At 51.1% G+C, this 57,671-nt stretch carries 50 protein-coding genes and 1 tRNA gene (1 of these 51 running past the window's edge); 28 read left to right on the top strand and 23 right to left on the bottom strand.

Features of this window, described 5'->3' with window-relative positions; genetic code table 11:
• Together ICL55_RS00255 and ICL55_RS00250 are read right to left on the bottom strand one after the other, a co-directional pair.
• Positions 1-1,475: the 5' portion of a hypothetical protein gene (locus ICL55_RS00255; protein ID WP_223151241.1), read on the bottom strand. Its footprint begins 454 nt before the window's first position; only the first 1,475 of its 1,929 coding nucleotides appear in the window; it begins with the start codon at positions 1,473-1,475; its stop codon lies off the left edge, out of view.
• A 22-nt stretch (positions 1,476-1,497) separates the two neighbouring features.
• Positions 1,498-3,357: a 3-keto-disaccharide hydrolase gene (locus ICL55_RS00250; protein ID WP_188094047.1), complete on the bottom strand. Its 1,860-nt coding sequence runs from the start codon at positions 3,355-3,357 to the stop codon at positions 1,498-1,500.
• 423 nt (positions 3,358-3,780) lie between these two features.
• On the opposite strand from ICL55_RS00250, the gene ICL55_RS00245 reads away from it, so the two are divergent.
• Positions 3,781-4,338, top strand: coding sequence for a TlpA family protein disulfide reductase (locus ICL55_RS00245; RefSeq protein WP_188094046.1), 558 nt, complete (start codon positions 3,781-3,783; stop codon positions 4,336-4,338).
• 401 nt (positions 4,339-4,739) lie between these two features.
• Here ICL55_RS00245 and ICL55_RS00240 read toward each other — a convergent pair whose 3' ends face one another.
• A complete protein-coding gene (locus ICL55_RS00240) occupies positions 4,740-5,393 on the bottom strand; it encodes an HAD family hydrolase (protein ID WP_246496129.1) in 654 nt (217 codons plus the stop codon).
• Positions 5,394-5,485: 92 nt separating this feature from the next.
• Between ICL55_RS00240 and ICL55_RS00235 the strand changes: the two genes are divergently transcribed.
• A complete protein-coding gene (locus ICL55_RS00235; RefSeq protein WP_188094045.1) occupies positions 5,486-5,953 on the top strand; it encodes a GNAT family N-acetyltransferase in 468 nt (155 codons plus the stop codon).
• Positions 5,954-6,049: 96 nt separating this feature from the next.
• Here ICL55_RS00235 and ICL55_RS00230 read toward each other — a convergent pair whose 3' ends face one another.
• Positions 6,050-6,553, bottom strand: a complete 504-nt coding sequence (locus tag ICL55_RS00230; protein ID WP_188094044.1) for a DUF4251 domain-containing protein — start codon at positions 6,551-6,553, stop codon at positions 6,050-6,052.
• Positions 6,554-6,621: 68 nt separating this feature from the next.
• Here ICL55_RS00230 and ICL55_RS00225 point away from each other — a divergent pair, with 68 nt between their 5' ends.
• The 3 genes from ICL55_RS00225 (at position 6,622) to ICL55_RS00215 (ending at position 9,683) form a co-directional block, all read left to right on the top strand.
• Positions 6,622-8,382, top strand: a complete 1,761-nt coding sequence (locus ICL55_RS00225; protein ID WP_188094043.1) for an ABC transporter ATP-binding protein — start codon at positions 6,622-6,624, stop codon at positions 8,380-8,382.
• A gap of 89 nt (positions 8,383-8,471) precedes the next feature.
• Entirely contained in the window at positions 8,472-9,308 is an 837-nt protein-coding gene (locus tag ICL55_RS00220; protein WP_188094042.1) for an ankyrin repeat domain-containing protein, read from the top strand.
• 72 nt (positions 9,309-9,380) lie between these two features.
• Entirely contained in the window at positions 9,381-9,683 is a 303-nt protein-coding gene (locus tag ICL55_RS00215) for a hypothetical protein (RefSeq protein ID WP_188094041.1), read from the top strand.
• Between the two features lie 123 nt (positions 9,684-9,806).
• On the opposite strand, the gene ICL55_RS00210 is transcribed toward ICL55_RS00215, so the two are convergent.
• Both ICL55_RS00210 and ICL55_RS00205 read right to left on the bottom strand, forming a co-directional pair.
• Positions 9,807-10,562: a DJ-1/PfpI family protein gene (locus ICL55_RS00210; protein ID WP_223151239.1), complete on the bottom strand. Its 756-nt coding sequence runs from the start codon at positions 10,560-10,562 to the stop codon at positions 9,807-9,809.
• 66 nt (positions 10,563-10,628) lie between these two features.
• Positions 10,629-11,558 carry a GlxA family transcriptional regulator gene (locus ICL55_RS00205; protein ID WP_188094039.1) on the bottom strand — a complete coding sequence of 310 codons (930 nt, stop codon included), beginning with the start codon at positions 11,556-11,558 and terminating at the stop codon, positions 10,629-10,631.
• A gap of 45 nt (positions 11,559-11,603) precedes the next feature.
• Between ICL55_RS00205 and ICL55_RS00200 the strand changes: the two genes are divergently transcribed.
• On the top strand, positions 11,604-11,996 hold the full coding sequence (locus ICL55_RS00200) for a contact-dependent growth inhibition system immunity protein (protein WP_188094038.1): 393 nt from the start codon (positions 11,604-11,606) through the stop codon (positions 11,994-11,996).
• Between the two features lie 23 nt (positions 11,997-12,019).
• Here the strand turns inward: ICL55_RS00200 and dinB are convergent, their stop codons facing one another.
• Both dinB and ICL55_RS00190 read right to left on the bottom strand, forming a co-directional pair.
• The gene (gene dinB, locus ICL55_RS00195; RefSeq protein ID WP_246496128.1) at positions 12,020-13,207 is read right to left on the bottom strand and encodes a DNA polymerase IV; all 1,188 of its coding nucleotides are present in this window, start codon (positions 13,205-13,207) and stop codon (positions 12,020-12,022) included.
• A 15-nt stretch (positions 13,208-13,222) separates the two neighbouring features.
• A complete protein-coding gene (locus tag ICL55_RS00190; RefSeq protein ID WP_223151237.1) occupies positions 13,223-14,152 on the bottom strand; it encodes an alpha/beta fold hydrolase in 930 nt (309 codons plus the stop codon).
• A 121-nt stretch (positions 14,153-14,273) separates the two neighbouring features.
• On the opposite strand from ICL55_RS00190, the gene ICL55_RS00185 reads away from it, so the two are divergent.
• From ICL55_RS00185 to ICL55_RS00175, 3 genes are all read left to right on the top strand, one after another.
• Positions 14,274-15,176: a helix-turn-helix domain-containing protein gene (locus ICL55_RS00185; RefSeq protein WP_188094037.1), complete on the top strand. Its 903-nt coding sequence runs from the start codon at positions 14,274-14,276 to the stop codon at positions 15,174-15,176.
• A gap of 80 nt (positions 15,177-15,256) precedes the next feature.
• A complete protein-coding gene (locus tag ICL55_RS00180) occupies positions 15,257-16,246 on the top strand; it encodes an aldo/keto reductase (RefSeq protein WP_188094036.1) in 990 nt (329 codons plus the stop codon).
• Positions 16,247-16,274: 28 nt separating this feature from the next.
• Positions 16,275-16,688, top strand: coding sequence for a hypothetical protein (locus tag ICL55_RS00175; RefSeq protein WP_188094035.1), 414 nt, complete (start codon positions 16,275-16,277; stop codon positions 16,686-16,688).
• A gap of 96 nt (positions 16,689-16,784) precedes the next feature.
• On the opposite strand, the gene lacZ is transcribed toward ICL55_RS00175, so the two are convergent.
• Positions 16,785-19,940, bottom strand: coding sequence for a beta-galactosidase, LacZ type (gene lacZ / locus ICL55_RS00170; protein ID WP_188094034.1), 3,156 nt, complete (start codon positions 19,938-19,940; stop codon positions 16,785-16,787).
• 250 nt (positions 19,941-20,190) lie between these two features.
• On the opposite strand from lacZ, the gene ICL55_RS00165 reads away from it, so the two are divergent.
• The 5 genes from ICL55_RS00165 to ICL55_RS00145 all read left to right on the top strand — a co-directional run bounded on the left by ICL55_RS00165 (position 20,191) and on the right by ICL55_RS00145 (position 27,849).
• Positions 20,191-21,078, top strand: a complete 888-nt coding sequence (locus ICL55_RS00165) for an AraC family transcriptional regulator (protein WP_188094033.1) — start codon at positions 20,191-20,193, stop codon at positions 21,076-21,078.
• 71 nt (positions 21,079-21,149) lie between these two features.
• Positions 21,150-23,882: a DUF1553 domain-containing protein gene (locus tag ICL55_RS00160; protein ID WP_246496127.1), complete on the top strand. Its 2,733-nt coding sequence runs from the start codon at positions 21,150-21,152 to the stop codon at positions 23,880-23,882.
• A 91-nt stretch (positions 23,883-23,973) separates the two neighbouring features.
• Positions 23,974-25,473 (top strand): DUF1501 domain-containing protein, encoded by a 1,500-nt coding sequence (locus tag ICL55_RS00155; RefSeq protein ID WP_188094031.1) that lies wholly within the window; start codon positions 23,974-23,976, stop codon positions 25,471-25,473.
• Between the two features lie 16 nt (positions 25,474-25,489).
• Positions 25,490-26,404, top strand: a complete 915-nt coding sequence (locus tag ICL55_RS00150; RefSeq protein ID WP_188094030.1) for a twin-arginine translocation signal domain-containing protein — start codon at positions 25,490-25,492, stop codon at positions 26,402-26,404.
• Complete coding sequence (locus ICL55_RS00145) at positions 26,404-27,849, top strand: c-type cytochrome domain-containing protein (protein WP_188094029.1); 1,446 nt, start codon at positions 26,404-26,406, stop codon at positions 27,847-27,849. The genes ICL55_RS00150 and ICL55_RS00145 overlap by 1 nt, the downstream gene beginning before the upstream one ends.
• Here the strand turns inward: ICL55_RS00145 and ICL55_RS00140 are convergent.
• Positions 27,846-28,463 (bottom strand): HPP family protein, encoded by a 618-nt coding sequence (locus tag ICL55_RS00140; protein ID WP_188094028.1) that lies wholly within the window; start codon positions 28,461-28,463, stop codon positions 27,846-27,848. The two genes, ICL55_RS00145 and ICL55_RS00140, sit on opposite strands and share 4 nt — an antisense overlap.
• Positions 28,464-28,690: 227 nt before the next feature.
• Here ICL55_RS00140 and ICL55_RS00135 point away from each other — a divergent pair.
• From ICL55_RS00135 to ICL55_RS00120, 4 genes are all read left to right on the top strand, one after another.
• Positions 28,691-28,808: transfer RNA gene (locus ICL55_RS00135), tRNA-OTHER, on the top strand.
• A gap of 80 nt (positions 28,809-28,888) precedes the next feature.
• Complete coding sequence (locus tag ICL55_RS00130) at positions 28,889-31,117, top strand: hypothetical protein (RefSeq protein ID WP_188094027.1); 2,229 nt, start codon at positions 28,889-28,891, stop codon at positions 31,115-31,117.
• A 346-nt stretch (positions 31,118-31,463) separates the two neighbouring features.
• Positions 31,464-32,624 carry a BamA/TamA family outer membrane protein gene (locus tag ICL55_RS00125; RefSeq protein WP_188094026.1) on the top strand — a complete coding sequence of 387 codons (1,161 nt, stop codon included), beginning with the start codon at positions 31,464-31,466 and terminating at the stop codon, positions 32,622-32,624.
• Positions 32,625-32,726: 102 nt separating this feature from the next.
• Positions 32,727-33,635 carry a DNA/RNA non-specific endonuclease gene (locus ICL55_RS00120; RefSeq protein ID WP_188094025.1) on the top strand — a complete coding sequence of 303 codons (909 nt, stop codon included), beginning with the start codon at positions 32,727-32,729 and terminating at the stop codon, positions 33,633-33,635.
• Here ICL55_RS00120 and ICL55_RS00115 read toward each other — a convergent pair.
• From ICL55_RS00115 to lgt, 7 genes are all read right to left on the bottom strand, one after another.
• Positions 33,632-34,396 (bottom strand): LytR/AlgR family response regulator transcription factor, encoded by a 765-nt coding sequence (locus ICL55_RS00115; RefSeq protein ID WP_188094024.1) that lies wholly within the window; start codon positions 34,394-34,396, stop codon positions 33,632-33,634. The two genes, ICL55_RS00120 and ICL55_RS00115, sit on opposite strands and share 4 nt — an antisense overlap.
• Positions 34,393-35,436: a sensor histidine kinase gene (locus ICL55_RS00110; RefSeq protein ID WP_188094023.1), complete on the bottom strand. Its 1,044-nt coding sequence runs from the start codon at positions 35,434-35,436 to the stop codon at positions 34,393-34,395. Before ICL55_RS00110 ends, ICL55_RS00115 begins: the two co-directional genes overlap by 4 nt.
• Positions 35,437-35,466: 30 nt before the next feature.
• Positions 35,467-36,141, bottom strand: a complete 675-nt coding sequence (locus tag ICL55_RS00105; protein ID WP_188094022.1) for a hypothetical protein — start codon at positions 36,139-36,141, stop codon at positions 35,467-35,469.
• Between the two features lie 148 nt (positions 36,142-36,289).
• A complete protein-coding gene (gene xseB, locus ICL55_RS00100; protein ID WP_240975965.1) occupies positions 36,290-36,502 on the bottom strand; it encodes an exodeoxyribonuclease VII small subunit in 213 nt (70 codons plus the stop codon).
• Positions 36,477-37,916, bottom strand: coding sequence for an exodeoxyribonuclease VII large subunit (xseA, locus tag ICL55_RS00095; RefSeq protein ID WP_188094021.1), 1,440 nt, complete (start codon positions 37,914-37,916; stop codon positions 36,477-36,479). Before xseA ends, xseB begins: the two co-directional genes overlap by 26 nt.
• Before the next feature lie 47 nt (positions 37,917-37,963).
• Complete coding sequence (locus tag ICL55_RS00090; RefSeq protein ID WP_188094020.1) at positions 37,964-38,929, bottom strand: CobW family GTP-binding protein; 966 nt, start codon at positions 38,927-38,929, stop codon at positions 37,964-37,966.
• Positions 38,916-39,737: a prolipoprotein diacylglyceryl transferase gene (gene lgt / locus ICL55_RS00085; RefSeq protein WP_188094019.1), complete on the bottom strand. Its 822-nt coding sequence runs from the start codon at positions 39,735-39,737 to the stop codon at positions 38,916-38,918. The genes ICL55_RS00090 and lgt overlap by 14 nt, the downstream gene beginning before the upstream one ends.
• A 185-nt stretch (positions 39,738-39,922) precedes the next feature.
• Between lgt and ICL55_RS00080 the strand changes: the two genes are divergently transcribed.
• Complete coding sequence (locus ICL55_RS00080) at positions 39,923-40,756, top strand: MBL fold metallo-hydrolase (RefSeq protein ID WP_246496126.1); 834 nt, start codon at positions 39,923-39,925, stop codon at positions 40,754-40,756.
• Here ICL55_RS00080 and ICL55_RS00075 read toward each other — a convergent pair.
• Positions 40,716-41,291, bottom strand: a complete 576-nt coding sequence (locus ICL55_RS00075; protein ID WP_188094018.1) for a hypothetical protein — start codon at positions 41,289-41,291, stop codon at positions 40,716-40,718. The two genes, ICL55_RS00080 and ICL55_RS00075, sit on opposite strands and share 41 nt — an antisense overlap.
• 76 nt (positions 41,292-41,367) lie before the next feature.
• Between ICL55_RS00075 and ICL55_RS00070 the strand changes: the two genes are divergently transcribed.
• Both ICL55_RS00070 and ICL55_RS00065 read left to right on the top strand, forming a co-directional pair.
• Complete coding sequence (locus ICL55_RS00070) at positions 41,368-41,823, top strand: PA2169 family four-helix-bundle protein (RefSeq protein WP_188094017.1); 456 nt, start codon at positions 41,368-41,370, stop codon at positions 41,821-41,823.
• Between the two features lie 92 nt (positions 41,824-41,915).
• Positions 41,916-44,228 (top strand): patatin-like phospholipase family protein, encoded by a 2,313-nt coding sequence (locus tag ICL55_RS00065; RefSeq protein ID WP_188094016.1) that lies wholly within the window; start codon positions 41,916-41,918, stop codon positions 44,226-44,228.
• Between the two features lie 14 nt (positions 44,229-44,242).
• Here the strand turns inward: ICL55_RS00065 and ICL55_RS00060 are convergent, their stop codons facing one another.
• Positions 44,243-45,142 (bottom strand): DUF4349 domain-containing protein, encoded by a 900-nt coding sequence (locus ICL55_RS00060; protein ID WP_188094015.1) that lies wholly within the window; start codon positions 45,140-45,142, stop codon positions 44,243-44,245.
• A 108-nt stretch (positions 45,143-45,250) separates the two neighbouring features.
• Here ICL55_RS00060 and ICL55_RS00055 point away from each other — a divergent pair, with 108 nt between their 5' ends.
• Positions 45,251-46,009 (top strand): hypothetical protein, encoded by a 759-nt coding sequence (locus tag ICL55_RS00055; protein ID WP_188094014.1) that lies wholly within the window; start codon positions 45,251-45,253, stop codon positions 46,007-46,009.
• Here ICL55_RS00055 and ICL55_RS00050 read toward each other — a convergent pair.
• Positions 46,006-46,980 carry a helix-turn-helix transcriptional regulator gene (locus tag ICL55_RS00050; RefSeq protein ID WP_188094013.1) on the bottom strand — a complete coding sequence of 325 codons (975 nt, stop codon included), beginning with the start codon at positions 46,978-46,980 and terminating at the stop codon, positions 46,006-46,008. The two genes, ICL55_RS00055 and ICL55_RS00050, sit on opposite strands and share 4 nt — an antisense overlap.
• 158 nt (positions 46,981-47,138) lie before the next feature.
• On the opposite strand from ICL55_RS00050, the gene ICL55_RS00045 reads away from it, so the two are divergent.
• Positions 47,139-47,951: a lysophospholipid acyltransferase family protein gene (locus tag ICL55_RS00045; RefSeq protein WP_188094012.1), complete on the top strand. Its 813-nt coding sequence runs from the start codon at positions 47,139-47,141 to the stop codon at positions 47,949-47,951.
• 185 nt (positions 47,952-48,136) lie between these two features.
• Here ICL55_RS00045 and ICL55_RS00040 read toward each other — a convergent pair whose 3' ends face one another.
• From ICL55_RS00040 to ICL55_RS00030, 3 genes are all read right to left on the bottom strand, one after another.
• Positions 48,137-48,610 carry a cold-shock protein gene (locus tag ICL55_RS00040; protein WP_188094011.1) on the bottom strand — a complete coding sequence of 158 codons (474 nt, stop codon included), beginning with the start codon at positions 48,608-48,610 and terminating at the stop codon, positions 48,137-48,139.
• Positions 48,611-48,816: 206 nt separating this feature from the next.
• Positions 48,817-49,158 (bottom strand): preQ(1) synthase, encoded by a 342-nt coding sequence (locus tag ICL55_RS00035; protein ID WP_223151235.1) that lies wholly within the window; start codon positions 49,156-49,158, stop codon positions 48,817-48,819.
• 127 nt (positions 49,159-49,285) lie between these two features.
• Positions 49,286-50,131 carry a hypothetical protein gene (locus ICL55_RS00030; RefSeq protein ID WP_188094010.1) on the bottom strand — a complete coding sequence of 282 codons (846 nt, stop codon included), beginning with the start codon at positions 50,129-50,131 and terminating at the stop codon, positions 49,286-49,288.
• Between the two features lie 191 nt (positions 50,132-50,322).
• Here ICL55_RS00030 and ICL55_RS00025 point away from each other — a divergent pair, with 191 nt between their 5' ends.
• From ICL55_RS00025 to ICL55_RS00005, 5 genes are all read left to right on the top strand, one after another.
• Positions 50,323-50,913 (top strand): RNA polymerase sigma factor, encoded by a 591-nt coding sequence (locus ICL55_RS00025; RefSeq protein WP_188094009.1) that lies wholly within the window; start codon positions 50,323-50,325, stop codon positions 50,911-50,913.
• 92 nt (positions 50,914-51,005) lie between these two features.
• The gene (locus tag ICL55_RS00020) at positions 51,006-52,205 is read left to right on the top strand and encodes a FecR family protein (protein WP_188094008.1); all 1,200 of its coding nucleotides are present in this window, start codon (positions 51,006-51,008) and stop codon (positions 52,203-52,205) included.
• 72 nt (positions 52,206-52,277) lie between these two features.
• Positions 52,278-52,421 carry a hypothetical protein gene (locus ICL55_RS00015; RefSeq protein ID WP_188094007.1) on the top strand — a complete coding sequence of 48 codons (144 nt, stop codon included), beginning with the start codon at positions 52,278-52,280 and terminating at the stop codon, positions 52,419-52,421.
• Positions 52,422-52,718: 297 nt separating this feature from the next.
• Complete coding sequence (locus ICL55_RS00010; RefSeq protein WP_188094006.1) at positions 52,719-56,072, top strand: TonB-dependent receptor; 3,354 nt, start codon at positions 52,719-52,721, stop codon at positions 56,070-56,072.
• A 10-nt stretch (positions 56,073-56,082) separates the two neighbouring features.
• Positions 56,083-57,477 carry a RagB/SusD family nutrient uptake outer membrane protein gene (locus ICL55_RS00005; protein ID WP_188094005.1) on the top strand — a complete coding sequence of 465 codons (1,395 nt, stop codon included), beginning with the start codon at positions 56,083-56,085 and terminating at the stop codon, positions 57,475-57,477.
• Positions 57,478-57,671 lie beyond the last annotated feature (194 nt).

Here is a 57,671-nt window from a genome sequence, read left to right as displayed (position 1 = left end):
TTATGGATGTAGTAACGGCGTAATCCATTTACAATAATACGGGCGCTCATTCCGTCAGCCGCCACTTTCACGCCTTTAACAGTCAGCTTCTCCGTGTTTACGGTCGGACTGCCATACACCGGATGATACTTGTAGATAAAGCTCTCCACCTGATAAGCGGCAAGATCTTCTGCATATTTTTTATCTACCGGTTGTGTGAAAGTAATCTCAAAACCGTCTGGTCTTGCGCTCACGGTCCTCATTTCAAAAGGCACCCGGTTGTTCCACACCAGTCGTTGCAGGCCCTGGTTGGCATCACCGGCAGAACCCCAGCCACGATTGGTTTCACCCACAAAGAGCGAACCGTCTTTTGCCCATGCCAGGCGCAGTACGCCCGACTGAAAACCGCTTCTGAAATCCCAGGCCGCCCCCTGGTATTCACCGTTCACTTTTTCAAGAAAAACGCGCATGATTTTGCTCTGTCCCTGATCGCCCACCAGTACTTGTTTGGCGAAAGGCCCGAACACTCCTTCCGGAATACTTACCACCTGTGCATTGGAAACGCCCAATACACCATGTGGCAGCCATACTGCAGGCACCTGTACTTCCGGGAAGTATTGTTTCATATCGAACAGCGTTACAAACTTTTCGTTCTCCACGTTTTCCGGTTTGATGGCGCGGTTATTGGCATCTCTGCGGAAACGGGGGTCCACTTTACTATACAGCTGTTCGGTGGTCAGTTTTACCGGCGAATTGGGCAGGTTGGTCCAGCGCAGGCCGGCAGGATGTCCTACGAAGCTGCCTTTTTTTACGTGCACCAATCCTCCGGAACCCATCCAGTCGCCCTGATTTTCCGTATAGAACAGTTCCCCATCGATGATACCCAGGCCGCAGGGAGAACGGAAGCCGGTAGCCCAGGGTTCCATTTTTCCGTCGGGGGTGATGTGCATCATCCAGCCACGCCAGGGAACGCGGCTTTCACCGCGCCACCACTCTTCATCGCCGAAGGCCACGTTGCCGGACACAAAGAAAGAGCCGTCCGGCGCTATCACCGGGCCGAAGCTGTATTCATGATAGTGACCGGATAACGGCCAGGAATATACGGTTTCGAAGCGGTCGATTTTACCGTCCATATTGGTATCCGTCAGTTTGGTCAGTTCACCACGCTGTGCGCAGTAAAGGGAGCCATCTTTCCAGACGAGGCCCAGTACCTCATGAAGGCCGGAAGCTACTTTACGGAAATAAGGCTGGCGGCTGGTCGGGTTCTCTACGATGAAGATATCGCCGCGGCGGGTAGCGATGCCCAGGTCGCCGTTGGGCAACGTGCACAGACCGCCTACTTCCAGCAGGGTACCCTCTGGTGAACTGATACGGGCGATGCGGAAGAAGTCTTCTTCTTTAGGCGACTCCTGTGCCAGTACCGGTTGAATAGCAGTGGTGATCATCAACATACCGGCTGCTATCCCGGTAGTTAATCTTTTATAATTCAGTTTCATAATTTCTTGTGCATATTTCTGCTTAGAAGATAATGGCGTAACCGATGGCTGTTTTTATCGGTACAATCAGTTCCATTTTTCCCTGCTGGTGGCGGATAATTGGTTTCGCGCTGTTGTTGTCCATTTTCACGTACCAGGCTTTGTCGCCTATCACATAGGTACCATCGGCCAACTGAGCGATATTATCGGCAACGGCTATACGGGCATACAGTCCCTCCTGCGCACCGGCTACCTGGAGGCTGCGGTGCAGTCCCGTATTACCGGGTAATACCCGCAGGGTGTCGCTCGCTGCGGTACCATAGATATCGAACCGGAAAGCAGGCAATCCTTCAGGATCGAGGTCGTAACCTTTCGGGCGGTAGCCGGTACCGGTAGTATCTGTAGGCCATTCCGTGTCTGCAGCGGTGAGGCGGGCCAGCGCCATCGCCGGTTTGTTGTCCAGTATACGCACCATGCCCATGGGGCGGGAAGAGCCGTCGCCACGGTCGTGCCACATCGGGGTGGTATTCAGGAATTCGCCGCGCCATGCCTGCACAGGCACGGCATGGTCCATATCATAGGTGTAGTGCACCTTTACGGGGCTGCCTACCGAAACGGCATGTACCACGCGGGGACCGCCTTTCAGGTCCATGAAGCTGCGCAATACGGTGTTCTCCGTAGCAGTGACGAGGATGGGGTCTGTTGGGTCATCTGCCGGTACGTTCAGATCGCTGAGCACGAACTCACGGACAGCGGCCGAGCGGACGCTGAGCGTCAGTGAGGGTTTAGCCCAGTCTACGTTTTTGGCGTAGAGCACTTCTACCGGATAACTGCCGGGTTGCAGTGCGATGCCGCCTTTAGCATCACGGTTGCGGGACCCGTTGAGCACCTGATCGTTGATTTTGATCTGGCCGCCGCCACCGGAGGTATGCAGGTTAAAATTGTAAGTACCCGCAGCTTTCACTTCCAACGTGCTGGTATAGCGCACGAGAAACTCGTTGTCCGGCAAACCGGGAAGGTTGGACGTCAGCTGTGCTGCTTCACCCGTGGTCACGGGTTTGATGGTGTTAAAGTCCGGCGGCTGCTGGAAGGGACCTTTATAGATGGCATAACGCACCGCCTTCAGTTCCGGCCTGGGTGCGTTATAGGATTGCATTTTGATATTGCGGAAGGCCACGGTGCCGTGGTCGCCCTGGATACGCAGCGGTCCTTCGGCTACTTCGTTGTTTTCCATGCCGCCGCGGGTGGGGCCGGAAAGGACTACGTTTTCCTGGATGGTAACGCCGTTGAGTTCTATTCTGAGGATGACCGCATTGGCTGTTTTATTGCCGGCAGCATCGAAGCGGGGAGCCTGAAAAGCGATTTTCAGGTGTTGCCACAGGCCGGGTGCGAGGCTGGCGTTCTGACGGGGAGCATGGCCATCGTAGCCCTGCTGTCCTTCCGGACGGCTATTGTCCCAGCGTTCATAGATACCGCCGTTGTCTGACGGCCGTGGTGAGAGGGCGCCCCAGCTGTCGAGCAGCTGTATTTCGTATCTGCCTTGCAGATAGATACCCGAATTGGATTTGGCAGACACCAGGTAATCCAGCTCCAGGTCCAGGTCACCATGCTGCCAGTCGCTGTACAGGTCCTGCCCGTGTTTTCCCTTCTCCGGCAGGTTAACGAGGATACCGGTGCCACTGGTGGTGGTCAGGGTGTTTTCCTTTTGCAGGTCGGCACTTACGTCACCGGCTATACGCCAGTTAGCAGCCGGCTGCTTAAAACCTGACAGGTCGGTCAGGGGAATAGTCTGCTGGGCCATCAGCTGCTGACTGCAGCCAACACCCATCATGAAGACCAAAGCCTTGCCGGGACTAATGCCCAGCTGTTTCAACTTTGGACGGAACTCATACCATTTGAGCATAGATCTGTTTTGTTTTTTGTTTTGCTAAATGCTTTTAGCAATATGCATCCAATGAAAATAATAGCCGCGATTGTGAAATTTAAAAAGATAGGAAGGGGCATACTACAAACTGACCAAAGTGTATATACCTAACGTGGAAAATATATACAACGCGCGCGCAAGCCGGGTCCCTGCACGATGACAGGAATGGCATTAAATAGCATCCTTCTGATATCCGGTTTCCAAAATAACAACAAAATGGAAATTCTTATTTGCAAAATCGATATAGCACATAAAAAATTACACCAGCGGTAAATGTGAGGAGGTATGTGGCAGGCGATGGTGAAAGTCGGCGCATTTATAGTATATTGTATCATAAAATTTACCTTGGCCAGATAGCACCAACACTCGTAAACCCGGACACAAACCTTAACACAGACCCAAATGAACTACACTTTCTTTCTCAGACTAGTGCTCGTTATTATTGGCACCTCTTCCGCCTCTTTAGTGTACGGCCGGCAGCATGCCCCCGTAGATACCTCAACATTGGTACATCCTGGTGATCAGGCGCCGGCAGTTTCCTTCGAAACAGCACCCGGTAAAACGAACACCTTCGCGGATTACAAAGGAAAAATAGTTTTCATTAATTTCTTTGCTACCTGGTGCGGCCCCTGCCGGGCCGAAATGCCAGCGCTGAATGAAAAAGTATGGATGGCCCACAAAGACGACGCCCGTTTTGTATTCCTGGCTTTTGGCAGGGAGCATAACTGGAAGGAAGTAAACGAATTCAAAGATAAAATAAAGGTTGACTTTCCGCTGTTGCCGGACATCAACAGAAATGTTTTCGGAAAATTTGCCACGGCATACATTCCCCGTAATATAATTCTTGATGAAAACGGAAAAGTAATCTGGGAATCTTCGGGGTACAATGAGGAAGAATTTAAAAAGATGCTCCAGCTTCTCCAGGAAAAACTACAGAACAAAACACAACCCGCGTCCTAGACATTTTCTTTTAAAAATACCATAATCACATCTGAACAAGATTAAAAAAAAAGATGGCTGTCTCCCCGGCAATCTGTTATACCGGCAGACTGCCATAAAATCGCCGTAACCCTGTGACCCGGTTTCTTTTGACCTCCATGTAGATAGTAATTTGTTCACCTAAAACCACTATTCTATGGGAATTATTGCTTTTATGCTGGCCTCAACGGCACAGGCACCCTGGATAGTTTTGAATTGTCGTCTCAGGACGAGTAGGTGGAAGTGACCTTCTTTCGCAGTACTCAACAGGGCAGCCAGATACGCAGGATTAAAATTGATGGAGGAATAACCGCGTGTAATAAATAACAAAGGGGATGATCCAAAAACGATTAGCCCCTTTGCCATAGTTATATTCAAATCGCTTACAACCGCAGCCCGAATTTCTCCAATGCCGCCACGGTGGTATCATATGCCTGATGGCAGATACCATTGATGCCAAGCCCGTTGGCCACGTCCACAAACATGGAGCGGTCTTCCAGGTATACCACCTCCTCTGCCGCCACCTGCGCAATATCCAGGGCGATGCGGTAAATATCCGCATCTGGTTTACGGTAATGTACGAAGCAGGAAGAGATATAAAAGTCCACAAATTTGGAGATGCCGAAATAATGGATGCGATGTGTATTGAGCTCCCGCCCTTCGTTGTTGACGATCGCAATTTTCAGCTTGTACTTTTCTTTCAGCCGTGTTACCAGCTCGATCATCTCCGGATAAGGGGCTGACTGCGCGAACATAAAGTCGCGGAATTCCTGGCGGGTAAAAGAGCGGTCTTCATAAAACACCACCCTGTTGAGATATTCGTCGAGCGTCAGTTTACCTACCTCATAGGTGTCAAACGTGAGGTGATGCCGTTCTTCCGTTTCCGCTGCGTCCAGCTTAAAAGTTTCCACGGCCAGTTTGCGCGCTTTGCGGTCCCACCCGTTGGTCAGCAGTACGCCGCCAATATCGAGGAATAATGTGGTAATTGGTGATTGGTTCTCCATCGGAATGAGTAAATTAGCATTCAATTTACTCATTTTTTCATTTTGATATTTTGTTATTTGTGACTTCCTGAAACAGCTATCCTACTCAGTCATCAATATCAAATGGAAAAATAAAAAAATAAACAATGCATATACGGAAAGCCGATGTCAGCGATATACCGGCCCTGCGTGACCTCTTCCAGAGCACTATCCGGGCGGTGAACAGCAAAGACTATAACCCTGAACAGATAGCAGCGTGGGCCGGCCGTGGCGATCGTCTTTCTTCTCTGGAGAAACGCATCAACACCCAGTATTTTTATGTGGCGGAGACGCCGGAAAAAATCATTGCCGGCTTTGCTTCCCTCGAAGAAGACGGTGAGTTTGACATGATGTTCGTGCACAAGGATTTTCAGCGGCAGGGAGTGGCCACTTTACTGGCGGAACAGATTATCCGTAAAGCGAAGGCGTTAGCGCTGCCGTCAGTAACAGCCTATGTGAGTATTACAGCGAAGCCTTTTTTCGAAAGAATGGGGTTCAATGTGGTACAGGCGCAAACAGTAGATATTGATGGAGTAACGCTTAACAACTATAAAATGAATTTAGAGATTTCCTGATTTTCGATGTTGGGGATGTACGACTTGATGAAACAGCTGTCTTAACATGCCTTCCGTCCCCAACATCGAAAATCAAAAAATTTCTACGTCCGTAAATCATTTTTTTAATTCCTGTATATAACCGTTAAAAGTGATTGGCTGACGGTTGTTGCTGGTCACCTGTACGGTAGCATAGCCACTGCTGGTAATGGTAACGTTGATATTCTGTATATCCTTGTCACTTGGTTTGATGTTGACATCCCAACCATCCTTTTTGCGGGGATTGGAAGTATATTGGAAGTCTTTGGTCTTAAAATCCAGCGGTGACTTGGTAGCGCCATACGGAGCGGAATAGGCCCTGCCGAAATAAGGCAGATAACTAACGATCGAGTCCGGGGTAACGACCATATTAAAATCCGGGGTGATCTGTCTGACGCGGCCACTCATGGGAGACACGCTCTGCGGGATGAACACGTAGGTTTTACTGTCTACCATCGCCTTCACCGCGGCTTCTTTGGCAGCTTCTCTTGCGGCTTTTTTTGTTTGAGCGTATCCACCGGTAAAGAGGAAGAAGGAAAGAGCGAGGAAGAACAATGCTTTTACTGCAAATGAACTTTTCATAATATAAAGATTTACATACTATAATATACGAATATCATACCAGATCATATACTATAAAACCCGGAACCATGCCCAACCCTTACATCTCGTTGTTAAAGACCGCCTGGAAATATGCGCGAAAAGAACGTAAAAAATATGTTCTGGTATACCTGCTGTTTATACTGGCCAATGTTTGTTTCTCACTGAACCCCTTGTTATTCGGCTGGTTCGTGGGCCGGGTGCAGCAGGACACTGCCAACCTGCCCCGATACACCCTGCTGTTTGCCGGTGGGTACCTGGGACTGAAGCTATTGGAATGGGCCTTTCACGGGCCGGCGCGGGTAATGGAGCAGGGACTGTCTTTCCGCCTGAGCCGCAACTTCTTACAGGAACGTTATCATCAGGCGCTGCACCTGCCGGTGAAATGGCATCAGGACAATCACAGCGGCAGTGTCATTAACCGCATCCGCAAAGGATATGAGGCCCTGAAGGAATTTTTCTCCCGCGGGTTTATGTATCTCCATGCGCTCTCCAAGCTGATTTTTTCGCTGGCGGCCATGTTGTACTTCTCTCCGGTCTTCGGCGCTATCGGCGTGGTGATGGGTATTGGCTGCGTCTATTTCCTGATGCTGTTCGACAAACCTTATATCCGTACGCTGGAAGAAATCAATGAAGGGGAGCACGTGGTTTCCGCCACACTGTTCGACAGCCTTTCCAATATCATGACCGTGATCACGCTCCGGCTGGAGAAAAGCATGGAGAGCGGCCTGCTGGGAAAGATCGCGCGGATATGGCGTCCTTTCCGGAAAAACACCATTATCAACGAATGGAAATGGTTTGTCGCAGAAATGATGATCACCCTGATATATTGTGTGATCACCATCGGCTATGTGTTCCAGCACTGGGTACCGGGAGAATTGTTTTATGTGGCCGGACTGGTGACCTTACTGGGTTATGTGAACCAGTTCACCAGCGTATTCCAGGATGTGGCGTGGCAATACACGGATATTGTACAGTACAATACCTCCGTGGAAACGGCCACCAATATCAGCGATGCTTACCAGGAGCATCACCGGGCCGATGCAGCGCCCGAACTGCCGGCCAACTGGCAGACCATTGATATCAGCCAGCTTAATTTCTCGCATCTGTCATCCTATGATGAAGGCCATGCCCCGCAAAGCCTGCATCAGCTACAGGTACAGATAGGCCGGGGTAAAAAGATAGCGCTCATCGGAGAGAGTGGCAGCGGTAAAAGCACCCTGCTGGCCATACTGAGAGGCCTATACGAACCAGAGGAAGGCACCAAAGTGACGGTCAACGGAGAGGCGTACCCGTTAGCCACGGTCCATGAAAGCGTGACCCTGTTCCCGCAGGAGCCGGAAATTTTCGAAAACACCATCGCGTATAATGTGACGCTGGGACTTCCGTTTACCCATGAAGAGATCATGGAGGTCTGCGAAGCCGCGCATTTTTCTGAAGTGGTGGCACTGCTGCCTGGCGGCCTGGAGTCCGATATCCGGGAGAAGGGCGTGAACCTCTCCGGCGGACAGAAACAACGCCTGGCGCTGGCGCGTGGGATCCTTGCGGCACGCGACAGCGATGTTATCCTGCTGGACGAGCCTACCAGCAGCGTAGACCCGAAAACAGAAGCCATGATTTACAGCAAGATGTTCCAGACTTTCGCTGACAAAGCGATCGTGTCTGCCATGCATCGCCTGCACCTGCTGCCGCAATTCGATCACATCTATGTACTGCAGCAGGGCCGTGTGGTGGCCGCCGGTAATTTCAGGGAACTGCGCGATCATAGTCCTGTTTTTCAGGAGTTATGGAAGCATCAGGAAAACAAATAAATTTTTTAACTAATATTTATTATCATTGCAGCCGTTTTTTCATCCTATGCAGGTTCTCTCCCAGCCTATCTATCACCCTATGAGAACATATGCAGGAAATTTCGCTGTACGACTTAAAACGCCAACTGAGGACAAGCGAGAACCCGGACGAAGTGATCACCTTATTGAGACGACATTTGCAGTCCTTCAACCGGCGGGAACTGTCAGAGCTGTTATGCGAACTATTGGAGTATCAGGAAATTTTTTTTGAAGCCGCAGAGCTGTTGATTGAAGAAGGCGGCGCGGACATCCACTACAAAAAGGAAGACATGATCCCGATCATCTTCTGTGCCGTGGGGGCCAACAAACCCATGGCGGTGGAGTATGCGCTGAAAAAAGGCGCCACGCTGCACATAGACAGCCCGGATTACCTGTATGCTATTGCGTATATCTTTCAGCAGCACCGGTTGACCGCCATCACCGACATGCTGCTCATTTTGATCCGGCACAATATCCATTTCGATTTTGTGCTGGACAGCCTGGACACGCCACTGTCACTGGCCACGCGGCACAACAGCAACCGGGAGGTGATCGCATTTCTGTTGGCAGAAAATGTACGCAAGTATGTATATGATGAAAACGGGCTGACAGCCATACATTATGTGCCTTTCGCCAAAGCGCCCAACCTGTATAAAATCATGATCACCGGTATGGCAGACATACAGGTAAAAACAAAATTCGCCACCAGTCTGGAACCCGTGGCCGAGGTGGTGATTAAAATCAGCGAGCACAGTACATTTGAAGAGTACATTTACGAATCGCTCAATGCTTTTCTGGTGAACCGGCACCGGATGTACGACGATATTTTTGAAAAATACTATTACCGGCTGCATATGATCGCCGAGCACATTTCTCAGATACGGATGAAATATGGGGAAGCGGGGTGAAGGTTTTGTATATTCAATTAATATTGTATATTGTTAGTATACACCATTTCCCAAAATCCTAAAAAGACCAAAATGCTTGCAATGCTGACTTTCCTCGCCGCCGCGTTTTTCGTGGCCCATGTCGGACTTCTCTTTACCTCCTTTGGAAAAAAAGGTTTCCAGAAAAAAAAATACCTGTGGTCACATATCACTTTGTGGATCACGGGTGTGCTGGCCTGTATCATTACCCTGCTGTTTGCAGGCAAATCTGTTTCGGGTGTGATCGATCTGTTTGACACGCCGATGAAGTCATCTTTATTGATCGTCTTGTCATTGGTATTGTCACTGGTAGCGCATACCATTGTGAAAACGATGATATTGCCCAAATACCAATAATCCATGACGAATGACGAATGACGAATAAAGGGTTTCCTATTGGAGAGATTACTAAGCAACGTCCCGTAAAACAGCTCTCCATTCGTCATTCGTCATTCGTCATTCGTCATTCGTAATTCGTAATTATTGATTGATTACCAGTCCCTGGTTAGGTACATACTTATCATATTCCATCACACGGGCTACGCGGAGCGCTTCTGCTTCGCCTTTTAGTTTGGCCACGATGTGCAGCGCGCCATCTATACCGGCGGAGATGCCTGCAGTAGTGATGATCCGGCCATTGTCTACATAGCGGACATTGTCCAGGACTTTGGTACGGGGCAGTTTTTTACGCAGGTTGTCAATCTGGTCGTGATAGGTGGTAGCCGTCTGATTGTCGAGCAGGCCGGCATTACCGAGGATGAAAGCGCCGGTGCATACGGAGAAATAGCGGGACGTGTTTTTGTCGCGGGATTTGATCCATGCCATCACTTCGGGGTCTTGCGCAGTAGGCCCGGCATTGCCGCCAAAAACAGCGAGCATGTCAGCCGGCGGCGCGTCTGCCAGACTGTAGTCGGGCAGTACTTTGAGCACCCCCTGAGCGATGACCGGTTTCTTTTCCTTCGCTACCGTAAACACCTCGAAACCAGCATCTGTGAACACTTCCAGCGGTCCTGCAAAGTCGAGGATTTCGATGTCATCGTACAGGAGGAAACAAACGCTCATGCGTTTTTCAATCGTATCTTTTTTTATGAGTTCCATACCACAATGCGGACATTTTCCGGGTTTATGAAAGATGATAGTGTCACAGGGACCGCAGGGAGGACAGACATATTTAGCCTGACCCTGCGCAAAAAGCAGGCATGGCGCCAGCAGGAGCATTAACAGCAACTGTTTCATGAATAAAGATTTATATCACAAAGCTAGGACGCGGGGGGTATCAAATCGGGACAAGGAGGCTACAGATCAGGCCACTTCGATGGATTTTTTAGGCTGGATCAATCGACGGAGTTGATTAGGGCTTTTAAAGCCGCATTCTTTGGCGACCCAGGCTACTTTTTGGCCAGACTTTAACAATAGCATGGCTTTCTCTTTCCGCAGTTTCTGGATATAATCGCCGATAGTGGTGCCGGTGGCCGATTTAAACAGGCGGGTAAGATTACGGGGACTGATAAAAACCTGCTCTGCCAGCTCCTCAATCGTCATTTTTTGATGGAGATGAGAGACGATATAGTCCTGTACCGCATGTATCTGATGATTTATATGCTGTCTGTTTTGCAGAAAGATGCTATCTTGCGGAGAGGAACCATCACGACGCATGGGCACAACCAGTACTTTTGCCAACAGGCTGGCAAATGCTATACCATGACGTTCTTCAATGAGAGCCAGGGCCATGTCAATACCGGTAGCGATACCGGCACTTGTGTAGATACGGCCGCTTTTTACAAATAATCTGTTTTCCACCACCTTCAGGCGCGGAAATTGCTGTTGTAAAGAAGTTGTTTGAGCCCAGTGGGTAGTACATTGCTGCCCGTCGAGCAAACCGGCAGCGGCCAGCGCAAAGGCCGCAGTACAAACAGAACAGATGGTAGCGCCGCTGGCAGCAGCGGCCTGTAACCAGGGAAGCCACAAGGCGTCATCCGCCCGGTCCCACCGCCTCAGGTCCATTCCGGCAATGATCAGGATATCTTCCTTTGTCACCGTCACGGAAGAAGGCGGATCTACTGAAGCAAAACCTAAACCGGAAGAACTGCCAGGTTGTGGATAAGGTGAAACATACCGCAGATCATAGGATTGGCCACAACAAATGGCCTCCACAAATACGGTCACAGCACCCGCCAGATCCAGCAGGTGTACCCCGTCGAAAAGAAAAAATATGACACGATTGGGTATCATCTGACGAAATTAGTATATTATTGACAAAAAGTTACGAGAGGTAATATGAACAGGAAAGATGTCTGGAGATACAAATCTCTGGAACAATTAGAAAACAAACGTTGGGAACCCGCTACAGAAGATTCCATGGTCACTAAAAGGTGCATCGCCCTCAGCAAAGTACCCGTCATTAAGTTAACAGCCAGCGACCTAAGGGTATTGATAGGCCAAGCCTTTAATCCAAATTATCTGGTACCCCTGGCCATCGAAAAACTGAAGGACGATCTGTTCGTTGAAGCAGACCTGTATCCGGGCGATCTGTTAAAAAATGTGCTGGACGTACCCCCGCCATTCTGGGAAGAACATCAGGAACTGCATTCCGACCTGAAACAAATGATTCAGTCTCGTGCGGTGGAAGTAGCATCTGAGATAGATTTACCCGGTTATTGGCAATCGTAAGCCGGCAGTTCTACAGGAAAAGATCATCCCTCAAAATCGAAAAGTGATAACTGTGGATTAACAGGCTTATCCGAAACAGGACCCGCTTCTCCGAAATTAGACAACGTTATACCCAACAAACGTATCTGCTTATCTTCCGGCCCGGTAGCTGCCAACAACTGTTTGGCCGTGTGTAGTATTGTGTCCAGGTCTCCTACCGGATAAGGGAAAGACTGATTACGGGTGATCTGCTTAAAATCGCTGTACTTGATCTTCAGCGTAATGGTACGCCCTTTCAAACTGTAGCGCTCCAATCTGCCGTAAACAGTGCGGGCTATTTTATCCAGCTCCGCATGCATGTCTTCCAGGACCGTCAGGTCTTCGGGAAAGGTATCTTCTGCGCCCAATGATTTGGTCTCGCGGTGCGGCTGCACCGCCCGGTTGTCTATTCCCCGCACGATCTGATAGTAGAAAGCACCTACCTTACCGAAATACTGCTTCAGCTCCTGCTCTGTCAACCTCTTCAGATCACCACCCGTGAAAAGCCCCATCCGCTTCATTTTATCAGCGGTCACTTTACCTACGCCGTGAAATTTTTCTACGGGCAGCTGCTCCATAAAAGCTTCAATGGCCGACGGACCAATAAACGTGAAGCCGTCCGGCTTGTTCAGGTCGGAAGCGATCTTAGCCACAAACTTATTGACAGAAATACCGGCGGAAGCCGTCAGCTGTAATTCCTCCCGGATAGCCATTTTGATCTGCCGTGCAATATCAATGGCAGAGCCGATGTTCAGCTTATCTTCCGTCACATCCAGATACGCTTCATCCAGTGATAACGGCTCTATTAGATCTGTATATCGTGCAAAAATTTCCCGTATCCTGCGGGACACTTCCTTATACGCATCAAAACGGGGACGAACAAAAATAAGCTGCGGATATAACTGCAACGCTCTTCTGGAAGACATGGCCGACCGGATGCCATATTTCCGCGCTTCATAACTGGCCGTTGCCACCACACCCCTCCCCTCCGGAGATCCACCTACCGCAATAGCTTTGCCGCGGTATTGCGGATTGTCACGCTGCTCTACCGACGCATAAAATGCGTCCATATCGATGTGAATAATCTTTCGTTGTATGTTGTTTTCGGTCTGTTCCATTTGTTCTCCTGCAGGCCACGTAAAGATACGACAAAACAGGCTGCTGAACCGTTTCAGCAGCCTGTTATTCAGCAAGGTTATCCGTATATTTTAAAACATCGGCGGCGGTGCGTTCAGATCATCGTCCAGGAAACTTTTCACCATCGGCATCCACAGGTTGGCGTGGGTCATCATGCCGATATGCGTGGTGCCGGGCAAGATGGCCAGCCGCGACTGAGGCAGCCCGTGGATATCCCCCATTTTCCCGCCACCTTTGGCACGGAACAGCTCCAGCGCATGCTCATACCGCACCCCATCGGCATCGCCAATGGCCATGAATATAGGCGCCTTGATGTTCTTTACTTCTTTGGACCAATCGTAAGGCACTGCGTCAATGCTCAGCACCTTTTTGATGTAGGCAGGAAACTGCGTCGAATCATTGCCATAGCGGAGGTATTCTTTTTCTATCGGCGAGCCTTTGAACATCTCTGCGTTCATGGTAGCGAAGCTGGCCTCTACATCAGGCCACCAGCCGTTATGCGCGTAAGTCCCGGATAAAATCACCAGCCTGCGCAATTGCTCCGGATGGCGTACAGCAAACTGAAAAGCGATGCCGCCGCCCATACTATATCCCAGTACGTCCGCACTGTCTACTTTTAAATGTTTCAGCAGTCCGGACACATCATCGGCCATCGCTTCATAGCTGAACTTGCGCGGAATATCTTTTGTACGGCCATGCCCCTGCATTTCAGCGACAATTATTTTGCGGTCTTTCGCTAAAACAGGAATAACCTGCGCCCAGTTTAGCGGAATATTCATAAACGAGCCGTGCAACAGCACCAGCGGTTTACCACTGCCATATACCTCATAATACATCTTTAATCCGTCGACATCTGCATAGCCGCTCTCTGCCGGCTTCAGGCTGTCTTTGGCAACAGTATCTTTCGTTGTGTCATTAGTGGCTGGGTGATCTTTCGGCGGCTGTTGGCAGGCCATGAACAATATCGCTACAAGCGAAAAAAAGGTTATCAGGTACTTCATATGATATCTGTTTTATGATGACACAAATGTCTATTACAATCTCCTTTTGTGTGCTGTATGTATGCGACTTTCTAGCGGGTCAAATGCGACCTGTATCATTTGAAATGCGTAATTTTAAGGGATGGTCAAAGTAGAAACACTGGAAATTTTTTACAGGGATAAAATCGGACGGACACCCGAAAACCTCCGCCACGGGGCAGGACATTTTGATATATTCAAAACAGACTACACCAGCGGCCTCCCCCTGCCCAGCCCCGAAGCATACAGACGAAGGGACTTCTACAAGATCAGCCTCTCACGCGGTAAAAGCGAAGTTCAGTTTGCCGATAAAACTATTCAGATCAAAAAACAGGCGCTCCTGTTCCTGAATCCGCAGATACCCTGCAGCGCTGATCAGTCACAGGTAAATAACCGCTTTTGTGTCGTCTTTAATCAGCATTTTTTTCATCGTTTCGGTCAGTTGTATGAGTACCCGGTTTACCAGCCGGGAGGCACGTCTATATTTGAGTTGACAGATGAACAGGTAAGTCAGGCAGAACATATCTTTCAGCGCATGCTGGAAGAAAAAGCCTCCGATTATGTTTACAAAAATGATGTACTGAGGAACCTCACCCTGGAATTAATTCATTTTGCGTTAAAGACACAGCTCAGTGCTGCCACACAGCTCAAACCTCCGCACAACGCGGCCGAGCGGATTGCCGCGCTTTTTACCGCGCTGCTGGAACAACACTATGCCATTAATGACACCACGCAGCAGGTTACCCTTCGCTCCGCGGCCGACTTTGCCCGGCATATGAATATTCATGTCAATCACCTCAACCGCGCGCTGAAGGCGGCCACAGGCAACACCACTTCCCACATCATTGCAGCCCGTTGCCTGCGCGAGGCTAAATCGCTGCTGAAACAAAGCAGCTGGAGTATTGCCGAAATTGCCTACGCCCTGGGTTTCCTGGAGCCTACCCACTTCAATGCCTTTTTCAAAAAACAAACCGGCACCTCTCCGCAGAAATTCAGGAATGTTTGAATTTTAACATAGATGGTTTGTTTTTTGTTTTTTCCCCGCCTGCCGGCAGATGACCTTTGCTTATCGAAAAATCGAAAAGCATGAAAACAAGAAAATTAAGAGACCTCGAAGTATCGGCCATCGGTTACGGATGTATGGGATTAAGCATGGGATATGGCGCCGCACCGGACAAAGCGGAATCTATCCGGCTGCTGCGGCATGCCTACGATATCGGCTATACGTTTTTTGACACTGCCGAAAGATACGCCATGGGCGCGAACGAAATGCTGATAGGAGAAGCATTGGAGGGTATCCGGAACAATGTTGTGCTCGCCACAAAGTTCCTGATAGAAAAGAGCGACATCGGTGATTATTCCAGGGAAAATCTGTTCCGTCATATCAAAGGGAAACTGGAAGGGTCTCTCGGCAGGTTACGCACCGATCATGTGGAGCTTTATTATCAGCACCGTGTCAACAAAGACATACCCGTGGAAGACATCGCCTGGGTGATGGGAGAACTGATCCGGGAAGGCAAAATACGCGGCTGGGGCCAGTCACAGGCCACTGCGGAGGAGATCAAAAGAGCGCATGCCGTTACCCCCCTCACCGCCGTACAAAGTGAATATTCCATCATGGAACGACAATTTGAAGCTGACGTCATCCCCGTCTGCGAAGCACTCCACATCGGCTTCGTTCCTTTCTCCCCGCTGGCCAACGGCTTTCTCTCCGGCAAAATCAATGCAGACACCACCTTCAAAGGCATCGATGCGCGGAGGGTGATCACGCGTTTCGACAAAGACAACATCAAAGCCAATCAACCGCTGCTGGACCTGCTGCATCAGTTTGCACAAACGAAAAACGCCACGCCGGCGCAGATTTCACTGGCCTGGATGCTACATAAGAAAGATTTTATCGTGCCTATTCCCGGCTCACGCCACCGGGAAAGGATACACGAAAATTTTGTCGCCTCCGATATAGTTCTTACGCAGGAAGAGTTTACAGCGATTGAAACCGCACTATCAACCGTGCAGATACATGGTAACCGTAGCGATGAAGACCTTGCCAAACTTCGAACACTGACTGCCGATTGAATGTTCCTGCTACTTCTTATATTTAGGTATGAATTTTAATGTTGATAAATTTATTCATACAGGCACTTTCCTGGGCAAAGCTATTGATGCCGATTGGCTCCAAAAACATTGTGATGACATCTTCGGAGAAGATATACTGATGTATTATTTTTACCAGGATGGTCTTGCCATATCATTTGTTTTTGATGGACCGAAGAAGCGGCTGTTGGCCGAGCAGGCAGAAATACCACGCACGCCTGATTCAAATGAATTTACCAGCTATGATAAATTTGTTCATAAATACGATGCTTTAATAACTGATATTTACAGGGACCAAACAGAAACGGTGGTGTTTATGAAAAATGGGGTGAATGCTCATTTTAATCACCTATTAACGAAAATAACTTCAAAGAGTGATGCCGCCAGAAAATTAGTTGTCAGCATCATGAATAAAATCAGATAATAAGTCCGGAGCCGTCCCGGCATAACCGACACAAAAAAAGAAGAGCGTGTCTCAAAGTATTTTTGAGACACGCTCTTCTTCTTTCTAAGGAAATGATCAGATAACCGGTTTTATCCAGAAACTGTATTCCTGATTGCGGAACGGTATGCGGTATTCTTCCAGTGGCCATGAGCCCCAGCTGTCGATCCCCTGTACGCCGGACTGCTGCAGATCGATGTGCATATAGATTTCCGGTCTGGCTACCAGTTCTCCGGAATGGTACTGTTTTTTATCTGCTTCCGGATCAAGGTCGTCCAGGCTGTAAGGCAGCGCGGAGAAATTGAGCAGGCTGTCAGCGTATTCAAAGCGGAGACCTTTGCCTTTTTTGTTGGTCATGGTCACCCAGCGCACATCTGATTTGTTGCCGCTTTCCTGTGGCCTTGCATACGGGAAATACTGTTGTTCCACCGACTGATGATAGATGCCGATGAAAGAAGCTGTTTTTCTGTCCCAATAGTTTTCCCATGGGCCGCGGCCGTAGAAATCGATCTGGTTGAACTGTTGTTGCAGTGGCAGATCGTTACCCATGCGCAGGAGCAGTTCGTGTTTGCCTTTTACGGCAGCGAAGCCGTTGGTTATTTTCAGGCTGCCATCGCCGTGTACCGCGATCGTTTGTGTCACGATCGCATCTCCCTCCACGATCTCTTTTTTCATCACTACTTCGTAGCCGTTGGCGGTTTTGTTGACCGTTGCTTCCAGTAATTTACCGTCGGCGTAGGCGTTGCGCCATTTGCGTAAGGAGTGATTAAAGCGGGCGCCGATGTCGTTATCTGTAGGTGCGCGCCAGAAAGCGGGTTGCAAGCTGCCTTTCAGCAGGTCTTCCCCTTTCAGTTCGTATTTTTCCAGCGAGCCTTGTTGCAGGTTGAAGCTTACGGAGAAGCCGCTGCCTTTGATCACCGCATGACCAGCGTCCTGTTGCAGCGTCAGCTGTCCTGGTTTGATGACTGCCGGTGCTACAGCAGCGCCTTTGCCCCAGGCAAATTGTTCGGCCGCTATTTCAAATCCGGCAGGCAGGAAAGGCTCCTGTTGTTTCAGGACATAACGCACATTAAGGTAGTACTCTTTGCCTGCGCGCACGGTGCTTTTCACCGGCAGCGGGATAGTCGCTGTTTGCTGTGGCGCTACTGACAACTCCTTCACCGTACCTTTTTCAATGATCTTACCATCTTCGAGCAGTTCCCAGTTGAGTTGGTAGTTGGCCAGATCACGGAAGAAATAACCGTTGCGTACGGTTACGGCGTTATTGCCATTGTAGCTGCTTTTGATGTGTTGGTATACTTTTTTCACTTCTATCGCCATTGGCGTAAGGCCACGATGCGCCGTCACCACGCCTTTCACGCAGAAGTTGTTATCACTGAAAGTCTCGTTCACCGGGCCGCTCAGCGGGAAGTCGCCACCGTAGGCGAGTATCCGTTTACCATTTTTCACGGTATCGATGCCCTGATCTATCCACTCCCAGATGAAGCCGCCCTGCAGGAAAGGATGATTTTCGATAGCGGTCCAGTATTCCTGGAAGTTGCCGAGGCTGTTGCCCATGATATGCGCATATTCGCTCATGATCATCGGACGGTCGGGATGGTGGCTGGCGTATTTCACGAGCCATTCCGGGTCCGGGTATTGCGGTACGATAATGTCGGTGTTATAATCCATTTCCGCGCGCTCATATTGTACGGGGCGGGTATCGTGTGCTTTGAGCCAGTCGTAGGCTTCGTAGAAATTGGTGCCGTTGCCCGCTTCGTTGCCCAGCGACCAGGTTACTACGCTGGGATGGTTTTTATCGCGCTCGTACATGCGTAGCACTCTTTCCAGGTGCGGCATACGCCACTGTTTGTCGTTGGCCAGCGTATAGGCGAGATCGTAGTAACGACCATGTGACTCGATATTGGCTTCATCGATCACGTACAGCCCGTACTCATCGCAGAGTTCCATCCAGTAAGGGTCCGGAGGGTAGTGTGAATGCCGTACCGCGTTCACATTGAGCTGTTTCATCATCTCCATGTCTTTACGCATATCTTCACGGGTAAGCGTGTGGCCTTGTGTAGCGTTGTGTTCGTGGCGGTTTACGCCTTTGAGGAACACTCTTTTTCCGTTGACCAGAAAATTACGGTCTTTCAGTTCGATGCTACGGAAACCGATGCGTTGTGGTACTACTTCCAGCACTTCACCGGCTTTGTTTTTCAGCGTCAGGTAGAGTGTATAGAGATAAGGTTTTTCGGCCGACCAGCTTTGCACGTTCGGCACTTCCTGATGAAACTGTACGCTGGTTTTATAGTTGCCCAGCACCGGTTTCAGCCCGCTGCTTTCTTCTTTGAGCACGGTTTTACCGGCTGCGTCCACCAGTTCCATGGCTACCGCAAAGGTGTCCGGTTTACTGTGGTTTGTTCGCTTATCTATTCTGTAATTGCTGACTTCCAGGTTGATGTCCAGGACACCGTTGGTGTAAGACTTGTCCAGTGACGCGGCGATTTTAAAATCGCGCATATCCAGCCTGGGCGTGGCATACAGGAATACCTCACGTTCGATGCCGGAGATGCGCCACATGTCCTGGCATTCCAGGTAAGAGCCATCGCTCCAGCGATATACCTGTAATGCGACCACGTTCTGACCGGGTTTCACAAAACGGGTAATATCAAATTCAGCAGCCAGTTTACTGTCTTCACTATAGCCTACTTTTTCTCCGTTGATCCAGATATAAAAGGCAGACTTCACGGCGCCGAGGTGAATAAATACCTGTTTGCCGTCCCAGTCTTTCGGCAGGTCAAATTTTTTCCGGTAAGATCCTACCGGGTTATTATCTTCCGGAATATCGTAAGGTGGTTTTAAGGCTGCCCCCATTTTAGCCCGGCCGGTAAACTCATACGGGTGGTTGACGTAGATAGGCAGGCCATAACCGTTTACTTCCCAGTTGGCGGGCACTTTAAAATTGTCCCATCCGCTGTCGTTGAAGTCTGGTTTGTAGAAGTCGACCGGACGTTTACGCGGGTCCTGTACCCAGTTAAATTTCCAGGTACCATTGAGCGAGAGGAAATTGCCGGATTTGGCTTTATCACGCTGGCCGGCCAATGCTTTGTTTTCAAAGGCAAAGGCGGAAGCCCGCATGGGCAGGCGGTTTACGGACACTACTTCCGGTGTCTGTAATTCAGACGGCAGCTCTTGCGCCCACCCTGCCGTGGCGGCAGCGGTAAGCGCCAGGGTAAGTAATCTTTTTTTCATTGTTCTGTGCTACGATGATAATAAGCGTATAAAGTACGTGTAATTATAGGTAAAAACATAAAGAAATACACGAACGGGAGCTGTGACAGTGGTGATGAATGCTGATTTACCTGATAAACGGAGACCATATCTAATATTTTTCCAGTCGGACCAAGCAGCTGCCAGCAATCTGCTGAAGAACCTACGGGCCGAATAATCTTTCTTTCACTGATGGATTTTCTTACTTTTATCGGAAAGAAATTCCGGTTCCATGATCAGAAAAGGAGAAGGCTTCAAAGGTCAGCGCGCGATCGTGATCCCCCGCAATATTTTGCAGGAGAAATGCGCTGCCGATCCGGTGATGCAAACGATGTACATCACGGACATCGGCTACTATCCCAAAGCGAAGTTTCACTACCGCAAACGCCTCAACGGTGCGCCGGAGCATATCCTGATCTATTGTATCGAAGGCCGTGGTACTATCCGGCTCAACAAAAAAGACCATCCTATCAAAGCGGGCGATTGTTTCATTATTCCGCGCGACTGGCCACATGCCTATCAGGCGCATGAGTCGGACCCGTGGACTATTTACTGGGCGCACTTTGCCGGCCACACGGCCGATGCGATTGTACAGACTGCCCTGCAGCAGCTGGGCAGTCACCAGACGTTCCTGCCACATGCCCATGAACGACTGGCTTTGTTTGATAATATTTACCAGCAGCTGGAAAGAGGCTACCGTACCGAGAACCTGGTGTATGCCGGCATGAGCTTCTGGGCTTTCCTCGCTTCCTGTATCTATCCGGGCGCCTATCATCCGGGGAAAACGAAAGCCGGACAGGATACTATTGATCATGCGATCGACTATATGAATCAGCACCTGGACCGTATGCTCACACTCGAACAGATGGCGCGGTCCATCAATCTGTCCATCTCCCATTTCTCTGCTTTATTTAAAAGCAATACCGGGTATTCGCCGATCGAATATTTTAACCACCTGAAAGTGCAGAAAGCCTGCCAGTACCTGCATTTCACGCATCTGCGGGTCAAGGAAATAGCGTCGCTGCTGGGCATGGAAGACCCCTATTATTTCTCCCGGCTGTTCACCAAAGTGATGGGCATCTCCCCCGCTCAATACCGCACAAAAAAACAAGAATCATAAAATAATCCATCAAATTCCGCAAATCCTCTATCCGCTTAGTAAAAGCGGGCGATTACTTTTACAGTAGTTCAATGAAAAAACACATGCGCTCTACATCCACGTTCCGGGCAGCCCTGTTGCTGTCCGTTGTTGCCGGCATGGTGGTGACCGCCTGCCATTCACGCAAGCGCACTGACTTCAGCGCGGAAGTCAAGCCTATACTTAATAAGCACTGCATCAGTTGCCATGGCGGCGTCAAACAAAGCGGCGGCTTCAGCGTCCTTTTCCGGGAAGAAGCCCTTGGCAACACCAAATCAGGCAAACCAGCCATCATCCCCGGTCATCCGGAGAAAAGTGAATTTATCCGTCGCCTGACCTGTAAAGATCCCAAAGAACGGATGCCGCAGAAAGGAGAACCGCTCACTGCTGCGGAAGTGGACGTGCTCACCCGCTGGGTCAAAGAAGGCGCTGAATGGGGCGAACACTGGGCTTACGTTCCGTTAAAACCCGTTCCTGTACCCGATATCGACATTGACAACGGGAATGACATCGATCGGTTTATTCTCGAAAAACTCAAACAGGAAGGGCTGAAGCCTTCCAAACCGGCGGACCCCATGACACTGCTGCGCCGCGTTAGTCTCGATCTCACCGGCCTACCACCTACACCGGCCATGGCAGCGTCTTTCAAAACCGACCACAGTCCCGCCGCCTATCAGCGCATCGTGGACTCCCTGCTGCAATCGCCGCACTATGGCGAACGCTGGGCTTCGATGTGGCTCGACCTCGCCCGTTATTCCGATACCAAAGGATATGAAAGAGATGCCAGCAGAAGTATCTGGCGTTACCGCGACTGGGTCATCGACGCGTTTAATCAGGATATGCCGTATGATAGTTTCACGATCGCACAACTGGCCGGCGATCTGCTGCCGCATCCTACTAACAGTCAGTTGATAGCGACGGCGTTTAACCGTAATACCATGACCAACGACGAAGGCGGCACACAGGACGAAGAATTCCGCACCGCCGCCGTGATGGACCGCGTCAATACCACCATGGACGTATGGCAGGGCGTTACCATCGGCTGTGTGCAATGCCATAGCCACCCTTACGATCCTTTCCGGTTTGAAGATTATTACAAGCTGCTCGCTTTCATGAACAATACCCGCGATGAAGATACCCACATGGAGCACCCGAAGCTACGTCTGTACGACAGTATTGGTTTGGCAGAAGTGAACCGTATCAGCGCCTGGGTGCAACAACACGGCAACACCGCACAGGTGGCCGATGTACAGCAGTTCATGAAAGTACTGGAGCCTAAAGTGCATGCACACGACTGCGACAATTATGTCAACGGCGCTTTGTATGATACCAAATATCTTGGCGTACGGCACAACGGTAGCTGCCGCCTTCCCGCACAGGCGACGGGCGGCAAAACGCAGCTGCTGATGAACTACTGGACCGGCAATAAAGGCGGCACCCTCGAATGCCGGCTCGACAGCCTCAACGGCCCCGTGTATTTCACCCAGGCGCTGGCGCCCACCAACGATCGCCGGGTGATTTCCATCCCGCTGAAACCCACTACCGGCAAACATGATCTGTACCTGAAGTTCCGTAACGCTTCGCTGAAACCTAACGACCCGGTATGTATGGTGGAATGGTTCGCCTTCCGCGATGACCTGCCAGGGAAAGGCCAACCAGGCTATGACTCCATCAACAATCATCTGCTGGCATTGGTGAACACACAGCCACAGGATATTCCGGTGATGATAGAAAATACACCGGCCATGCAGCGCACCACCCATATTTTTGAACGTGGCAACTGGCTGGTACTGGGCAAAGCCGTTACCCCGGACGTGCCGCACTCCCTGAATCCTTTCCCCGCCAAGGCCCCGCGCAACCGCCTCGGGCTGGCAGAGTGGATCACCGATCCCGGTAACCCGCTGACAGCAAGGGTGATGGTCAACCGCCTCTGGGAACAGCTATTCGGCATCGGTATCGTGGAAACAGTGGAAGACTTTGGCACACAGGGTTTCCTGCCTTCTCACCCGGCATTGCTGGACTGGCTCTCTTATCAATATATTCATCAGTACCGCTGGAGCACCAAAAAACTATTGCGTGAAATCGTATTGTCTTCCGCCTATCAACAGGATGCCACCACTACGCCAGCGTTACAGGAGAAAGATCCTGCCAACCGCCTGCTGGCCAGGGGCCCGCATTTCAGGCTGACAGCCGAAGAAGTGAGGGACCAGGCACTGGCCGTGAGCGGACTGCTGAACCGTCATATGCACGGTCCTGCCATCATGCCCTACCAACCCGAAGGCATCTGGCAGAGCGTATGGAGCGGCGAATACTGGAAACAGGCACAGGATGGCAATCAATACCGCCGCGCTATTTATGTGTTCCAGAAACGTACCAGCCCTTACCCGTCCATGATCACGTTCGATGGCTCCAGCCGCGAAGTATGCCTGCAACGGCGTATTCGTACCAATACGCCTTTACAGGCGCTGGTAACGCTCAATGACCCGGTGTATGTGGAAACTGCCCGTGCGCTCGCCCAAAATATGCAACACAATGGCAACAACGACGCCGCTGCGAGTATCCGTTGGGGTTATCAGGCAGCCGTGTGCCGGCAACTGACCGACAATAAACTGGCGGTGCTGCAACGGCTGTACAATCAGGCATTACAGCAGTATAAAAAATCGCCCACGGATGCCAAAGCGCTGCTGCAATGCAAAGATGCCCCGCCGCAACTGGCCGAACTGGCTGCGTTGACGGTGGTAGCCAATGCGATTATGAACCTCGATGAATTTCTGATTAAATCATAATATCTGGTCATTGGGTTATTTGATCATTTAACTATTGCTGATAACTGAAGATGGGATGTCAACGATCATTCACTTGTCTTAAAATAATCAAATGTCAAAATATAAAAATATCGAAATGAGATTGCTCCGGGAAGCCAATGAAGAAACATTGCGCTATATCACCCGCCGGCATTTCCTGCTGGATTGCGTGACCGGCCTCGGTGCCGCCGCGCTGGGCTCATTCCTGGCAGGCTGCGGCAGCAGCTCCGCCAAAGGGCCGGATTTCAGTGCCGACCCGATGGCGCCCCGCGCGCCGCATTTCCCCGGCAGGGCCAAAAGTGTGATATACCTGCATATGGCCGGCGCGCCTTCACAGCTGGAACTGTTTGACTATAAACCGGATCTGCAAAAGCTACATAACCAGCTCTGTCCACAGTCGCTGCTGGAGGGTAAAAAATTCGCCTTCATCCGCGGTGTTCCCAAAATGCTGGGACCACAGGCCGTGTTTGCGCAACATGGAGAATCACGGGCATGGGTATCCGACCATCTGCCCCACTTCGCTACCATGGCCGATGAGGTGAGCTTCCTGAAAGCCGTGCAGACAGACCAGTTCAACCATGGCCCCGCGCAGCTGCTCATGCAAACCGGCAGCGCCAGGCTCGGCAGGCCCAGTATCGGTTCGTGGGTAACCTATGGCCTCGGCACCGAAAACAGCAACCTCCCCGGATTTGTAGTGCTCACCTCCGGCGGTAAAACGCCTGATGCCGGCAAAAGCGTGTGGGGCAGCGGCTTCCTCCCATCCGTATATCAGGGGGTGCAATGCCGCACCAAAGGCGACCCCGTGCTGTTTCTGACAGACCCTGAGGGCATGGACCGTAACCTCCGCAAACAATCCATCGAAGCCATCAACGATATCAACCGGCAGGAATATGAAAGTTTCGGTGACCCCGAAACCATCGCCCGCATCTCCCAATATGAGCTGGCCTACAAGATGCAGATCTCCGTTCCCGATGTCATGGACATCAACAAAGAACCGGCGTATATTCATGAGATGTACGGCACACAGCCCGGCAGGGAATCTTTTGCCAACAACTGCCTGCTGGCCCGTAAACTGGTGGAGAAAGGCGTTCGCTTTGTACAGCTGTACGACTGGGGCTGGGACAGCCACGGCACCGACGAGAACCTCGCCATTGATTATGGCTTCCGCAATAAATGCCGCGAGATAGACCGTCCTATTACTGCGCTGCTGAAAGATCTCAAACAACGCGGCCTGCTCGACGAAACGCTGGTGGTGTGGGGCGGTGAATTTGGCCGCACCCCTATGCAGGAAAACCGTGATGGTAAAGACACGCCTTACCTCGGCCGCGATCATCACGTGGAAGCGTTTACCATGTGGATGGCCGGCGCCGGCATCAAAAAAGGCTTCACCTGGGGAGAAACAGACGAAATAGGTTACGCTGCCGTTAAAGGCAAAGTGGCCATCAACGATATACACGCTACCATCCTGCAACAGCTGGGATTTGACCATGAGAAACTGACCTATCAGTTCCAGGGCCGTCCGTTCCGGCTGACCGATGTAGGCGGACATGTGATCACACCGATTCTGGGTTAATATTTAAAATCAACCAATGCATACCAGCAGAAGAAATTTCCTCCGGCAGTCTGCCGTTATGAGTGGCGCACTGGCCCTCTCCTCCCTCCCCTCCTTTGCAGCCCGGCCGGCCAATGGCTACCGGTTGACCGTCATGGCCACCAACTGGGGCTATCCCGGCAGCATCGGCGATTTCTGCCGCGATGCCAAACAAGCCGGCTACGACGGTATCGAGCTCTGGTGGCCGCAGGACAAAGCAGCGCAGCAGGCGCTGTTTGCCGCACTCGATCAATACAAACTGCAGGTAGGCTACCTCGCCGGTGGTCACGACAGCGACTATACGAAACATGCCACACAGTTTGAAACCAACCTCTCCGCCGCTACCACCACAGGGCCACGGCCGCTATACATCAACACACAGTCCGGTAAGGATTACTTCACCTTCGAGCAGAATGCTGCCCTTATTGATATCAGCACCCGCATCACACAACGCAACGGTGTGCCTATCTATCACGAAACGCATCGTTCCCGCATGTTGTTTGCCGCACATGTGGCCCGCCAGTTTATTGAGAAGAAGCCAGACCTCCGTCTGACGCTGGATATCTCCCACTGGTGCAACGTACATGAGTCGCTGTTGGAAGACCAGGCCGAAACGGTGGGCAAAGCACTGGAGCGGGTAGGTCATATCCACGCGCGTATCGGTCACCCTGAAGGGCCGCAGGTCAATGATCCCCGGGCACCCGAATGGGCCAATGCCGTAAAAGCACATTTCAGCTGGTGGGACCAGGTGGTACGCCGCCATCAGGAGGCAGGTAAGCCACTCACGATGCTGACCGAGTTCGGGCCGGCCGACTATATGCCTACCCTGCCTTATACGCGGCAGCCGCTCGGCAACCAGTGGGACATTAACGTATACATGATGCATCAACTCAAACAGCGCTACGGGAAGTAATGAAGATATTAGCCACCACCGGAAACTGGAACCTTTTCATTGGCAGGATACATCCGTTGATCGTACACCTGCCGATAGGTATCCTGATCATCGCCTTTGTGCTGGCGCTGCTATCTCGCAGCAGCAAACGCGCCGGCCTGCGGGCCGCGCTGCCGTTGTTATTGCTCGCAGCCGCCCTCTCCGCCATCGCCAGCTGTGTAGCGGGTTATCTGCTATCGCTCGACGGCGGTTACGACGAGCAACTGCTCAACACCCACCTCTGGCTGGGTATAGGCGTGGCCGTTAGCAGCAGCCTGGTATACCTGCTGAGCGTCATCCCTGCCGGCAAACGGCTGTCGCGTTTACAGCTGCCACTGTTTGCCCTGCTGCTGTTGCTCGTATCCGCCGCAGGCCACTATGGCGGGTCGCTCACCCATGGCGACGACTACCTCACGCAGGCTATGCCGCCGGCCTTACAGGCCTTCGCCGGCAAACAAAAAACAGCTGATAACGCTCCCGCCTACACGAACGTAGGCGACGCCAAAGTATATGAAGACCTGGTGGCGCCGGTGCTGTCTACCCGCTGCTACGGCTGCCACAATGCCCAGAAACTAAAAGGGGGACTTCGCCTGGAAACGCTGGCGCTGATCCGTCAGGGCGGAGAACACGGCCCTGTAGTAAAAGACAGTATGCCGGAAGAAAGTGAGTTATTCAAAAGACTGGTACTCCCGGACAACGACGAGCACCGGATGCCGCCCAAAGGCAAGCCGCAGCTGTCGCCCCGCGAAGTAGAGCTGCTTTACTGGTGGATAGCGCAGGGAGCGCCCACCGGCAAAACGGTAAAAGAGCTGAAACCCAATCCGCGTATACAGCTGGTGCTGGAAGCCATGACGCCGGGCAAAGCCCTCGATCACAATGAGTTTATACCAGACGCAGCGCCGTCGGCGCCGGACAAAAAAAGTATGGAAGCCCTGGAAGCCAAAGGGGTGAAGGTGTTGCCGGTAGCGGCTAATAGTCCGTATATTTCGGTTACCTGTATCAATGCGCCCGGTTTCAGCGATGCAGACATGCGCTTATTACACCCGCTGCGATCGCAGCTGGTATGGCTGGACCTGTCCGGTACCCGTATCACCGATGCAGCGTTGCCGGCTATCGGTCAGCTGACCGCCCTCACGCGGCTGGAGCTGAAACAGACGGGGGTCAAAGGTTCCGCGGCAGCGCCGCTGGCCGGCTGCCGGGAGCTGCGGTACCTGAACCTGAGCGGTACTGCCTGCACCTCCGCTTTTCTACAGGCACTGGGGAAGAATAAGCAATTACAGCAACTGTATCTGTACCAGGCTACCCCTGACGCCAACACGCTGCGACAGCTGCAGCAACAACTGCCCAAACTGCGTATCGATACGGGTGGTTACCGGCTGGAGCAACTGGCATCAGATACCATCATCTATAAAAAGAAAACTGTTTAAAACCATTTGCCCTTGTCAGGGTATTGCCGGATGTCGGTCATATTGTTGACGATCACCGCTATCAGCAACAGTATGGCCACTCCGGAAGCTACCGGCGACAATACGTACCAGAAGCCCAGCTTCCTGATGGCCGGTGAACCTGCAATGGCCAGCAAAGCCGTAGCCCCTCCCGGCGGATGTACCGTTTTGGTCACCTGCATCACCACCAATGCTGCCGCTACCGCCAATGCGCAGGCCAGCCACTCCCATTCCGGCCATGGTATCAGATAACGGACGGTCACGCCCACTACGGCGCTCAACAGATGCCCTCCCACCAGATTACGCGGCTGCGCCAACGGGCTCTGTGTATGACCGTAAATTAATACCGCCGAGGCGCCGAAAGAACCTATCAAAAACAGGTTATCCTTCACCGGGAGATAAAAATGACTTAACAAACCGACACTGGCGATGCCTGCAAAGGCACCTATAAATGACCAGTAAATATTCTTTTTATCGATCAGCGTTTCCCGATACATAACATACCGGGCCACCCGTATACCCCGGCGGATCCTGATGAATTTTGCTTTTTGATGATGTTCCCGGTGTGCGGCCTTCTTTTCTTGTACAGATAACATTTTACTACCGTCAGCTTTCCTTGAGGACTGATTTCCGCCGCAAAGATATATCATCCCCCGTCAAATCATCTATAGAAAGAAAAGACCCTCTTTTTTTCTTTTTTCAGAAAAAAAATTATCTGCGCAGGAAGACTGCGCACATGGTCCTGCATCTTTGTATCATCGAAGCGGTCAAGTAAAAGTTACTTCATCATTTGGGATTTACTTTCACCATTATCGCTTCAGCTAAAGCAGTCGTCTAATTGGCAAGGCACCGGTATAGGAGTTTCGGAATTACCAAAAGGGTCAACCGGGGCTTACTACTTCAGGGATCCGGAGTTGTTGGTTCGAGTCCAGCCTGCTTTTCTATCAAGGTCAATTGTCGCTTACTACGTTTTTCTACAAAAAATCAGCGGCAACATTATCTGATTATAAACTTTAAAACGATGAACAACATCTTACAGGTAGCTTTACGTCAACAGGCCATTTATATTCCTGCCACCGCCATGAATGGCGCCACAGGCATGAATCCTGACGCGGCCTTACTGGTAGCCAATATGGCTAAACTGGGATTTGGTGTGTCTGAGCCGCTGTTGCGCGCCCTGGAACAAACCGATGCCGCCTGGCATACACAGATACTGGAGCAACTCCGGGACGTGATGGGTGTAAAACTGAACTGGGCGCCGCTGGTAAAAAACTGGCGTGTACCTACGGGAGAATCTTACGCCGATCATATCATCACCTATTTCACCAATTTATTAGGACTTACCGGTGGGACCAGGCTGGCCTGTGGTCACCTGATACCGCCTCATACCTTTCCGCTGGAACGTTATAACGGTTGTCCTTTCTGCGGTACACCGCTGGAAACCGCTGCCATAGAGCATTATGGACAGAATAAAAAATTGCGGGTACTTGAACTGTGGACACTGACAGATGCGGAACAGTACCTGAAGAACCTCTTGACATCACGTACAGCGCTGGACGCCACGCAGCAGGATAGTCTCCGTCGTTTGCTGGCGGAACTACCTTTACCGGCAGAAAAAATCGCGATGCGGGAAACAGTCATCACCGTGATCGATATCCTGACAAGCCAGGGCCGTGCTGAAAAAGCACAGGCATTGTTTACCACGCCTACGGACATACTCCGTTACCTGTGGTTTAAACATACCGGGTTCCTGCAACTGGTAGCGCCCAAAACGATTATCGCGCGTACACAGCGTAACCATATGGAGCGCCGTGGCGTAAAAAAGAACCAGATAAGCAAAGTTGCCGTTGCGGCTTCGCTGAAACTGAAATACCGCCGGGAAGAAGCCCTGATGGCTGCCCGCTGGATCAACGGCCTGTCTATGGACGCCGCGAAGATCTGCGCTGATATGCATCCTAAAAGACAGATGTGGGTGCGTTTCATCCGTGCCCTGCGTCTGCCGGAATACAGCAAGCGTGCCGGTTTTGAGCACCTGCGTACCATCATGGATAAATTTTATCGCGGCGATTACGAAGTGTGGCAGGGACGGCTGGACCAGTTCCGGCTGCGTCACGACGCTGCCAGCACTTTTTATCTGTTGCAGCAGCGGCCTGGATTATTTGCCCGTTCCCTGTTTGCCAACATGCTGTGGTTTGGGCCGGAAGCAACCATCGATGCGTTTTCGAAGGTAGCCGATCAGGTGCCTGCCCGGCTCCTGTTCACCCTTCAGATGTACGCCGGTTATTATTTTGATCACTATGGCACCCGTGTGGTGAAGCCGCTGGGAGGTACCGCCAAACACCTGCCGGCCAACAAAATGCTGCATATCTACACAGTGGAAGAACTGGACCAGATGCAGCAGGCCGTGGCCAATCTGTGCCTGGAGGCCACCCGTAAACGTTTTGCCGCAATTCCTGCCGTAGGTCGTACTATGTACATCGACCCTACGCTGTATAAAATACCGCTGGCCATCGGTGACCGTAGTGAGCAGATACACGACCTGCCTGCCGCCCTGATGGGGACACGCTTCCCGCTGCAGTGTAATCATATCCGCCTGTTCATGCAATGGGGTAAAGGATTACCTGCTCAGCACCTGGATATGGACCTGAGCTGCCAGATCAACTATGATGAGAGCAAGGATTACTGTTCCTTCAGTCGCCTGCAAACCACCGGGTGCCTGCATAGTGGCGATATCCGCTCTATCCCGAACCAAATAGGGACCGCGGAATATATAGAGCTGGACGTAGAGAAACTGGCTGCCGCCGGCGCCCGTTACGTGACGTTCACCTGTAACGCCTACTCCTCCGGAAGCCTGGTACCAGAAATGGTAGTAGGATGGATGGATAGCCGCCATAAAATGAAGATATCCGAAAAAACAGGCGTCGCCTACGATCCATCCTGTGTACAACATCAGGTACGTATCACCCGCGGCCTGACCAAAGGCCTGATTTTCGGAGTGCTCGACGTAGCCGCCCGTAACATCATCTGGCTGGAAATGCCTTTTGAAGGACAGGTAATACAGCAACTGAACGGTAACAACATCACCGGCCTGCTGAAAAAGCTGGAGCAGAAAATGACCATCGGGCAACTGCTCGAGATAAAAGCCGCCGCACAACAGCTGCAGCTGGCCGATACCACCGATGCCGATGAGGTGTATACCACCCAATGGGCAATGGATACCGCCGCCGTGACACAATTGTTTGTTGATTAAAATCCCAGGGCTTCAGCCCTGGGATATGTTGTTATTCAAATTCTTTCATGGTTACGGGTTGTTATGTAGGTGGAGATTTGTTGCTGTATTGAGTTTTTTTGGGTTAAAGACAACGGACTACGTTGCTGTAGCCCGGTTGCCACGATTAACTATTGTAGCGCAATAACTATTATGATCATTGTTTACGTTGCCTTATTGTCCCTATTCCTTTTCGTTTTCAGGGTAGCCATTCGTTGCCTTGTGAATCCTGTCAGCCTTCAGAACCTGAACAACAAACGTAGCCCAGGGCTACAGCCCTAGGAACCGCGCGGGCCATTTCCGGAATTATCGTTATTTTCGGGCGGTCATGCATTTGATAAAAAAACTATTATTCCCCATATTGCTCTGTTGTAGTGTAACGGTAACAGCCCGCCAGGCCCCATCTTCCGGCAACAGCACAGATACTACGGCCCCCGGAGGGTTGTATCAGCGTGTTCTCCATTATCTGGCGCATACCAACGATGAAAGCAAACACAAAAAGGTAGATCTTAGTTTCATCGGAGGCCCCGTTTATACGCCGGAGACCAGCGCGGGCATCGCCGTGATGCTGGCCGCCCAGTACAAGACAGACCGTGCCGACAGCCTGTTGCCCCTCTCCAATGTGGCCGTATATGGCTCCGTGGCGCTCACCGGGTTTTATGGTATTGGCCTCAACAGCACCACCATCTTCCCGAAAGACCGCTTCCGGCTGATGCTGAAAGCCTCTTTCAGCTCACGGCCCGATAAATACTGGGGGATTGGCTACGATGCCGGTTCCGCCAAAGATGACTATACCGACTATCTGTTGCTGACAGAAAAATTACAGGCCGACCTGGCCATCAACCTCAGTAATCGCTTTTATGCCGGTATCAGCACACACGTGCAGAATGGGCAGGCAAAAGATATAGATACTGCCGGCGGCAAGCCGCTGATGCAGCCGAAACGGGTTTTCGGCATGGGCGCCGGACCTTTCGTGGTGTATGACACCCGCGACTTCATTCCCAATCCGTCCCGCGGCATGTACGCCAGGATAGGTTACCGCTTCTACCCTTCTTTCCTCGGCAACAACGATGTGTTCACCAAACTGGAACTGCAATTCGACTGGTACAAACGCCTCTGGAAAGGCAGTATCCTTGCGATGGACTTCTACGCAGAAGAACACAGCGGCGACGTGCCCTGGAACATGCTGGCACAGGCAGGCGGCTCTAACAGATTACGCGGCTACTATGAAGGCCGGTACCGCGACCGTAACTATGTCGCCGGACAGGTGGAACTACGGCAACGCATATATCGCCGCAGCGGCGCAGTAATATGGGTGGGTGGCGGCAACGTGTTCCCCCGCTTCGATGCGCTCTCCTTTCAGCAAACACTCCTCAGCTATGGCATCGGCTATCGCTGGGAATTCAAAAACCGCGTCAATATCCGGCTCGACTATGGCCGCGGACAAGACCAGTCCGGCTTCTACTTCGGCGTCAACGAAGTTTTCTGATCCTATCCGAAACGCCTATACGTTTTTTGTTCCGTCAGTTTTGTCGATGTGTAACATTAAAACCTTTCCTTTGCGTTTTTAATATTCACAACGAAGGGATAGATGAGAATTAATTTTAGGCTGCTGATTACCTATGCAGCCCTGGTCCTGATTGTAGCCTGTACAAAAGACGATATCCGGGAAACCGCCCCTGTTCAGCCACCGGCAACGGTCGCCGACAACGACCACCTGCTGCTCGGCAACCCTACAGACGCGAAATCCAATCTGATTTTCCTGGAGAACTTCCTGATGAATCAAACTTATTTTGTGGAAGCCTACAGCAAAAATGCAGGCATACCGGTATGGGTCAGCTGGCACCTTCAATCAGAAGACTGCCCGGGCACCATAGACCGCTCCAATGACTTCAGGCCCGATCCCGGTCTGCCGCAAGGCTGGTACCAGGTAAACGCCGGCAGCTACAACGGCAGCACCACCGGCTTCGACAGAGGCCACAATTGCCCTTCCGCCGACCGCAGCGCGGCTAAAGAAGCCAACAGCGCTACTTTCCTGATGACCAATATGATCCCCCAGGCAGCGGCCCTCAACCAGATACCCTGGGCCAATATGGAAGATTTTATCCGTCAACAGGTGAGAGACGATAAAGAAGCCTTCATCATCATGGGCTCCTACGGCAAAGGCGGACGTGGCAAAGGGCAGACCGCCTTCGTGGAAACCCTCGACAACGGTAACATCACCGTACCCGGACAAGTATGGAAGGTGGTGGTGATCATTCCCAAAGGCACCAACGATCTGGCCCGCATCAATGCCAATGCCACCGTTATTGCCGTAGACATGCCGAATGATAATGACCTGTATACCGGCACCGGTAAAGCCTCCGCCTGGAAAAATTATCTCTGCACCGTGGAAACGCTGGAAACCAAAGCCAAAGCGGCAGGCGTGCCCCTGAACCTCTTTCAGAACGTGCAGGAAGGCATAAGGGCACAGCTCAAAAAAAAGTTGTACAGCCTTTAACTGTCCAGCCAGCGCCGGAAGTCAGTGCTGCGTGACTGGCTGACAAAAATAGCGTCGTCTTTACAGTGCTCCAGCAGCACATGCGTGCGCCCGTTGGAATGCAGCCTTATCTGCCGGAGCGCTTTAATATGACAGAGGTATTTCCGGTTGATCCGGAAGAAAGTCCGCGCAGACAGCGTCTCCGCCAACTCATCGAGCGACTGGTCCGTTACGTTCATGTCTCCGTCAAACGTATATACGTATACGTGTTTATCCTGCGCCTTAATATAGGCGATATCGTTACAGTCAATACTTTTGATGCCGTTATGCGTGCGGAACATCATCCGCTCCCGCGAGCCTGTGGCAGGCGCCAGGGAAGCGATCAGTTTTTTCAACTGCTCGCCGGCCGTATCCGGTGACTGATGCGCCCGTAGCGACTCATATTTATCCAATGCCGCAGACAGCTCTGCTTCTTCAATAGGTTTCAGCAGATAATCGATGCTGTTTACTTTAAAAGCCCTGAGTGCATATTCATCATATGCTGTCGTGAAAATCACGGGGACCTTCACCGCGGTCTGCTTAAAAATAGCGAAACAATCGCCGTCGGAGAGTTGGATATCCATCAGGATAATATCCGGATGCGCGTTATGTGTGAGCCATTGCACCGTTTCCTCAATACTTTCGGCAACAGGGCAGATATGCCAGTCGGGGCGCAGCTTGCGGAGCATATTCACCAGCTGCCTGGCTGCGGCCGTCTCGTCTTCAACAATTAAAGCTATCATTTTTCGCTGTTTAAATCTTCCGGGCCGGGGAGCAGTGGAATGCCCACCCGCCAGCAGGTTTCATCAGAGGTAATGTTTACGGTTTTGCCGGTCAGCGGCTGATAACGGCCCACAATATTAGCCAGACCGATACCCATAGAGGTGGTCCCCGATTGGCGTAGCTGCAGGTTGTTCTCTACAAACAGATAATTATCCGTGGAGTATATGTTGATGTGTAAGGGCCGCTGACGGGATATTTCATTGTGTTTGAGCGCGTTTTCCAGCAGCATCAGCAAGCTGTGTGAAACAATCTGTTGGGATAACACGCCCGCATTCACGGTCTTGTCGTATATCAGTTTATCGCCAAACCGTTGTGCGCTGATACCGAGGAAAGCGTCTGCGATGGCCAGTTCGGTGGCTACCGTCACGGTACCGCTGGTTTCCTGTGCCAGGGAGTACCGCAGTATCCGGGAGAGATGTTTCACAAAGTCCACTGCCTGTTCTTCATCTTCCCGAATCAAAGAAGTCAGGGTATTCAGTGCATTGAACAGAAAGTGGGGATTGACCTGATTGCGCAACAGATCGAGCTGACTTTGGGCCAGGCGCTGTTCCATTCTGGCGGCAGCTTCTATCCCCTGTTTCCAGTGATCGATAAATTTACCGAGGGTGGCTGCCAGGGTAATGGAGAGAAACAACATGGCCGAATACAGCATGTTCCGCACATAGCCCTGCCAGGCAGGATCGGGCGTATGAAAAATAAAGACTTCCAGTTTCATAAAGCACCCTATCAGGGTAGCGCCAAAACACGCTGATACCAGTATAAAAACCAGAAAACTTCTCTCTGTACGTGTATTCCAGTTCAGTACTTTCCGAAGAAAAATATCGTTCAGCGCTTTAAAGCCAAAGAACCCAAAGATGGTCATCAACAAAGTGGTCACTATTTCCGCTCTCATATCAAACTCCCCGGGGGTATACCCGGATAAATTGTTGATGATATTAATCACCACGACAATGCCCAATATGATGAGATATGACCTGAGTGCAGCTTTTACTTTTCCCATAAACACCACCTGTATTTTCAGCGGATGAAATTACTGTTTATTGCCGAGGTAGTCGTTATACTCCCGGACCACCGACTCGATGTTATTAAAACTATAGTCGCCACCAGTCTGTATTTTCCGGACAAGCAGCGTATCCTCGCTGAGCCATGGTGTCAATGAGGTAACAAAATCCCGGCGTTTTTTGCCGATAAAACAATAGCCGGTAGTATCCCCGCTTTTCCGCAGGAAGTAGTTCACATATTTACTGTTCATAAACACGCCGGCGCCCAGCGATGCCGGTCCGGGCGCGAACCTGCTGGCCATCGAAACATATCGCATATAGCCCACTTTTCCGGGTTTGAAGTACAGGCGGTACAACTGTAACGGACCTTCAATCACCTGTTCAGCAAATACCTTCGCAAAATGATAGTGCCAGATGCGCGTCCGGATGGTTACATTTTTGAGCGTACAAAAGGAATGGTGCTCAAATGAAAAAGACTGGCAATCGGTGACTTTTATTTTCTCGTTTTTGTCTCCCAGTTGTTTTTTAAAATCGAAGGACAACAAGCCCATTTCCTCCATGGAGATGAATCCATCAATCTTTTGCCCGGTACTGTCCAGGTAGCACCCTTTCAGGTATTTGCCCTTTTTCTGGGCGTCCACGGTAAAAACAGTCAACAGGCATAGTCCTGCCAGCCATAGGCCTCTGTAGCAATAATTCTTCATACAGCATATTTTATGATATACTGCAAAACACCTGAAAATAAAGGCAATGGGCTGGCGAAAGGCGATGAGTTTGCACACGCTGGCGATAAGTGATAGTATTCCGCCGATAACTGCCGCTGAAGAGGGAATCCATAAAGGGCCGGAAGGATCAGGCGCCCGGCTTGTTTTCCATTTGTTTGATGATATTGTTGACCTCTACTTCCGTAGCCCGCAATTTCTGCTGGCAAAACTCTATCAGTACGGACGCGCGTTTTACTTTCTCCGCCAGTACATCTACCGAAACGGTCTCATTTTCTATTTCCTCCGCTATCTGTTGTAATTCGGTGTAGGCGGCTTCATATGTCAGTTCCTGATTCATCATGTGGTGTTTTAGCGGTCACGGTGGCCTCCAGGGACGCGTCGTGCAGCCTTACGGTGATAGGGCTGCCGGCTGCCACCGGGAGTGCGCTGTTAATGATTTTATCGCCTGCATATACGATGGCAAAGCCACGCTTCAGTATATTGACAGGGCTCATGAGTTTGAATAAAGTATCGTAATGGGCCAGCTGCCCGCGTCTGTTTTGCATATACAACCGGTTGAACGAGCGGATATTGGCCGTCATGTTGACCAGATCATTTTGTTTGCCGGCGATCACCGCCCTGGGCCTCGCCAGGATGGCGCCTGACAACGTCAGCAGCTCCCGCTGATGATGCTGTAATACCGACCGGGAGCCATGCGACACCACATTGTGGTAGTCGTGCAGCATTTCCCGCTGCCCTTGCAGGATGGTCCGCGTTTGGTTGATCACGGCGGCGTTCAGCTGGGACAACGCCTGGTAGTGACTGGAAAATAGTTGTTGTGCCCTGATCAGGATGGTATGTTGCAAAGCAGATACCCCGTCTTCAAATGCCTTGTTATGCGCGATGATCAGCTCTGCCGCTTTGGTGGGCGTTTTCACAGGGCTGTGCGCCATCATGTCGGTGATGGTTTCATTTTTCTGGTGACCAATACCGGTGATGATGGGAATGGGAAATTTGGCGACTGCTCTTCCCAGCAGGAAAGTATCAAACAACAGGAAGTCCGTCTGCGCGCCACCGCCGCGGATAATCACCACCGCATCATAGGCCACGCCACTGTTGTAAACGTCAATTAGCCGCTGCTGTACCAGTTCGGCTTTCGATTCTCCCTGTACTACGGTAAAATAGGTATCTACCTGAAAAGCGTAGGCAAAACGGTTATGTTCCAACGTATGCCGGAAGTCCTGGAAGCCGGCCGAATTACCGGAAGTAATCACCGCCAGTTTCTGTATCACAGCCGGAAGCGACAGCTGATTGTTGCGGGTCACATAGCGGTCCCCTACTTTGCGGATGTAATCGGAACATTCTGCCAGCAGGCGCAGCAGCGTTTGTTGTTTCTGCTGTTCCAGCATGCCGATGGTGAAGCTGGTGTCGATATCGAGCAGCGTAATTTGCAGGCCATGCACCTGGTGGTAATTGACCGACACTTTCACCAGTACGTGTATATCATTTTTAAACTGCTGACCGGTCACGTATTCAAACTCACGGATACGGATAGACCCATTGCCCCAGGCTACCGCAGCCACTTTGGCCACGATAGCGCTGGAGTTCGTGTCTTTCTCCACGAGATCGAAATAGTGATATCCTTTCTGTGCGTAAAAAGCATGGTTGGTCACATCGGCCACTACCCAAAAGGTCTCTTCTCCAAATACGTTGGAGAGCGCCTGCTGGATCTTACCCGTTAGCGCCGAAAGTTTGATGGTCTCAAATGCAGTCATGGTGGACTGTAAAGATAGGGAAAAGCGCTGGCATACGACGTGTTACATCATCTCAGCGCCGGCCGCAGGATACGCTCTATGGTAGCAGTTTTCAGGCCCTTCCCGATAAACACCAGCGTAGATGAGGGCGGTGTATCGCCCCATGGCCCCGCCGGAACAATGGTGAGATAGTTGCCGGTAGATTGCACCAGGTATTTCTCCGGGCTGTCTTTCACGGCCACATATCCTTTGATGCGGTATAACTGGTCGGTATATACGTTAAAATTCAGTTCCAGCACAAACGCCAGCATTTGCAGGTCAAAGGGCTGTGGTGATTGAAACAGTACGGTGTTGATTTTGTGCGGTGTCTTTTCGGCGGGTACTTCACAGGCACTGTCTCCGGCCGGGAAAGTGGCCACAGGCAATGGTACGCGGCGTTCCTGTGGCAGCATGTCGGCCAGCACCACCTGCCCATCGGCGGTAGCAGTAATGTAGGCCAGCGGGTTGACGTTTTCCAGCAACGCCTGCAACCGCACCAGTTCCGTTACCGGCAAGTCTTTGGTTTTATTCAGCACAATTACATCAGCACAGGAAAGTTGTTTGCCTACTTCTGTTACCTGTTCCAGGCGGGTTTCGATGTTCTCCGCATCCGCCACGCAGATGGTGGACACCAGCTGAAAACGGGCTTTCACGTCTGGGAGGCTGAACATGCCGATGAGGTTGCCGGCATCCGCGATGCCGGTCGTTTCAACGAACACCTGGTCCGGTTGTTCCTCCAGCCGCAAGATGCCGCCCAGTACTTCCAGCAACTCATTGTCGAGCGAGCAACAGATACAGCCTGCTGTTAGTTCATAAATATTTTCAATCTGCGCGGCGACTAATGAGGCGTCAATATTCACTTTGCCAAATTCGTTTTCGATGACGATGTTGCGGTAGTCCCGGCTCTGCTGCAACAGGCTGTTGAGCAGCGTGGTTTTGCCCGCACCGAGAAAGCCGGTCAACAGATATACTTTAATGGGCTTATTTTTTTGCATGTTGATCGTGATAATATCTCAGAAAATAAATGCCGGCCGCTATCAGCGGCAAGCTCAGTAACTGTCCCATATTGAGCAGATAGCCGTTTTCAAATGACTCCTGGTTTTCTTTCAGGAATTCTATGATAAAACGCGCGCCAAACACCAGTATCAGGAAGAGACCGAAGAAAGCGCCCGGCTTTTGCACCAGTTTGTTTTTTTTATACAGGTAGATGAACAGGCCGAAGGTAATCATATAACAGAACGCTTCATATAGTTGCGCCGGGTGACGGGGCTGATGGTCTTCCCGCACAAATATCACCGCCCACGGCAGGGTGGATGGTCTACCGATGATTTCCGCATTAAAGAAATTGCCTATCCGTACAAAGGCGCCGGCCAACGGTACTACGATAGACAGCCTGTCCAGCAGCCATAGCAACGATACCCTATAGCGGCGGGCAAATAGTGCCACCGCTGCCAGTATGCCCATGGCCCCGCCGTGACTGGCCAGTCCCTGATAACCGGTCCACGAAAAATGACCGTTCTCCCACCGGAACGGCAATACGATTTCCGCCAGATGATACCGGAAATAACCCCATTCATAAAACAGGCAATGCCCCAGCCGTGCTCCCACGATGGTGCCCACGACCACATATACCAGCAGGCGGTCCAGCAATGCCACGTTTTTTGCCTCGCGGTCAAAGACGTAGCGCATCACCAGGTAGCTGAGCACAAAAGCTATCATGAAGGCCAGGCTGTAGTAGCGAAGCGCGAAACCGCCGATGCGGAATATTTCCGGTGAAGGGTCCCAGATTATATTATGCAACATAGTTGCAAATATAATAGAGATTTACGGATTTTGGAATTTTTTGACGTGGGGATTGGGGGCCTGGTTGCCCGAAGAATGATATCCGGCAATAAAAATTTAAAAAAATAAAATCGTTCAGATCGCCGCTCACCAATCTCAAAATCACAACATCACAAAATCCGTAAATCAAATAACCCAATATCCCAATGCCCAAATACCCAAATATTTCTATCTTTGGCGGCATGTCACTTTTTATCACGTCATTGAATTCGGGGAGCAACGGCAACTGTTACTATATCGGTAACGGTCAGGAAGCGGTGTTGATTGATGCAGGTATTTCCTGCCGGGAAACAGAGAAGCGGATGACCCGCCTCGGGCTATCGATGACGAAAGTGAAAGCCATCTTTATCTCTCACGAACATACGGACCATATCAGAGGGGTAACGGTGCTGGCCCAAAAACACCAGTTGCCGGTGTATATCACCCAAAGCACGCTGGCCGGCGGTAATCTGGCACTGCAGCGGGTAGTGCCTTTCGCAGCTTATCAGCCCGTGCAGATAGGCGGTCTTACCGTCACCGCCTTCCCCAAATTCCACGACGCCGTGGAGCCGCACAGTTTCATGGTATCCGGCAATCAGATCAACATCGGCGTATTTACCGATATCGGCGCGCCCTGCGAGCATGTGCTCAACCACTTCAGGCAATGTCATGCCGCGTTTCTGGAAGCCAATTACGATGAGCAGATGCTGGAACAGGGCAGATATCCCTACTACCTTAAAAACCGCATCCGTGGCGGACATGGGCATCTGTCCAACCGGCAGGCGCTGGAAATATTTACCCAACACCGCCCGTCGTTTATGACACATCTGCTACTCTCCCACCTGTCGCAGGATAACAACAATCCTCACCTGGTACAGGAAATGTTTGACCAGCATGCCAACGGTACGCAGATCATTGTGGCCTCCCGACATGTGGAAACAGCAGTGTTTCAGATACAGGCTACCAGCTTTGCGGAAACCCCTGCAACAACGCCCCTATAATATACACCAGCGGAATTGCCGACAGGAAGGCGTATTTCCAGTAGGCCTGCTTTTTACCGCGCAACAATCCCACCAAAATCACTACGTCTGCAATCAGCAGTAGCAACAGCACGGGGCTGAAGAAAAATGACATGAACACCAGTTCATCAAAGTAATCCCAGATATTCAGGGGATGATAGGTCCGTTTCCAGATCCAGGGTTTCAACTGACGCTCCGAGAGGTAAGCCTTAAAAGCCACTTCGCTGGTGAAGCGATGCACCTGGCAGCTTTCTTCGCGGATCACATAAAACGTGCTGCCGTCTTCCCCGATCACATGGTTTTTGTAGAAATACCAGCTTTTCAGGCCAATGGGGAATTGGAGCGAATCGCAGTGCGCTCCGGAGAAAAAGGCCATGGCAGGAGCGGTGCCATCGTATTCCATTTTATTGCCACCCGGCGTGGATTCGGTCCAGGCAGACAGGCCTCCGGCATAGGTGGGGCAATTCAGCAGCAGACAGCTACATAATAACAACAACAGATGTAAACAGTACTTCATTTTTTTCAGAATAGCGTTAAAGATACACAAATCCACTGGCATACTTATGGTGGTTGTTTTCTAAAACCTGTCAGCTATGAACACAAACACTGCCACCGTAGAGACACTCAACGATCTCATCGGCATCAACAACGACCGTATTTCCGGTTATGAAAAAGCGCTGAAAGATAATAAAGGCAAAGACACCGACCTGCAGGCGCTTTTCACGCATATGATCGATGAAAGCCGCACCATGCGCAACACACTGGGCAAAGAAGTACAGGGACTCGGCGGAGAAATGGAAACAGGCACTACCACCGGCGGAAAGCTGTACCGGGCCTGGATGGAACTGAAAAGTGTATTTGCCGGCCATGATCGTCATGCTATCCTGTCCGATTGTGAAACGGAGGAAGATGCTGCCATGCGCGCCTATTCACAGGCCTTACAGGAAAAACACCTGCCGGCCTATCTGCGTGAGCTGCTGACGCAGCAGCGGTCGACCCTTAAAACGGAACACGATAAAATCAAGAAGATGCGTGACGCACAGGCATAGGCACTATATGCGATATTAATCCTTTTGACGCCAATACTTTAGCAGCGGGATTTTTTATCTTAGCAGTAGCATATCCCAAATTTGAAGCCGTTATGTTACTACTACTGAAAAACCTGCTCCGGCTGGCTGCGCATCTGCTCAAAGCCATCTGGCTGTTCTTTCCCGGGATTATCTTCCTCCTGCTGATCATCTTCATCTGCTGGTCGCTGGACCAGGGCAAAGACGTGATTGTTGCCTATACTGAAAACCACTATCGTGAACGCATCCTCTTTTTCCTGGCCATCGGGTTCTGGGTGTACGTAAGCTGGTATTCGTCCCGTATCATTGCTTATATCAAACGTACCCGCCTGATCGCTGATGTAAAGGACGAGGCGATGATCACCGATGCGGCAGCCACCAAGGCCTACAACGATCACAATGAACGTTTTCCTATCAGCCAGTTTTTTCTGGATGAATTCCCAAGGGTGTTGGGCCACTGCTGCTTCCTGTTGCTGGAACTGGCCATGCTGCAATCACCGGTGTTGTATCACCCGCTCAACAGCACCGTTTGCTGGATTATTTTCGCTACGGTACTTACACTGCTGTATTTTCTCAATAAGCCGCTTAGCCGGTTGTCGATGCAGCCTGCCTTCCGGAAAGTATTTATGGTGTTGCTGATATCGTGGCTGGCTGCTACGGTGGCCACCAGCTTCATTCCGCGTATCAGCATTCTGCTGTTACTGGCGTTGCTGATACTGCTGCATGCCCTGTTCCTGCTGTACACACATCTGCGTCGCGTGGAACTGGACATCTCCGCCCGGAAAAGCCTGCTGCTCACGCATACGCCACTGGACACCCTGATGCGTTACTTTTTCATCCCGCGCACAGAGAAAAGTTTTTTCCGATGGTTTATTTTCATCGGGTGCGCGGCCCTGGTTACCTATGTGGCTGCTATTTACAGCCTGGGGTTTGCGCGGCGACTGGGGCCATTCCCCTTTCTGTTGCTCGCATTCGGCATGTTGTTGTTATTTGGCAACATTGTCACCGCCTTGTCTGTCCGTTACCGTATCAGCTTTCATTTTCTTTTTGTCGTCACCGCCCTGATTTTCGGGTTGAAAGAAACCCATTACGTGAAGCTGACCACCGCGCCCAGCGGCAACCATTATGAGTCCCGGCCATCGCTGAACACCTATCTGCGGGCCTGGCTGCGTACCCGTCCTATTATGGCCGACAGCAGTTATGATGTATATTTCGTGATGGCCAACGGCGGCGCCTCCCGTTCCGCCTACTGGACCGCGGCGGTACTCGGGGAAATTGAAGACGCCAGCATCCGTCAGCATCCGGAGGACCGCTTCTCCCGGCATGTGTTCTGCCTTTCCGGCACGTCCGGCGGCGGTGTAGGGGTAGCCACCTTCTTTTCCATGCTGAGAGACAGGTCGCATCAGCAACCGCTGTATGCTAAATCAGCGATGACCTACCTGAAACAGGACTACTTCAGCTATACTTTCACCCGGATGTTGGGACCGGATTTCTTTCGTTATATCATTCGCACCTCACGGGCAGGCGACAGGGCCGCCGCACTGGAAGAATCCTTCGAACGCAGCGCAGACGTGGCCGGCGATTCACTGTACCGCGTACCTTTCGATGCAGCGTTGTCCACCTTCCCTGCCATGCGGGAAGACACCGTATTCCTGCCGGTACTATGCATCAACACCACACGCATGCAGGACGGCAATCCCGGAGTGGTCACCAACCTGCAGCTCGATGCCGGCATCTTCAACAACCGCGTAGATGTGCTGAGTTTATTACGCAACGACTCCGATATCACCATCACCTCCGGCGCCATTCTGGGCGCACGGTTCCCCTACCTGAGCCCTGCCGGCAGAATACAGAACCAATACTTCGTGGATGGTGGTTATTTTGATAACTCCGGCGCCGGCGTTATTCAGGAGATCATCCGCGGTATTATCAACATTGGGGAAGATGACAGGCACCTGCACGGAGACAGCAGCCAGCTGTATCAGCAGATCAACCGCCTTCATTTCAAAGTGCTGCATATCACCAACAGCCCCGTTATACCCGGCGAAGAACACTTCCGCTCCGTGGCGCCGGTCAAAAACGATCTCTTTGCCCCTGTGCTTACCATCGCGGGAGCTTATGGCATGCAGACTACGGTCAACGATAAACGACTTTCCCACTATGTCAGCGATATCAATGATTACTATTACAAGAAGGCATCCTACATACAGATACCTTTGTATAAAGACAGTCTGGAGTGGCAACAGGACCCATTAAGAAAAAGGTTCCCCAAAGGAGAACCTTCCTATACTATGAATTGGTTTATGTCAGATACCACTATCCGGAGAATTAATATACGTCTGGCCAACAATCAGGCACTCCATAATTTTATCACCAGTATTAAATAAATTGATTCGGAATCCTATTTCACAGACATCCTGCGATAGCGCCTGTATCCCCACCAGCCCAGTATTCCCATGATCACCAGTGGCCATATCTGTATAAAAAACAGGAACAGATCGCGCAGCAGGTTGGCGCCATCTACAACGGCTGTACGTACTTCCGTACCAAAGCCGGCACGGGAAACAGCACGCGGATTGATCACCGTTTCCGTGCTGGCAGCCTGCGACTGGAACAGTTCTACCGTAAAGGTGGCATAGGCTACGTCGTCAAGTATTTTCAGGTTGGAGATGCTTCTGTCTACTTTGGTTTCTTCCTGTTGATCTTCATACTTCGCCACATCCAGTGTGGTGGTCTTTTTATCGGCCACCACCTTGGCGGTATGCTGACCGGCATGCTTGTTCTTCAGTGCATTGGCGAGGTAGGACAAGGTGTAGTCCTGATCTGTTTTTGTCCGATAGTCAATCAACACAGCCATGGAAGTAAGAATGGTCACTACTGAGTCGAGACTGGCCACCGGCACACGTAAGGTAAGATTGGCCGTAGGCGTGTACAACTGCATTCTCTTCAATGAATCTGAGGAATAAGGCAGATCATATTGTCCTGCATACTCGTTCTTCATGGTGCTTTCCACTACCACGCCCTGTACAGCAGATACTACCTGTTCCATACGGGTAGCAGCATGGAACACGTCTGTCACGCGGCACCGCACATCGGCTGCCCGCACGCGTTTGCGGGAAGCAGCAGTTAACGAGGCTATATCGCCGGAAAAGTTAGTGGAGTCAGCAGCGGCCACATATTGGTCTGCATTTTTGTCTGCCGTGGGAGCTGCGGCTTCATCTGCATAAGATCTGTGTTTGTCGCTGCTACAGGCAGCCAGCGCTAAAGCGGGAATAACTAAATAACGGATTGGTATACGCATAAGGGGTATTTTCCCGTTTATACTGACAACCGGGAAAAGGTAACCTTTCTGAAATGTTAAAAAGATCACAACCGGGAAAAAACAGATAAATAAAGTTATCTTCCTATCATGAAAAAAATTTTCAACCTTATCTTCACCAGCCTGGGTATACTGCTGTTGGCCGCCTGTAGTGAGCAAAAAGACTATGGGCCCTTTACGGTCATCACCAGCAAACAACGGTATAACAGCTGGGATACGGGAAGTAAAAATACAGCCTACAACTACCGTATCCGTTATAAGGGTCGTAATATTTCACCGGCAGATGTCACCAACCGGTCCAATGAATCAGGCTACTACATTGGCGTACAGCCGCTGGACAGCCTTCCCGGCAAACTGCTGGTACACATCGCACAAACATTCAATTTTCCGGTGTATCTGATAGAAGAACAACAAGGCAAACCACATTACTGGTTCCTTTACAACAACGGCAATCAGGTCCCTTATCAACTATTGCGGGACCGGTACCTGGTGCATGAAAAAGAGTTTGTGCCGGAAGAAGGTTATTTTCAAAACACTATTTTCGATCTGGCGGCAGACAAACAACATCCTTACCGCATGCCGGTATCTTCCGTAGCATATGATGTATCTCCCGACCAGCGTGCCATTGCGGCGATCAGTGGTTTCTTCGATAAAGATACCTGCCTGATTAATACCGTTTCATTGTCAGACAACAGCATCACCAGCGCAGCGCTGCCCTCCGCACTGCAACAGCTTTTACGCGAAAAGCTCAACGACCGTATGACCGCCGCTGCGCGCAAAGCCTTGTTTGACCGCTATTTCCAGTGGAAAGAACAAAACGGGCATTACTATGCTGTACTCAAACCCTAGTCGATCCGCGAAGGACTTACCCCAAAATGTTTGCTGAATTCCTTACTGAAATGCTGTACTGTCGTATATCCTGCCTCATAAGCCACCGCCGTTACCGATAACTCCTTTTTCTTCAACAGCTGCCACGCCATGTCTAAACGATATGCCCGCAGATAACCGAACACACTGTTATCAAACACCTTTCTGAACCCAGCCTTCAGTTTAAACTCATTAAGGCCCGTTTGCCGCGCCAGTTGCCCCAGTGAAGGCGGATGATGAATATCAGCCAACAGGCATTCCCGCGCTGCATGTATTTTTCGTATATCCGTTTCAGATAGTTTTATATTTTTCCTTACCAGTTGCTGTTGCAGCTCCTGTTGTTCGCAACGGAGCAGCAGCAGTTCCAGCGCTTTCGTTTGCAGGTAGAGGTCTTTCATCTTACCCTGGAAGCGGCAGGTATTAATATCATGTATAACGGACTGCATCTGCCGGGTAACGGGCAGATTTTCTTTATGTTCCCATTCCCTTCCGGCCACCATATTATCAGCTACCTGGTACAGCACAGGCCCTGCGTTCTCCGCCAGCTGCAGGAAACGTTCTGGGGCGAATCCCACCAGCAGCAACTGCAGGTTTTGCTGTTCATAGAAAACACTGGACTGCGGATTATACGGATTACGGAAGAAGTTATGCTGTCCCTGTGCAAAGCTGTGTGTGACCCGGCTATTATGTCCTGTGGCGGTGATTCTTCCCTGCTGCACGAACACCATTCCGGGGACGGGCGCATCCGGCCCGCTGGTCACATAGAGATCTTCCCGTACCGTAATGTTACAATGCGCTACGTGTATACCATCACAGTAGTGCTGTTGTAAGTCGATGTCCCAGAAAGGCAGCCGTAGCTGTCTGTCTGTTGTCTGCATTATTTCCGGCAGCCGCATGCTATTCTCTTCCACATATAATACCTCTCCGGTGCTGTTCCTGAAAGTGTTCGCCATAAAATCCGTTTAGTGTAAAAGTATATCCGTTTACCGCAACAAGTTGATAGGTAATTGCTGTCTCTTTGTATTGGGCAGCGATCAGTGGTACTGACACTTCAGCAGGCATTTACCCTGCCTCCCGACGATGCTTTAACTTTTTTTTAACCAATATATATATGAAAGACAGGATGTCTCCTGCTGGCTTTACGTGGTTTATTTATTTCCTGTTGTACCGGGTGATACGTTACCGCTACACGGAAGTGATACAGAATTTGTCGCGCTCCTTTCCGGAGAAATCGTATGGAGAAATCAAGCGGATAGCGGTTGACTTTTACCGCCATTTCAGCCGGCTTTTCACAGAGATGCCGGTGCTGATGATGGTGCCACGCCGCCTGGTCCGTCAGCGGCTGGTATTGCGCAACGCCTGGCTGATAGATGAATATCAGGCGCAGGGCCGGTCAGTGATGATCATGCTGGGGCACTATGGCAATTGGGAATGTATGTCATTGTTGCCTCCTTTGTTGCGCTGTCCGGTATATGCGGTGTTCAAACCGCTGAGCAACCCCTTTTTTGACCGGTTGATGAGGCGGATACGATCGCGGTTTGGGGTACAGTTGCTGACGGTAGACGAAGCCCCGCGCCACTTGTTACAGCACAATGTACCGCCGGCGGCTTACATCTTCATCGCCGACCAGTCGACGCCTCACAGCAAATATGTGATGGATTTCCTGCATCAGCCTACGCGGGTGATCACGGGCACAGAGCGGCTGGCCAGGGCGGTGGATGCGGTGGTGGTATATGCCGTTATTCGTAAACGGAAACCTCGCCAGTGGGAGATGTCTTTTTCATTAATCACCGATCAACCGGCCGCAACGGCCCCTTTTGAGATCACCCGTATTTTTAACGCCCGCCTGGAAAAAGACATCTGCCAGTCGCCCGCCTACTGGCTGTGGACGCACCGGCGCTGGAAAACAAACCTACGCTCATGAATACACTGTTTTTAGTACTTGCCTGTCTCGCACTCGCGGGACTGACCTTTATGCTGATGCTGGCAGCGTTGCTGTATCTTGTCATGATACAACACCGGGACAGCCTGCAATAAAAAAGCTGCTGACATCCGGCGGAGGATAGTCCTCCGCTGGCTGTCAGCAGCTTTTACATATCATATACAGACTTATTTTACCAGTTTCACCCGTACCGCGTTAGGGCCTTTGTGTCCCATTTCCACTTCAAAAGTGACTTTGGAATTTTCCCGCACCCGGTCCAGCAGTCCGTTCACATGCACGAAGATGCTTTCCTGGGTACGCTGGTCTTTAATAAAGCCATAGCCTTTGGATTCGTTGAAGAAAGTGACGGTCCCTGTACGGATCTGGCTGACAGGTTCACCTTCTGCCTGCCGCGCCACGCCAATCTGAATGTCTTCCAGGTTGACTTCTTTCTTTTTGCTGGGGTCTGGAGGAGTAGACGTGATATTGCCATCTTCATCGATGTAGGCCATCATGTCTTCCAAACTTTTACCTTTTTTGCTGTTCGCCTGTCTCTCCTCTTTTTTCTCCTGTTTTTCCTTCTGTTTTTGCAGTTTTCTTTTTTCTACTTCTTTTTTACTGAGATTTTCCTTTTTACCGGAGTTTTCTGATGACTTATTCATAATTTTTCATTTGCCGGTAAATGGTTCCCTGTTCAGTTTTTTAAAGGTGTCATTTACCTTCCCCGAAGATACAAAAAAATTGCATACTAGCACATAACTCAAAGACGCTGTCAGCACAGGTTTCATGATAACCGGGAAATTCGGAAAAACGCATGAAATATAAACATATATATCAACCGGCGCAGGAAGACAAAAAAAGAGGACGTTTACATGAGGATGCCCCACTCATCGTCCCGCTCAGGATAGTCCTTGAATTTCTCCTCCCCGCCCCTGTCTTTCCAGTCGGAATCAATGACCAGCTTGGAGCTGATGCCGCCGCGCGGGTTGCACACGAGGGTCAGCCGCAGCCTGTCGGGCTGAAAAGTTTCTATCATATGATCATATATGATGTTGATCAGGCGTTCGTAAGACACGATGATATCCCGGAGATGATAAACATAAAGTTTCAGCGATTTTAGTTCGATGATTTTGCCTTTGGGATAGAAAGTGATGTACAGTTTAGCGAAGTCCGGCTGTTCGTGTACCCCGAGAAAAGTGAATTCAGGCACTTATATTTTCATTTCATATTTCTCTTTCGAAGGGTTGGGCAGCCCTTGCAGGATAGTCTTATCTATCTGCTGATACAATTTTTTTGTCATAATGGCTGATTAAACAATTTTTATAGGATGATGATAATTATACTCCCGCGAGGATGCTTTTAAATACGTCCAGTGGCTGATCGCAGCCCGGGCAGCAGGCCGTACCGAACAGGTAAGGCCAGCGCGTCTTCAGCGTGCGCATATCCAGCTGACAAAGGAAATGATATCCCCAATCGTACATGTTCTCATCGGTGATCGTCCTACCGTCCCACGCCGGCGTCTTATCCGGGTGAGGCGTGATGGGCGTTCCCTCCTGCTCCTTATGAAACACCGGGTCTTCCCGGTAAAGCACCAGTTGATTTGCTGCGGGCCACACAAAAGTATCTGTGCCGCAGGCATCGCAATGCGCGATATACTCTTCTCCCTCATTATATTGGATAAAAACACGGGCAAAAGCACTTCGTCCATGTGCCACGGCCATCGCCGCCAGGAAGTAGTTCCGCTCGTCTTCTTCCATATGAAGCCGGACTTCCGGTATCAGCGCTTCGCACAGCGCAGGCAGTTGCCGCAGTGCCTGCAGATAGTCATGATAGATACTGCGTATCTGTTCCGCCGTGAGATCGGTGTTATCGCTGAATTCCTGCGGAATGGTACCTGACAGCGGCGGATTAACATCTTCCGCGATCAGTACCGCCAGACTACAGAGGATATCGGCCTGCATTTCCGGGTCGGCGCCATTGGCCGCCAGTTCCAGCAGGTGCGGAATAGCCGCGAACGTATTTTCGTATAAGGTATTCTGATGGTAGATCCGCTCCCAGATAATATCATCGAGCAGCTCTTTGGAATAAGCCGACTTTAATTCAGTAATGGCTTCCGGCAGACTTTCATCGATACCGAACGGGCCGCTCAGGAACTCCCAGGCCCTGTCATCGAGTGTTAACATAGCAGCAAGATACACTTTATCAATTACGAATGACGAATTACGAATGACGAATGGGGGGACCTATTGGAGAGATTACCAGGCAACCTCCCCGTAAAACAGCGCTCAATCGTCATTCGTCATTCGTAATTTGTAAATACCGGGTGTTTGTATTATTTTCATACCACGCTCCTGTTATATCAACGACACCACTTTTGGACCACGGTAATGAAAAACAATGGTTGCTCGCCGTTGCCAGCGGCGATGAACGCAGCTTCCGGCAGCTGGTACAGCAATACTGGCCGCAGGTGTATGGAACCGCATTACGTCTGACCCGTTCACCGGAGCAGGCCAAAGACCTCTCACAGGATATCTTCCTGAAACTGTGGAACAACCGCCAGAAACTTTCGGAGGTAGACAACGCCGGTACTTTTATTTATGTATGTGCACGCAATCTGATCATGGACTTCCTGTCCCGAAAAGTGCTGCGCACCGACAACCTGGATGCGCTGACCGGCCATTTACAGGTCGACCCGCTCCAGGACGCTCACGCCCGGCTGGAATACCGGGAACTGGAGAATACCCTCCGCAAAGCCATCGAACATCTGCCCGCAAAAGTGAAGGAAGTATTTATCCTGCACCGGTTTCAGGGACTCAGTCATCCGCAGATCGCCCGGCAGCTGAACATTTCCGTTGTAAGCTCCCAAACCTATATCGTCAGGGCCCTGCGCAGCATCCGTGACTACCTCGAGCGCCATCCGGAACGGATCTTCACGTTATTGGTGCTCCTGATCGCATTTTCCTGAAAATATTTTTTCATTTCACTGTCTTACCCCCCTCCTGTTTTCCGTCCTTTATGATACAGCCGGAAAACAGATGACCTTAAACCAGCATCCGCATGTCTGACACATCATTTGAAATACTGTTCAAAGGGTATATGAACGGCACGCTTAATGCCGCCGAGATACACCGTTTCCGCCAGATGGCCATGGAACGGGACAATAAGGCCCTGCTTTCCCGCCTGCTGGAAGAAGCCTTCAGTAACCCGGCCTATGCCGAAGCCGCCGACTACGACCCTGCAGAGATGGCGGATGAAATACTGCTCAAAGCCCGGCAACAAGATGCCCAGCTATCTATGTTGCCGCCCACACGCAAACCGCCTGTGTACCGGCCCTGGTTCAAATATGCCGCAGCGGCAGCCATCTTCGGCCTGCTGGTAGGGGGTACCTGGAAATTTGCCTCCCGGCATCGATACGCTACGGCCTTCGCAGCCGACAAACCCGTCAAACCCGGCACCGCACACCCCGTGCTGATACTGGGCGACGGCTCCCGCGTATCGCTCGACAGCATCGCCAACGGCACCATCGCCCAACAAGGCAGCGCCCGCGTCGTTAAACTCACCAACGGACAGGTGGCCTATCAATTGGCCGACGGCAACAACGCCAGCGTCCTGTACAACACCATGCAAACACCGCATGGCTGCATGTATCAGCTCACCCTCCCCGATGGCTCACGGGTATGGCTCAACGCCGCCTCCTCCATCCGCTACCCCACCACCTTCGCAGCCGACAGCCGGCACGTGGAAGTATCCGGTGAGGCCTATTTCGATATCGCTAAAGATGACCGTAAACCATTCACCGTTACGGTCAACAAACTGGATATACAAGTACTGGGCACCGCCTTCAACGTGATGGCCTATCCGGATGAAAACGCCATCCGGACCACCCTCGTACAAGGCGCCGTCAACCTCCGCAACGGAGCAGAGAAACAACTGCTGCGCCCCGGAGAACAAGCTACCATGGCGCCTGCCGGCGGTCCGTTCAGCATCAGCAAACCCAATCTGGAAGAAACCCTCAGCTGGAAAAACGGCGAGTTCTACTTTCAGGAAACCAATATCCGCAACATCATGCGGGAAGTGGCCCGCTGGTACAATGTGGAAGTCAGATATGACGGCGATATGAGCGGCATCTCCCTTTCAGGCATCGTATCCCGGAATGAAGAGATCACCCGCCTGCTAAAAGCACTGGAGATGACGAAGATGGTCCGGTTTCGTATAAACGGCAACGTTGTTGTCGTCTCCCCAGGGTCCCAGGGCTAAGCCCCGGGCTACGATTTGTTTTTCAGGCTGTTGATCGGCGAGCGGAGATTGGAACAGGGGGATTTGTATAGGATGATCTGCTATCGTCTGATGGAGGGAATTGAAGAGGTGGAGGAGATGAAGGAGATGGAAGAGATGAAGGAGATGGATGAAATTGAAGAGATTAAGGAGATTGATCAGATGGAGATGCTGTTTAACACAGCGAAAAATTTTTAAAAAAACAATCGATTTAAAATATAAAAGTGTACACCGCTAACCAACATCAAACAACTAACACAAACCAAAATCATACAATTAATCCAAACTAAAATCAAACAGCTGGCGCAACCAGCACCAAACAACTAAATAGTAAAGCCAGAACAAACACCTCTCTTCTTCCGCTAAAATATTTTTAACCCAGGGCTTTAGCCCTGGGAACCAGAAATGGCCGGGGGCCCCCGGTGCGGGATAGTATTGGGTAAAACGTCCACGTTTTATGATTGCTTCATGTATAAAATCCACGAGTAAAAAAATATGAAATTCCTTGCCACGCGCATTCCCACAGCTGTGAAGAAACAGCCGGCCAGGCCGTTGTGGGCGATACTGACCTTAGCACTACTGCTGGCAGGTACAGCCGGCTTCGCACAAAAAGTGACTGTCTCACTGAAAAATGTACCGCTGGAGAAAGTGTTTTCCACACTGAAACAGCAGACAGGTTATTCCTTCATCTGGCGCGGTGAATCTGCTGCGTCGTACAAAAGCGTATCACTGGAATGTAAGGACGCGCCGCTGGACCAGGTGCTGAAATCGTTTCTCGACGGACTGTCCCTGACCTATCAGATCACAGACAGAATTGTGGTGGTGACACGCAGGGAAAGCGGTCCCCCATCGGCAGCGGACAATCTGACGCAGACCGCCCGCCTGCCTGTATCTGGAAAAATTACGGACGATAAAGGTCAACCGCTGCCGGGTGTCAGTGTCCGGGTCAAGGGCACCGCTACCGGCGTCACCACTGATGCACAGGGGAACTACACCTTGTCCGTACCGGGGCACAACAGTATACTGCTCTGCACCTCCGTCGGCTTTGAGTCGAAAGAAGTGGCGGTCAACGGACAACAGACGCTGTACATCGTACTGCAACAAAAAAGCAATTCCCTGAACGACTTGGTAGTGGTGGGATACGGCACCCAGCAGAAAAAAAACCTGACATCGTCCGTTTCTTCTATTAAAGGCAGCGAACTGACCGGCGTGGCTGTCACTAATCTCGATGCTGCCCTGCAAGGGAAGGCTCCCGGCGTGCAGGTAGTACAGAACTCCGGCGCCCCCGGCGATGAAACGTATATCCGTATCCGTGGCAACGGCTCCCTCTTCGGAGAAAACCGTCCGCTCTACATCATAGACGGCGTTCCTATGAGCAACCTGCCCGCTGCGCAATACGGCATTTCCGGCGATGGGCAAAGGATCACGGCTACCAACAACATCAACCCCAACGATATCCAGTCGGTGGAAATACTGAAAGACGCAGCCGCCACCGCCATCTATGGCTCCAGAGGCGCCAACGGCGTTATCCTCATCACCACCAAAAGAGGCGCCGAAGGGAAGTCCCGCTTCAATTTCAGCATGTACACCGGCGTGTCGGATGTACCCAAAAGACTGCCACTGCTAAATGGTGACCAGTTCGTGGACCTGTTCAACGAATCCCGCACCAATGCGGGCCTTCCGCCAGATCCGACCATCGTGAAAACGGGCAGGAACACGGACTGGCAGAACGCCATTTTCCGTACTGCCCCGGTGTCTAATTACAACCTGTCTATTGCCGGTGGTACGCCCCGCACCTCTCACTATGTGTCTGTCGGCTACCTCGACCAAACCGGCACCATTGTAGGCGTGCAGCATTTCAAACGGGTCAACGGCCGCGTCAACTTCGATTTCATGGCCACCGATAAAATAAAAATCGGCGTCAATCTTACAGGCGTACATTCCACCAACAATCGTATGGACAACAGCTTCTCCGGACAGTCCGTACTGGCGCTGGCACTCATCGAAAATCCCAACGATCCGATCTACAATTCCAACGGCACCTTTTATACGGACCCTAACCGCCGCTGGACCAATCCGGTGATGATTGCCAATTCCCTTCGTTTTCAGTCTGGTGTGGACAGCTACATCGGCAACCTGTACGGCGAATACACCATCATTCCCGGCTTGAAATTCAGGACCAGCTTCGGTTTCGACAACCAGCAGGTAACGGACGACCGTTACCAGTCCAAGCTGGTCAACAACCAGTCGCCTGCCACCGGCTTCGTGTCCGTCTTCTCCCAGTTTCTGTGGGTGAATGAAAACACCCTCTCGTATACGCCTACACTCCGTGGCAAACACAAACTCACTGCCTTGCTGGGACAGAGCGCACAGGAAGCCAATGTGCGCCGTATCGGTGTGTCGGGCAATACCAATTCTACGGATATTATTGAGGCCGTTACCGGCTTCACCAACCTTTTCTCCCCACTGGACTACCGCTCCAAATGGGGACTGGTGAGCTATTTCGGCCGGGTGAGCTACAATTATGACGACCGTTATTTGCTGGAGGGCGTATTGCGTACAGATGGCTCCTCCCGCTTCGGCGCCAACAAAAAATACGGTTTCTTCCCCTCCGTCTCCGCCGCATGGCGTATTATCAACGAGCAGTTCATGAAGGACCAGCGTTTCTTCAGCGACCTGAAACTGCGTGGCAGCGTAGGCGTTACCGGCAACAATGAAGGTCTTGGCAGCGACTTCCCCTCGCTGGCCACCTACTCTACCGGCTACAACTACGGCGCCGCCGCAGGCATTGCCCCTACCTCCCTCTCTAACCGCGACCTTAGCTGGGAAGCCACCACCGCCACCAACCTGGCGCTGGACATGAGTTTCCTCGATAGTCGCATCAACGTTACCGTAGAAGCCTATCGAAAAATCACCAACCGACTGATCTTTAAACTGGAACTCCCCTATACCTCCGGCTTTAACCGTACCAACGGCGCCAACATCGGACAACTCATGAACAAAGGCCTGGAAATAGGCATCAACACAGAAAATATCAGGGGTAAGTTCACCTGGAACACCAACTTCAACCTCTACTTCAACCGCAATAAAATTACCAGTCTGCCTGAAACCGTGGCCGGCGACCCCTCCAGTTCCGATTTCACTGAAAGTCTGCCTGGCTCCTTCTATACCAGTCAGCCTACCAGCATTTTCCGTGTAGGCGAGCCCGTGGGCTCTTTCTTCGGTTACCGTAACAAAGGCGTAGACCCGGCCACCGGTAATATGATCTATGATGACATTAATAAAGACAGTAAGATCACCGCTGCCGACCGGGTTATCCTGGGCAATGCCCTCCCCGACTTCACCGGCGGCCTTACCAACACGTTCAGTTATAAAGGGGTAGATCTCAGCTTCTTCCTCTACTGGTCGTACGGCAATAAGGTATACAACCAGACCCGCAGCATGCTGGAACGCATGAGCAACTATAATAACGGTGACGCCAAAACGCTGAACCGCTGGACACCTACCAACACCCAAACCGATGTGCCCAAAGCCATCTTCAACGATCCTGTAACACCGGGCAGTCTCACCAACGGCGAGGTCTCCCAGCGTTTTGTGGAAGACGGCTCCTTCCTTCGAATGAAGAATATCACCGTCGGCTATACGTTCCCCACGGCTTTGCTGAAGCGTGTACGTATCAGCAGCGCGCGCGTGTATGTAAGTGGCCAGAACCTCTTCCTGATCACCAATTATTCCGGGTATGATCCCGAATCACAGAACCAGTCCGTTAAGAACTCACAGCTGGGCATCGACTGGGCCGTGCAGCCGCAGCCCCGCACCTTTATGGCCGGATTAAACCTGAACTTCTAAAGCAGCAGACATGAAAAAAACAGGACTCATTTTACTCGCTATAACTTTCGCTTCCTGCACTAAAGTGCTGGACCAGGTGCCGGAATATACCATTGCGGAAGATAATTTCTGGCAGACCGCCAACGACGCCGAGAGCGCTGCCGTAGGTATCTATCCTGCCGTACAACAGCTGTCGCAGCAATTCCCGGTGGCCTTTGATGCCGGTTCCGATGCCACCACCGCACTGCTTATCAACTATGCGCCCTTCAGTCAACATGGCATACCGGTAGATAATCCTATTGTGGCCGCCTACTGGCAGAACAACTACACCGGCATCGGCAGGGCCAACGATCTGCTGAAAAACCTGCCGGGCATGAAAGACAGCCTGTTTACCGGCAACCGTAAACAGGAGCTGTTGGGAGAGGCACGTTGTCTGCGGGCTTACTTTTACTTTAACCTGATCAAAGCTTACGGCCCGGTACCGCTGGTGACACAGCCTTACAATTCCTTTAACGCAGATTTTACGATAGAACGTTCCCCCGTGGACGTTATCTTCCGACAGATCATTGCAGACCTGACCATCGCAGAATCGTCACTTCCTGTCAGCTTTGCCGCCGGCGCCGACACACGCGGAAGAGCCACGCAGGGCACCGCCAAAGCGCTACTCGCCAAAGCTTACCTCAGCATGAAGCAATATGATTCCGCCGCCATCAAGGCACAGGATGTGATGAACAATACTACTTACGCGCTGGTGAATGGTAGTACCGCCTACAGCAACATGTTTACCGTGAGTGGTAAAAACAGTACAGAATCCATCTTTGAGATACAGTATGTCAGTTCTTCTGCGCAGGCCAATGGATTGTACAGCTTCTATATGCCTGTTAACGGCATCCCTGCTGGCCAGCAGACGGGCAGTTATCAGATAGCGCCTACCAACAAGGTCCTCAATGCCTATGCTGCTGGCGATATCCGCAGGAGTGCCTGCCTTGGCGTTTCTACAGGCACTACACCCGTGAATTACGTCAGCAAATACGTGAGGCTGACCAACGGTACAGAGCCGAACCTTATCGCGTTGCGGCTGGCAGATATTATCCTGGTGAGAGCCGAAGCGCTGGACAAACTGGGTAACCATGCCGAAGCCGTAGAGATGCTCAACATCATCCGCCGCCGTGCCTTTGGTCAGCCCACCACCGCTCCTTCCGCCTTTGATTTTCCTGCTGCCGGCGAAACAGATGCTGACCTGACCATCGCCATTGAAAACGAACGGTTCAAAGAACTGGCCTTCGAAGGCCACCGCTTCTATGATCTGGCACGTACCGGTCGCGCTACCGCCGTGCTGGGCATCAGTGCCGATCAAACGCTATGGCCTATACCCTTGCGGGAGCTGGGCCGTAATCCAAGGCTGACGCAAAACCGCGGTTACTGATCACGCAAAGAGCGCTAAGTAAAAATTAAGGGCGCAAAGAGATGGTGTTTTATACTACCAAAGAAAGATTAAGAAAGATTAAGAAAGATTAAGAATGATTAAACAGAGATTAAGAAAGATAAACAGAGATTAAGAATAACAAAGAAAGATTAAGAATGATAAACAGAGATCAAGAATAACAAAGAAAGATTAAG

Origin of the sequence: Chitinophaga varians (assembly GCF_014529945.1) — a bacterium.
GTDB classification, from domain to species: Bacteria; Bacteroidota; Bacteroidia; order Chitinophagales; family Chitinophagaceae; genus Chitinophaga; species Chitinophaga varians.
The sequence above is the reverse complement of the archived record's forward strand: the minus strand, read 5'-3'. Positions and strand labels throughout refer to the sequence as shown.

Excerpts from the sequence above, each read along its gene's own strand:
- ICL55_RS00250 (WP_188094047.1), bottom strand. The coding sequence starts at position 3,357 with ATGCTCAAATGGTATGAGTTCCGTCCAAAGTTGAAACAGCTGGGCATT.
- ICL55_RS00245 (WP_188094046.1), top strand. The coding sequence starts at position 3,781 with ATGAACTACACTTTCTTTCTCAGACTAGTGCTCGTTATTATTGGCACC.
- ICL55_RS00240 (WP_246496129.1), bottom strand. The coding sequence starts at position 5,393 with ATGAGTAAATTGAATGCTAATTTACTCATTCCGATGGAGAACCAATCA.
- ICL55_RS00235 (WP_188094045.1), top strand. The coding sequence starts at position 5,486 with ATGCATATACGGAAAGCCGATGTCAGCGATATACCGGCCCTGCGTGAC.
- ICL55_RS00230 (WP_188094044.1), bottom strand. The coding sequence starts at position 6,553 with ATGAAAAGTTCATTTGCAGTAAAAGCATTGTTCTTCCTCGCTCTTTCC.
- ICL55_RS00225 (WP_188094043.1), top strand. The coding sequence starts at position 6,622 with ATGCCCAACCCTTACATCTCGTTGTTAAAGACCGCCTGGAAATATGCG.
- ICL55_RS00220 (WP_188094042.1), top strand. The coding sequence starts at position 8,472 with ATGCAGGAAATTTCGCTGTACGACTTAAAACGCCAACTGAGGACAAGC.
- ICL55_RS00215 (WP_188094041.1), top strand. The coding sequence starts at position 9,381 with ATGCTTGCAATGCTGACTTTCCTCGCCGCCGCGTTTTTCGTGGCCCAT.
- ICL55_RS00210 (WP_223151239.1), bottom strand. The coding sequence starts at position 10,562 with ATGAAACAGTTGCTGTTAATGCTCCTGCTGGCGCCATGCCTGCTTTTT.
- ICL55_RS00205 (WP_188094039.1), bottom strand. The coding sequence starts at position 11,558 with ATGATACCCAATCGTGTCATATTTTTTCTTTTCGACGGGGTACACCTG.
- ICL55_RS00200 (WP_188094038.1), top strand. The coding sequence starts at position 11,604 with ATGAACAGGAAAGATGTCTGGAGATACAAATCTCTGGAACAATTAGAA.
- ICL55_RS00190 (WP_223151237.1), bottom strand. The coding sequence starts at position 14,152 with ATGAAGTACCTGATAACCTTTTTTTCGCTTGTAGCGATATTGTTCATG.
- ICL55_RS00185 (WP_188094037.1), top strand. The coding sequence starts at position 14,274 with ATGGTCAAAGTAGAAACACTGGAAATTTTTTACAGGGATAAAATCGGA.
- ICL55_RS00180 (WP_188094036.1), top strand. The coding sequence starts at position 15,257 with ATGAAAACAAGAAAATTAAGAGACCTCGAAGTATCGGCCATCGGTTAC.
- ICL55_RS00175 (WP_188094035.1), top strand. The coding sequence starts at position 16,275 with ATGAATTTTAATGTTGATAAATTTATTCATACAGGCACTTTCCTGGGC.
- lacZ (WP_188094034.1), bottom strand. The coding sequence starts at position 19,940 with ATGAAAAAAAGATTACTTACCCTGGCGCTTACCGCTGCCGCCACGGCA.
- ICL55_RS00165 (WP_188094033.1), top strand. The coding sequence starts at position 20,191 with ATGATCAGAAAAGGAGAAGGCTTCAAAGGTCAGCGCGCGATCGTGATC.
- ICL55_RS00160 (WP_246496127.1), top strand. The coding sequence starts at position 21,150 with ATGAAAAAACACATGCGCTCTACATCCACGTTCCGGGCAGCCCTGTTG.
- ICL55_RS00155 (WP_188094031.1), top strand. The coding sequence starts at position 23,974 with ATGTCAAAATATAAAAATATCGAAATGAGATTGCTCCGGGAAGCCAAT.
- ICL55_RS00150 (WP_188094030.1), top strand. The coding sequence starts at position 25,490 with ATGCATACCAGCAGAAGAAATTTCCTCCGGCAGTCTGCCGTTATGAGT.
- ICL55_RS00145 (WP_188094029.1), top strand. The coding sequence starts at position 26,404 with ATGAAGATATTAGCCACCACCGGAAACTGGAACCTTTTCATTGGCAGG.
- ICL55_RS00140 (WP_188094028.1), bottom strand. The coding sequence starts at position 28,463 with ATGTTATCTGTACAAGAAAAGAAGGCCGCACACCGGGAACATCATCAA.
- ICL55_RS00130 (WP_188094027.1), top strand. The coding sequence starts at position 28,889 with ATGAACAACATCTTACAGGTAGCTTTACGTCAACAGGCCATTTATATT.
- ICL55_RS00125 (WP_188094026.1), top strand. The coding sequence starts at position 31,464 with ATGCATTTGATAAAAAAACTATTATTCCCCATATTGCTCTGTTGTAGT.
- ICL55_RS00120 (WP_188094025.1), top strand. The coding sequence starts at position 32,727 with ATGAGAATTAATTTTAGGCTGCTGATTACCTATGCAGCCCTGGTCCTG.
- ICL55_RS00115 (WP_188094024.1), bottom strand. The coding sequence starts at position 34,396 with ATGATAGCTTTAATTGTTGAAGACGAGACGGCCGCAGCCAGGCAGCTG.
- ICL55_RS00110 (WP_188094023.1), bottom strand. The coding sequence starts at position 35,436 with ATGGGAAAAGTAAAAGCTGCACTCAGGTCATATCTCATCATATTGGGC.
- ICL55_RS00105 (WP_188094022.1), bottom strand. The coding sequence starts at position 36,141 with ATGAAGAATTATTGCTACAGAGGCCTATGGCTGGCAGGACTATGCCTG.
- xseB (WP_240975965.1), bottom strand. The coding sequence starts at position 36,502 with ATGATGAATCAGGAACTGACATATGAAGCCGCCTACACCGAATTACAA.
- xseA (WP_188094021.1), bottom strand. The coding sequence starts at position 37,916 with ATGACTGCATTTGAGACCATCAAACTTTCGGCGCTAACGGGTAAGATC.
- ICL55_RS00090 (WP_188094020.1), bottom strand. The coding sequence starts at position 38,929 with ATGCAAAAAAATAAGCCCATTAAAGTATATCTGTTGACCGGCTTTCTC.
- lgt (WP_188094019.1), bottom strand. The coding sequence starts at position 39,737 with ATGTTGCATAATATAATCTGGGACCCTTCACCGGAAATATTCCGCATC.
- ICL55_RS00080 (WP_246496126.1), top strand. The coding sequence starts at position 39,923 with ATGCCCAAATACCCAAATATTTCTATCTTTGGCGGCATGTCACTTTTT.
- ICL55_RS00075 (WP_188094018.1), bottom strand. The coding sequence starts at position 41,291 with ATGAAGTACTGTTTACATCTGTTGTTGTTATTATGTAGCTGTCTGCTG.
- ICL55_RS00070 (WP_188094017.1), top strand. The coding sequence starts at position 41,368 with ATGAACACAAACACTGCCACCGTAGAGACACTCAACGATCTCATCGGC.
- ICL55_RS00065 (WP_188094016.1), top strand. The coding sequence starts at position 41,916 with ATGTTACTACTACTGAAAAACCTGCTCCGGCTGGCTGCGCATCTGCTC.
- ICL55_RS00060 (WP_188094015.1), bottom strand. The coding sequence starts at position 45,142 with ATGCGTATACCAATCCGTTATTTAGTTATTCCCGCTTTAGCGCTGGCT.
- ICL55_RS00055 (WP_188094014.1), top strand. The coding sequence starts at position 45,251 with ATGAAAAAAATTTTCAACCTTATCTTCACCAGCCTGGGTATACTGCTG.
- ICL55_RS00050 (WP_188094013.1), bottom strand. The coding sequence starts at position 46,980 with ATGGCGAACACTTTCAGGAACAGCACCGGAGAGGTATTATATGTGGAA.
- ICL55_RS00045 (WP_188094012.1), top strand. The coding sequence starts at position 47,139 with ATGAAAGACAGGATGTCTCCTGCTGGCTTTACGTGGTTTATTTATTTC.
- ICL55_RS00040 (WP_188094011.1), bottom strand. The coding sequence starts at position 48,610 with ATGAATAAGTCATCAGAAAACTCCGGTAAAAAGGAAAATCTCAGTAAA.
- ICL55_RS00030 (WP_188094010.1), bottom strand. The coding sequence starts at position 50,131 with ATGTTAACACTCGATGACAGGGCCTGGGAGTTCCTGAGCGGCCCGTTC.
- ICL55_RS00020 (WP_188094008.1), top strand. The coding sequence starts at position 51,006 with ATGTCTGACACATCATTTGAAATACTGTTCAAAGGGTATATGAACGGC.
- ICL55_RS00015 (WP_188094007.1), top strand. The coding sequence starts at position 52,278 with ATGATCTGCTATCGTCTGATGGAGGGAATTGAAGAGGTGGAGGAGATG.
- ICL55_RS00010 (WP_188094006.1), top strand. The coding sequence starts at position 52,719 with ATGAAATTCCTTGCCACGCGCATTCCCACAGCTGTGAAGAAACAGCCG.
- ICL55_RS00005 (WP_188094005.1), top strand. The coding sequence starts at position 56,083 with ATGAAAAAAACAGGACTCATTTTACTCGCTATAACTTTCGCTTCCTGC.